This window comes from Streptomyces sp. NPDC028635, assembly GCF_040637635.1.
Classification (GTDB): Bacteria; Actinomycetota; Actinomycetes; order Streptomycetales; family Streptomycetaceae; genus Streptomyces.
Map to the genome: position 1 here is coordinate 1 of NZ_JBEZWX010000035.1, position 56,263 is coordinate 56,263.

The following is a 56,263-nucleotide window of genomic DNA, read 5'->3' on the forward strand; positions in this document are numbered from 1 at the left end:
GGCGGAGCCCCCACGCCCCCACCCCCGCCCCCCGCCCCCCGCCCCCCGCGGAGCGGCTACGCCTCGATCCGGTTGGCCGACCGCAACCGCTGAAAGCTGCGCGCGAGCAACCGTGAGACATGCATCTGGGAGACGCCGAGCTCCGCGCTGATCTGCGACTGGGTGAGGTTGCTGTAGTACCGCAGCAGCAGGATCCGCTGCTCCCGCTCCGGGAGCTGCACCAGCAGATGCCGTACGAGATCGCGGTGCTCGACGCCGTCCAGCGCCGGGTCCTCGTAGCCGAGCCGGTCGAGCAGCCCCGGCAGCCCGTCGCCCTCCTGCGCGGCCTCCAGCGAGGTGGCGTGGTACGACCGCCCGGCCTCGATGCAGGACAGCACCTCGTCCTCGCTGATCCGCAGCCGTTCGGCGATCTCGGCGGTGGAGGGGGTGCGCCCGAACGCGGTGGTCAGGTCCTCGGTCGCGCTGTTGACCTGCACCCACAGCTCGTGCAGCCGGCGCGGTACGTGGACGGTGCGGACGTTGTCACGGAAGTACCGCTTGATCTCGCCGACGACCGTGGGCATCGCGAAGGTCGGGAACTGCACACCCCGGTCGGGGTCGAAACGGTCGATGGCGTTGATCAGCCCGATGGTGCCGACCTGGACGACGTCCTCCATCGGTTCGTTGCGGGAGCGGAAACGGGCGGCGGCGTAGCGCACGAGCGGGAGGTTGGCCTCGATCAGCGCCCCCCGCACCCGGTTGTGCTCCGGCGTGCCCGGCGTGAGCTCCTTCAGCTGCGCGAAGAGCACCTGGGTGAGTGCCCGGGTGTCGGCGCCCCGGCTGCGCCGCGGGGCGGCCTCCTGGGGCGGTGCTTGAGGCGCAGTACTGGCCGGCACGGTCAACTCCACCTCTTCATCCGTCGCTCATCCGTCAACCGATCGGTCAACTCATCCGTCAAAAGCGGTCATAGCATCACAAGACATGTCCACTGTGTGCAAGCACCGTATATCTACGTGTTGGGGTAAGAGGCGGGACATAAAACGACAAAAACCCCACACCCGTGAGGGGTGCGGGGTTGTCGGCGTGCGGCCGGACGGCTCAGTACGCGTAGTCGGCGATCACCCACGTGGCGAACTCGTGCCACAGGGCCACGCCCGTCTGGTGCTCGGGGTGCTCGACGTAGCGGCGCAGCGCCTCGGCGTCCTCGAAGCCGGAGTTGATCGCGAAGTCGTAGGCGATCGGGCGGTCGCTGAGGTTCCAGCCGAGCTCCCAGAAGCGGATCTCGGGGATCTTGCCCTCGAGCGCCTGGAAGGCCTCGACGCCCTTCACGACCCGGGGGTCGTCGCGCTCGACGCCCTCGTTGAGCTTGAAGAGAACCAGGTGGCGGATCATGGGTACTCCCGGGTGTCAGCCCTTGCCTCCATGGGCGACCCACGTCATGAAGTCACCGATGGCCTTGGCGGCGTCCGATATGCCCTCGAACCCTATCTGGACGTAGTCCGCGGCCTTGGCCGGGTCCGTGATGATCACGTACAGCGCGAAGACCACGAGCGCATAGACGGCGATCTTCTTCGCGTTCACCGCCACTGCGGCCTCCCTGTCACGGACGTGCTTCGAGGGTCCCCTGTTGCCGGCGGTGAGTGTAACTTCAGGCCCGTGCAAGGGCCGAAGGGGGCGGGAGCGTGGCCGCCGTCGAGGACGTGCGGCGCCCGGCCGCGTACCGGGGCAAGCAGAACACCCCCTGTCCGTGATCCCACGGTCAGGGGGTGTTGTCAGCGGTAGCGGAGGGATTTGAACCCTCGGTGACTTGCGCCACACTCGCTTTCGAGGCGAGCTCCTTCGGCCGCTCGGACACGCTACCGAGGGAGACCTTACAGCACTCGGGCCCGTGCTCAGAAATCGGTATGCGGCCCCCGCTCTTCAGCGCGCGCGGAAGAACTCCGTGAGCTGCCGCGCGCAGTCGTCCGCCAGTACGCCCTCGATGACCTCGGGCCGGTGGTTGAGCCGCCGGTCCCGGATCACGTCCCACAGGGAGCCGGCCGCGCCCGCCTTGTCGTCCCGGGCGCCGTAGACCACCCGGTCCACCCGGGACTGGACGATCGCGCCCGCGCACATCGTGCACGGCTCCAGCGTCACCACGAGCGTGCAGCCGGTCAGCCGCCACTCGCCGAGCCGCTCCGCCGCCCGCCGGATCGCGAGGATCTCGGCGTGCCCGGTGGGGTCGCCGGTGACCTCGCGCTCGTTGTGCCCCGCGCCGAGCACGCTCGTGCCGTCGGGCGCGAGCACGAGCGCGCCGACGGGCACGTCACCGGCCCCGGCGGCCCGCTCCGCCTCGTCCAGGGCGAGCCGCATCGCGGCCCGCCAGCGGTCGCGCACCGGGTCCGGGGCCGGTGTGGTGTCGTGCGGGGCGGTCAGCGAACGGCCTCCAGCATCTCCGAGGCGCCGAGGGCGTCGGCGATCTCCGACAGCGCGTCGCCGTCCAGGGCCAGCAGCTCCTTGCCGCTGATGCCCAGGTCGGTCAGCAGCCCCGCGTCGCCCACCGGACCGTTGGGCACGGCGCCTGCGTCGGTGCCGCCCTCCTCGCCGTCGGCGACGGCGTCCTCGGGCTCACCGTCCTCGGTGCCGTCCAGGTCCAGGGAGTCCAGGTCGGTGTCGTCCTCACCCGGCTCCCGGCCCAGCAACTCGTCGGTGAGCAGCAGCTCGCCGTAGGAGCTGCGGGCGGCGACGGCGGCGTTCGAGACGAAGACCCGCGGGTCCTCCTCGCCGTCCACGCGGACGACGCCGAACCACGCCTCCTCCTGCTCGATCAGGACGAGCACCGTGTCCTCGTCGGGAGAGGCTTCCCGGGCCAGGTCGGCCAGATCCGACAGGGTCTCCACATCGTCGAGCTCTGTGTCGCTCGCTTCCCACCCGTCTTCGGTGCGCGCGAGCAGTGCGGTGAAGTACACCGTGACTCTCCCACTGGTCTTAGGCGTGCCGGTTGGGGGTCCCCCCGGCGGAGGTTACGGACGGGGAGAAGCTCGGGCTCCGAGCCCCACCCACTCGGAATCGTGGCAGAAACAAGGCGTTCAGGGGACGTCTTCGGCTCCCTGTGTCCGGCAGTTTTGCACGCGGGTCCGCGGCACGTCCGTCCGGACTCACCAGCGCACTCGTTGCCACCACCTGCGGATCGTACGCGGCTTTTCACATCTCCTCCGCACGTCCACCCCGGCAACGCGCGCACGGCCCGCGGATCTTCCCGCGTGCGGCCCGCATCCGCGGCACGTACGGCAGCACTCCCCGCCGCAACACGCCGTGCGCCCGGGCCAGTCACCGGTGCGGCGCGTGGCAGGCCCGCACGGGACACCGGTACGGCGCGTCGTGCGGCGCGGCACGCGTGCGTACGGGCTTCCGGCGGCAGGCCGGTGTGCGGCGCGGCACGCGTGCGTACGGGCCTCCGGCGGCAGGCCCGCCCCGCCCGCGCGGCTCACCAGCGGAACGTGCGCATGCGCATCGCGTGGCGCAGCCGGGCCGCCTTGGCCCGGCGGGGCTGCACCCGGTCGCGCAGCTCCCGTGCCTCGGCCAGGTCCCGCAGGAACTGGGCGCGGCGGCGCCGCCGCTCCGTGTCGCTCTCGGGCGAGTCCCGCTGCGGGGGCTCCGGTTCGTTTCTGGACGCGCGGTCGGGTACGTCGGGTTCAGACAGGTCAGCCATGAGATCACCACCCCCGGTCCGTCCCCACCACCTTCCCCCCGGCGGCCGGTCCGATGCCAGCAGGCGGAAGAAAACGATCCGCAAAGGCTCACGCAGCGTGCGGACGCCGGGGCCGGTGCGCCCGGTTACTGTTGGGGACATGCGTCTCCACGTCGTCGACCACCCCCTGGTCGCCCACAAGCTCACCACGCTGCGCGACCAGCGCACCGACTCCGCGACCTTCCGCCGGCTCGCCGACGAGCTGGTCACCCTGCTCGCCTACGAGGCGACCCGGGACGTGCGCACCGAGGCGGTCGACATCCAGACCCCCGTGGCCCGGACCACCGGTGTGAAGCTGGCCCGGCCGCGTCCGCTGGTGGTGCCGATCCTGCGGGCCGGCCTCGGCATGCTGGACGGCATGGTCCGGCTGCTGCCGACCGCCGAGGTGGGCTTCCTCGGCATGATCCGCAACGAGGAGACGCTGCAGGCCTCGACCTACGCCACGCGCATGCCGGAGGACCTCTCCGGCCGCCAGGTGTACGTCCTGGACCCGATGCTGGCCACGGGCGGCACCCTCGTCGCCGCGATCCGCGAGCTGATCAAGCGCGGCGCGGACGACGTCACGGCCGTCGTGCTGCTGGCCGCCCCCGAGGGCGTCGAGATCATGGAGCGCGAGCTGGCCGGCACGCCGGTCACGGTGGTCACGGCCGCGGTCGACGACCACCTCAACGAACACGGCTACATCATTCCGGGCCTCGGCGACGCGGGCGACCGGCTGTACGGGTCGGCGGAGTAACACCGGCGCGGAGTGTGCGCGGCGGCTGAGCGACGGCCGCCGCGGAGCGTACGCGGTGGTGGAATGACGGCCGCCGCCGCGGAGCCGAGAGGGCTGCTGTGCGACGCCGTCCGGCGGCGCGTTCAGCAGCCCTTCTTCGTTCCGGTCGCCGCCGGCGTCCTCAGCTTCGTCAGGGCCTGTCCCGCAGCCGGCTCGGCGTCCAGGGACTTGAAGGTGTTGCCGAGGATGAGGTCGACGGCCGGGCCCTTGCGGGCGGCGTCGGTGCGGCGCTCGGCACCGGCCAGCTGCGTGGCCAGCACCGGCAGCGAGCTGTTCAGGGACGACGCGGGGCCGAGCAGCACCGCGGTGCCGGGGACCTTCTTGTCGTACTGCTTGGTCGCGTTGCCGACCTCGCCGATGCGGAAGCCGCGCTTCTTCAGCTCGTCGGCGGTCTGCTTGGCCAGGCCGCTGCGGGGCGTCGCGTTGAACACGTTGACGGTGATCTGAGCCGGCGCGGGCAGCGCGGCGGTGGTGCCGGGCGACGCGCTCGCCTTGGCCACGCAGGCCGCCTTGCCGCCGGCCGCCGCGGTCTTCTTGCCGCCGCCGGTGAAGACGTCGATGAGCTGCAGCGTGCCCCAGCCGATCAGCCCGAGCACGACGGCGCAGGCGGCGGTGAGGAGCACGAGCCTGCCGCGGCGCCGGGGAGGGCGCATGCGCGGGTACTTGTCTCCCGTGATCCGGTACTTACCGCCCATGCCGGGGGGAGTCAGCATGCTCATGGGCGCAGCGTAGTGCGCCCGGGCGACGATTCCTACTAGATGATCATTCGATCCGCCCAGGAGAACCCGAAAGGGCCAAACCGTAACCGGACGGAGTCCTTCCGTCGGCTCGGTACCGCTCCCGGACGCTCGTCGGTCCGGTCCCGGGACGCTCGTCGGTCCGGTTCCGGGACGCTCGTCAGTCCAGTTCGAGGACGCGCGCGTGCAGCACCTGGCGCTGCTGGAGAGCGGCGCGGACCGCGCGGTGCAGGCCGTCCTCCAGGTACAGGTCGCCCTGCCACTTCACGACGTGCGCGAAGAGGTCGCCGTAGAACGTCGAGTCCTCGGCGAGCAGGGTCTCCAGGTCGAGCTGCTGCTTGGTGGTCACCAGCTGATCGAGGCGGACCGGGCGCGGCGCGACGTCCGCCCACTGCCGGGTGCTTTCCCGGCCGTGGTCGGGGTACGGCCGGCCGTTTCCGATGCGCTTGAAGATCACACGGAAAGCCTACCGGTCCCGGCGTTCCGGGCGCAGCCATGAAGGCGGAGTGCGACGCTGGAAAAGATGTTGCATAGCAGGGCGAAACGGAAACGAGGGGTCGGGCGATGAGCACCAGCGACGAGACCCACGCGGCAGGCGCGAACGCCCCTTCCGCGCACGCTCCTTCCGGTGACACCCCCTCCCCGCTGCCCGCCGAGGCCGCCGGGATCGCCGCCGGGTACGCCTTCAATGGCCCCGCGCTCGACCTCGGCGCCCTGCTGTGGGACGGGAACTGCCTGCCCGAGGCGCCGGTGCGCATCCCGCTGCCCGTGCTCAACCGGCACGGCCTGGTCGCCGGCGCCACCGGCACCGGCAAGACCAAGACGCTCCAGCTCATCGCGGAGCAGCTGTCCGCGCAGGGCGTGCCCGTCTTCCTCGCCGACGTCAAGGGCGACCTGTCCGGCATCGCCGCGCCCGGCCTCGCGGGCGACAAGGTGCGCTCCCGCGCCGCCGAGGTCCGCCAGGAGTGGACGCCGACCGGCTTCCCCGCGGAGTTCTACGCCCTCGGCGGCCAGGGCCACGGCATCCCCGTCCGGGCCACGGTCACCAGCTTCGGCCCGGTGCTGCTGTCGAAGGTGCTGCGGCTCAACCAGACCCAGGAGCAGTCCCTCGGCCTGATCTTCCACTACGCCGACACCAAGGGCCTGGAGCTGATCGACCTCAAGGACCTGCGCGCGGTCGTCGCCTTCCTGACCTCCGACGAGGGCAAGGCGGAGCTGAAGAACATCGGCGGGCTGTCCACCGCCACCGCCGGGGTGATCCTGCGGTCCCTGACCGCCTTCGAGGCGCAGGGCATGGCGGACTTCTTCGGCGAGCCGGAGTTCGACACGAGCGAGCTGCTGCGTACGGCGGACGACGGGCGGGGCGTCGTCTCCGTCCTGGAGCTGCCCGCCGTACAGGACAAGCCGCAGCTGTTCTCCACCTTCCTGATGTGGCTGCTCGCCGACCTCTTCCACGACCTGCCGGAGATCGGTGACGCCGACAAGCCGAAGCTGGTGTTCTTCTTCGACGAGGCGCATCTGCTGTTCCACGACGCCTCGAAGGCGTTCCTGGAGTCGATCACGCAGACCGTCCGGCTGATTCGCTCGAAAGGGGTCGGCGTCTTCTTCGTCACGCAGACCCCGAAGGACGTGCCGTCCGACGTCCTGGCCCAGCTCGGCAACCGCATCCAGCACGCGCTGCGGGCGTTCACACCGGAGGACGACAAGGCGCTGAAGGCGACCGTGCGGACCTTCCCCGACTCCGGCTACGACCTGGAGGAGCTGCTCACCGGGCTCGGCACCGGGGAGGCCGTGGTGACCGTGCTGAGCGAGAAGGGCGCGCCCACGCCGGTCGCGGCGACCCGGCTGCGTGCGCCGGAGTCCCTGATGGCGCCGTACGAGACGGCCGCCCTGGAGCGAGCGGTGACGTCCTCGCCGCTCTACGGGCGTTATGCACAGGCTGTGGACCGCGAGTCGGCGTACGAGAAGCTGACCGCTCCGCGGGAGACGGCGAGCGCGTCGCCCGAGGGGCGTGCGCAGGGGCGTACTGAAGGGCGCACGGAGGGGCGTGCGGAGCGGGACGCCGAGGGGCGTGCCGGGCGGCGGGCGGAGTCGCCTGCGCAGTCGCGGGCGGAGCCCTCGGTGATCGAGCAGGTCGTGGGCAGCGGGATGTTCAAGTCGCTGGCGCGGTCCGTCGGGACGCAGCTCGGCCGCGAGATCACGCGGTCCCTCTTCGGTACGGCCCGGCGGAGGCGGTAGTCCCGCCCGCCCCCGCCGGGGGTGTCAGCGGTCGCGCTGCTCGGGAGGCGCGGCCGGGGGCCGTTGCGGTTCCCGGGACCGCGGTGGCCGTTCGCCTTGTTCCGGCGCGGCGCTGCGCGCGGCCTCGGCGCGCAGCAGGGCGCGCAGGACCGCGTAGGGGTCCGTGGGCATGGCTGTGCTCCTTGTGGTGGTGGTGTCTGTCTGACGTACGGACCGGGGGCGAAGGCCGGTCCGGTCAGCAGCGCAGCACCACGGAACGCAGCACGGACAGGGCGGTGCACGGCGTCCCCGGCCGGGCTTCCCGGAGGGCGCGGGGCCGGCCGGCGGCCGGGACGTCCGGCAGCGGCGCGGGACGCGACGGTACGGCCGTGCGGTGCGCGCGGTGGGCGGGCAGGCGTACGGCGGTGTCGGTGACGTCGTGCTCGGCGCTCGCCGCGGCGGTGGTCACGGGCGGGGCCGTGGCGGCGTACGCCTCGCCGGGGACGAGCAGGGCGAGCAGCAGCACGAGCGCCCGCAGCCAGGTGCGGCTGCGGGAGAGGGCCCGTGGCATGCGGCTCATGTCAGGACGTCTCCCCGGGGGCGGGCCGGTGGTGTGCCTCCGGGCGGGAGAAACGCCCGCTCGGACTACGTCCCGTCACAGCGTGCGGGGGACGTCGCGCACGCGGCCGCGGATGCGCAGGGCGGTGACGATCTCGGTGATGCCCACCGCGACGAGCCAGACGCCGCCCACGACGGTGAGGACGGCGACCGACCGGAAGGGCGAGTCGATCAGCACGACGCCGCCGAGGAAGGTGACGACACCGAGGAAGATCTGCCAGCCGCGGGCGGGCACGGCGCGGTCGGAGGCGGCGGCGAGGGTCTGGGTGATGCCGCGGATCAGCCAGCCGATGCCGATCCACAGGGCGAGCAGCAGGATCGACCGCAGGGGGGCGCGGAAGCAGACCAGGCCCAGCAGGACGGACAGCGCGCCGCTGATGAAAGCCAGGACCCGCAGGGACGTCGTGCGGTGGGTGCCGAACGCGGCGACGAGCTGGAAGACGCCGCTGATCAGCAGGTAGACGCCGAAGAGGACGCCGGCGGCGAGCAGCGAGGGGCCCGGCCAGACGAGGACCAGGATGCCGAGGATCAGCGAGGCGACACCGGTGAGCAGCACGACCTGCCAGGTGGCGCGGGAGAGGGCGTGCAGGGGGCCCTCGAACGGGGGTTCCGGCTCGCGGGCCTGGGTGGGGGCCTGGGCGTGGGCGGGCGTGGAGGTGGAGGCGCCCGCGGCGTGTGCGGAGTGCGCGGAGTGCGCGGAGTGCCGGTGGGTCGCCGTGTCGTCGTCGTGGCTCCGGGGGGCGCCGGTGGGGGGCTCGGCCATGGTCCAAGCTGACGCCGTGGCGGTGACCGCCGCCAGCGGAGGTGGGTCAACCGGTTGACGCCTGCTTCTTCGCCTTCGCCGCGGCCTTCATCTCCTGCTTGTGGGCGCGGACCTTCGCCAGCGACTCCGGGCCGGTGATGTCGGCGACGGAGCGGAAGGACTTCGGTTCGCCGTAGCTGCCGGCGGCCTCCTGCCAGCCGGTGGGGCGCACGCCGAGCTGCTTGCCGAGGAGGGCGAGGAAGATCTGTGCCTTCTGCTTGCCGAAACCGGGGAGTTCCTCGAGGCGGCGCAGCAGCTCGCGACCGTCGTCGACGCCCTTCCAGACGAGTTCGGCGTTGCCGTCGTAGTGATCGACGAGGTACTGGCACAGCTGCTGGATGCGCTTGGCCATGGAGCCCGGGTAGCGGTGCACGGCCGGTTTCTCGGAGAGCACGGCGGCGAAGGCCTCCGGGTCGGTGGCGGCGATGTCGTGGGCGTCGAGGTCGTCGGCGCCGAGGCGGTCGGCGATGGTGCGGGGGCCCTTGAACGCCCACTCCATCGGGATCTGCTGGTCCAGCAGCATTCCGATCAGGGCGGCGAGGGGGGAGCGGCCGAGGAGCGCGTCGGCGGTGGCGTCCTGGGCGAGGTGCAGGGTGACGTCCATGTCTTTGATGATGTCGCGTGGGGGGTGGGTGTGCGCGGCGGGGCGTTGTCGCTCTGCGGGTTGCGTTGTGTGTTGTCGTCTGCGGGTGCGTGGGGGCTGGTCGCCGTTGCCTGCGGCGCCTGTGCGGGTTCGTTGTGGCTGGTCGCGCCGTTCCCCGCGCCCCTTTTTTGCCTGCGGCGGCCCGTGCGGGTGCGTGGTCGGTTGCGGTCTCGCCTGCGGTGCGTTGTGGGTCGGGGCCGGGGTGGGGGGTGTCCGTCCTCGGTCCGGCCGGCCGTCGCTTGATACGTCGCCCTGTGCCGGTGCCGGCCGCTGCGGGCGGACACCCCCCACCCCGGCCCCTTCCCGCCGTACGCGGGTGCAGCGACGCGTGGCGCGCGGTGCGGTCACCGTCCCGCGGTGCCTGTCAGCGGCGGCGTGGTTACTTCGCCTGCCAGTAGCCCAAGGCGTGTACCCGGTGTTTCGGGAAGGACAGTTCCTTGCGGACGTAGGCCGAGAGGGCGCGGGTCGTCGTCGTGTCGCAGGCGATCCAGATGTAGGTGTCGGGGTCCAGGAGGGGTGGGAGGTCGGTCCGCAGCCGGTCCAACAGCGCCCCGCGAGGGATCTCGTGGACGTCGGGGCGGGAGGCGAGGGGGAGGTTCGTCAGGGAGCCCTCGAAGAAGAGCGTCGTCGGTGTCGTGGGGAAGGCGGCCAGGAGGGAGTTGATCGCCGGCAGTGAGGCCGGGTCGCCGATGGCTATCAGGCGGGACGGCTCCGGGGCCGGGCGTTCGAAGCCCGTGCCGTGGACCGTGGCCTCCACCGTGGCGCCCGGCGCGGCCGACCGCGCCCAGTCGCTCGCGACGCCCTCGTGCAGGGCGAACTCCAGACGGAAGGTGCCGGCCTCCGGGTCGGGGTCGACCAGGGTGTACGCCCGCTGGTGCGGCTTGCCGGCGTGCTCGAACCACAGCCGGACCCACATCGTCGGATGCACCCCCGTCGCCGCGAGCATGCCGCCGTCGGTGAGGTGCACCCGTCGGTAGGTGGCGGTGACGTCCTCCGCCCCCGTCACTGTGAACGTGAAGTCCCGCGCTCGCAGCAGCTTCAGGACCGTGCCCTGCCACCCGTGACCCTGCCCCATGGCGCTCCTTCACCGTTCACGTACGATCCCCGCAGCTGTTTAGTTAGGTGAGCCTAACCTAAAGTAAGAAGGGGTCACAGGGTGACGACCGCCATACACAGGGACGCCTGGGGCATCCCGCACCTGCGCGCCCCCGGCGTCCGCGACCTCGCCCGCGCCCAGGGTCTGGTCACCGCCCGCGACCGCGCCTGGCAGCTGGAGGTGGAGCGGCACCGGGCGCAGGGCACGTCCGCCGCCTTCCTCGGCCCCGGCGCGCTGGACTGGGACCGGTTCGCCCGCCGCGCCCGGCTCGCCGACACCGCCCGCCGCTGCTTCGCCGCCCTGGAGGAACGCGATCCCGAGGCCGCGGAGTGGGTGCGTGCCTACGTCGACGGCGTGAACGACGGACTGCGGCCCGGTGAGGAGTTCCGGCGCGCCGGCCTCACGCCCGGGCGGTGGGAGCCCTGGACCCCGCTGGCCGTCTGGCTGTCCATCCATGTTCTGTTCGCCGGGTTCCCCGCCAAGTTGTGGTGGGAGGAGGCGGTGCGGCGGCTCGGACCCGAGGCCGTCGGGCTGTTCGCCGCGGACGGGCCCGCCACCGCCGGCAGCAACGGCTGGCTGGTGAGCGGGGAGCGCACCGTGAGCGGGCACGCGATCATCGCCGGTGATCCGCACCGGTTCATCGAGGATCCGGGCGTCTACCAGCAGATCCGGCTGGCGTGCGACGAGTTCGACGTCGTGGGCCTCGCCGTGCCGGGGGTGCCCGGCATCGCCCACTTCGGGCACACCGGCACCGTCGCCTGGGCCATCACCAACGCCATGGCCGACTACCAGGACCTGTACCGGGAGCGGCTGCGCCGTACCGGTGCCGGGATCGAGTCCCTGGGGCCCGACGGCCGCTGGCACCGGGCTCTCCGGCACACCGAACTCGTCCGCGTGGCCGGGGAGGGCACGGTCGAGGTCGAGGTCGTCGAGACCGCGCGCGGGCCCGTCGTCGCCGGCGGGCCGGAGGGGCTCGACGACGGCACACCGGGGGCGGTGAGCCTGCGCCACCCGCCCCGGGTCACCGGCGATCTCGGCTTCAGCGCCCTCCTGCCGCTGCTGCGTGCCCGCCGGGTCACCGACGTCGACCGGGCCCTGGACGCCTGGGCCGAGCCCGTCAACGTCGTCCACGCCGCCGACACCGAGGGCGGCGTGCTGCACCGGGTCGCCGGACGCGTGCCGCTGCGGAACCCGGCCAACCGCGCCGGCCTGGTACCGGCGTGGGAGCCCGGGCACGAGTGGACCGGCTGGCACCCCATGCCCCGGGCGGGGCTCGACGACGGTGTCGCCGTCATGGCCAACGCGCGTGATGTGGCGGACGAGTTGGGGACCGAGTTCGCGCCCGCCCACCGTGCCGACCGCATCCGCGAGCTGCTCGCCGGGCGGCGGAAGTGGTCCGCCGCGGACATGGGCGCCGTACACACGGATGTCTTCCTCGGTTCCGCGGGGGCGCTGCTCGACCAGGTGGCCGCGCTCGAGGAGGTCGGGGGTGAGGCCGGTGCCCTGCGGCAGCGGTTGCTCGGATGGGACCGGCGGATGGACGCCGGCAGCCGGGAGGCGGCGCTGTACGCCGCGGTGCGCGGCGCGGTCGTGCGGCGACTGGCCGCGCACGAGGCCTTCGCCGCCCTTACGTCCCCGCCCGCCTACCCGGCAGTCTTCCAGCCCTGGCTCGCCCTGACCCCGCGCATCGGCTTCGCGCTGGAACACCTGCTGCGCGCCGAGACGCTGTACGGCGTCGACCGCCCCGCCGTGGTGCGCGCCGCCCTGGAGGAGGTCGCCGCCGGGCCGCCGGCCGGCACCTGGGGCGACACCCACCGCCTCGCACCCTGGCGTGCCCTGCCGTCGGCGCCACAGGAGGAACCCGCCTTGTCCGGCGACCACGACTGCGTGCTGTGCACCTCCGCCGTGCCCGGGGTCACCGACCGGGCCGCGCGCGGGCCCGCCGCCCGTTACGTCTGGGACCTGGCCCGGCGCGAGGACAGCCTGTGGGTGGTGCCGTTCGGCGCCGACGGCACACCGGGCGCCGCGCACCACCGCGACCAACTGCCCCTGTGGCTCAGGGGAGATCTCGTTCCCGTCGTCACCGACTGGGACCAGCTCACGAAGGAGACCGATGTCTGACCTCCGCCACCGCGAGGCCGTGCACGAGCAGCGGATCGACGGCTTCGGCACCGTCCGCGTCCTGCCCGTCGACCCGCCCGCCGACGCCGCGCTGATCCACCGCTGGGTCAGCGAGGAGCGGGCCGTGTTCTGGGGGATGGCCGGGCTGTCCGTCGCCGAAGTGGCCGACGTCTACCGTCACATGGGCACGCTGGACACCCACCATGCCTTCCTCGTCGTCAAGGACGGCCACGGCACCGCGCTGCTGCAGACCTACGAACCCGAGGCCGACCGGGTCGGTGACTGCTACCCCGTCCAAGCCGGGGACATCGGCGTCCACCTGCTGCTCGCGCCCGCCGGTGCGGAGGGCGCCCGGCCCGGCTGGACCGCGCGGCTGGTCTCGGCGATCACGTCGTACGTGCTGCTCGGGCTGGACCGGCGGCGGGTCGTCGTCGACCCGGACGTGCGCAACGGGAAGGCGATCGCCCGGTTCGCGCGGCTGGGATTCGAGAAGGGACCGGCCGTCGTCCTGCCCGAGATCGACCTGCCGGACGTCCACCTCCCCGAGAAACACGCTCAACTGGCCTTCCTGCGGCGGGAGGTCGCCTTTCCCGCGCGGGCGTGAGCGTTTCGGGCGCCGGGTGCGTACCTCTTCACAAGGGGTGCCGGCAGGAGGGGAGCGGACGGCGTGGTCGGTGGCGGACGGTGGTTCGGGCGGGCCGCGCTGCTCGGGGTCCTGCTGACGCTGTGCCTGTTCGGTGGTGCCGGTGCCGCGTCCGCGCATGCCGCCCTGCGGGACACCGCACCCGGTGACGGGTCCGTCCTGAAGACGGCCCCCGAACAGCTCACGCTCACCTTCACCGAGTCCGTGGCCCTGCTCGACGGCTCCTTCCGCGTCTTCGACCCCCGCAACCACCGGCTGCGCACCGGCGAGGCCCGCCATGTCCCCGGACACGCCGACACCGTGCGCGTCGACCTGCCGGGCGGGCTGGGCCGGGGCACGTACACCGTGGCCTGGCGCGTGGTGTCCGCCGACAGCCACCCCGTCTCCGGCGCGTTCACGTTCTCCGTCGGCGCCCCCACCCCCGCCCCGGCCCCCCTCGACACCGGGGCCACCGAGGACCCGGCCACCGGCGGCCTGTACGACCTCGCCCGCTACGTCGCCGACCTGGCCGTCGCCCTGCTCGTCGGCGGGGGCGTGTTCCGGGCGGTGTCGCCGGGGGCCGCGCGCGCTCCGGCGGCGGTGGGGGCGTGGACGCTGGCCGGCGTCACCGTCGTCCTGCTGGCCCTGCGCGCCCCCTACGAGGCGGGCACCGGACTGTCCACGGCCCTCGATCCGGCCGGGGCCGCCCGCACGCTGACCACCCGGCCGGGACTCGCGCTGCTGGCCCGGCTGACGCTGCTGGCGGTGGCCGCGGTGCTGCTGCGCAGGCGGGCCTGGGGGCGTACGGCGCGTGCGGTGGGCGCCGCGGTCGCCGTCGGCCTCGCGCTGACCTGGGCCCTCGCCGAGCACGCCGGCGCCGGGATCCAGGTGCCCGTCGCGGTCGTCTCGGCCGTACTGCACCTGCTGGCGATGTCGGTGTGGCTGGGCGGGCTGGTGACACTGCTGTGCACCGCCGATGTGCCGGTACCGGCCGTGGACCGGTTCTCGCGGCTCGCCTTCGGCTGCGTCGCCGTGCTGGTCGGGACCGGTGTCTACCAGTCCTGGCGCGGTCTCGGTTCCCTCGACGCGCTCACCGGTACGGGGTACGGCCGGCTGCTGCTGGTCAAACTGGTCGTGGTGGCCCTGCTCCTGGCGGGGGCGGCGTGCGCGCGGCACTTCGCCGGGCGGCTGCGCTCGGGGGCCGTGGCCCCGGAGAGGGTGCCGGCCTTGGTGGGCGGGGCGCCGGGCGAGGCGGGCGGGGTGGCGATCGAGGCGGGCGGGGCGTCGGTGCCGGAGGACTCCGCTCCGTCCGTCACCGGCCGACGGCGACTGCGCCGGGCCGTGGTCGCCGAGGCGGTTCTGGGCGTGCTGGTCGTGCTGGTCTCGACGGTGCTCGCCGGTACGGTGCCGGGGCGTGCCGCCGCCGAGGCCGCCGAGCGGCAGTCGCTCGCGGCGCCCGGGCTGCCCGGCGCCTCCGTCACCGACGTGCCCTTCGACGTCGGCACCCCGGGCGGCCAGGGCAAGGTGCAGATCACGCTGGAGCCGGGCCGGGTCGGCGACAACTCCGTGCAGGCGGTCGTCTACGGCCCCGACGGCGGGCTGGCCGCCGTACCCGAACTGCGGGTGTCCTTCACCCTGCCCGCGCAGCGGATCGGCCCCCTCGACGCCCGCGTCACCGACCGGGGCGGCTACTGGGCGGCCGACCGCGTCACCCTCCCGCTGGCCGGCACCTGGACGATGAAGGTGACGGTGCGGGTGTCGGAGACCGACCAGGTCAGCGAGGTGCGGCCGGTCGAGATCGCGCGGTGACGGCCGTTCCGGCCGGAGCCTGGCGCGGCGTCCGGTCGGGCAGCGCGCCGGTGGCGATCTCGTGTGACGGCCGTGGCGGGTACGGCGTCAGGGCGGGCGCGGTGCGGCCGGTGGGGGGGAGGGTGACGGTCGTGCCCGGCGGGACCCGGGGAGACGTCACGGACGACTCGGACGGAAGTCAGCCGATCGGTTGACCCCCGACGCGCCGAAGCGGGGCGACAATGAAGGTGTTTGCCCAGCTCAACGGCGTACTCGGGAGGTGCGAGCGGGTCATGGACACGACGGCGGCGGCCGCGTCCGGACGGGACGGCGACGCCGACACCCGCACCCTCGCCGTGATCATGCACACGGCGTTCTTCGTGCTGCTCGGCGCCTCGCTGGCCCGCTTCCTGCTGCGCCACCCCGGCGAGCCCCGCACCCCCTGGGTGCTGGCCCTGTCCCTGTTCCTGGCGGTGCTCTACGTCCTCGGGCCCGCGCTCGGCGCCCGCCTCACCGCCCGCCGGCTGGCCTGGCTGACGGCGGTGGTCGCCGCCTGGGCGGTGCTGGTGACGCTCGCCCCGAGCTTCGCCTGGTGCGCGGTCCCCCTCTTCTACACCGGGCTGCGCACCCTGCCCCCGCGCGCCGCGGTCGTCCTCGTCACCGGGCTCACCGCGCTCGCCGTCGCCGCCCAGCTGCAACTCGCGGGCTGGGCCGACCCGAACGTGCTGCTGGCACCGCCGGCCGTGGCCGCCGTCGCCACGGCCGTGTTCGTCGTCATGGAGCGCCAGGCGCGCCGGCAGCGCGCACTGATCGACGACCTGATCCGCACCCGCCGCGAACTGGCCGCCACCGAGCGCCGCGAGGGCACCCTCGCCGAGCGCGAGCGGCTCGCCCGGGAGATCCACGACACCCTCGCCCAGGGACTGTCCAGCCAGCGCATGCTCCTGCAGGCCGCCGACCGGCTGTGGGACACCGACCCGGCCACCGCCCGCACCCACGTCCGTACGGCCGCCTCCGTCGCCGAACGCGACCTCGCCGAGGCCCGCCGTTTCGTGCACGACCTGGCCCCGGCGGACCTCGCGGAGGGCGGCGGACTGGTCACGGCCCTGCGGGCGGTCGCCGAACGCGCGGGTGACGGGGAGCTGGCGGTTCGCGTGCACACGGAGGGCACCCCGGCGCACCCGTTGCCCGCCCTGGTCGAGTCGGCGCTCCTGCGCATCGCCCAGGGCGCGCTCGCCAACGTCCGCGAACACGCCGGCGCCCGCACCGCGACCCTGACCCTGACCTGCCTGGACGACGAGATCGTCCTGGACGTGGCCGACGACGGCCGGGGCTTCGACGCCGCCACGACCGGCGACCGGCCGGCCGGCTCCGTCCGCGGTCACGGCCTGCCCGCGATCCGCGCCCGGCTGCGCCAGCTGGGCGGCACCCTCACCATCGAGTCGGCGCCGGGCGAGGGCACGGTGCTGTCGGCCGCGATCCCCCTGGAGCCGCCCGTATGAGCACCGCCGTCCGTGTCCTGGTCTGCGACGACCACGCCGTGGTCCGCGCCGGGCTGCTCGCCCTGCTGGGCAGCGCCCCCGACATCGAGGTGATCGGCGAGGCCGGCGGCGGCGAGGAGGCGATCGCCCTGGCCCGCAAGCTGGGCCCGGACGTCGTCCTGATGGACCTCCAGCTCGGCGAGGGCATCGACGGCGTGGAGACGACCCGCCGCCTGACCGCGGAGCCGGCCGCCCCCCATGTCCTGGTCCTCACCACCTACGACACGGACGCCGACATCACCCGCGCGATCGAGGCCGGCGCCACCGGCTACCTGCTCAAGGCCGAACGCCCCGAGGAACTGTTCGCCGCGATCCACTCCGCCGCACAGGGCCGCACCACCCTGTCCGCCCCCGTCGCCGGCCGCGTCATGGCCCACCTGCGCAACCCGGCCCCCGCGCTCACCCCGCGCGAGCGGGACATCCTCACCCACCTCTCGCGCGGCCTCGGCAACCGCGACATCGCCCGCGCCCTCCACATCAGCGAGGCCACGGTCAAGACGCACCTGCGCCGCATCTACGACAAGCTCGGCGTCGACACCCGCTCGGGCGCGGTGGCGGTGGCGAAGGAACGCAGGCTGGTGACCTGAGGGGCGCGTGAGCTGACGGACGCGTGAGCTGGCGGACGCGTGACTGAGGGGCGCGTGATCTCAGAGGCGTGCCGGCACCCGGCCCGGGAGCGGGGAGCCACGGCTGGACGTGCCGGCCTGACGGACAACGTCGAAGGGCCCCGACCGCGAACGGTGGGGCCCTTCGACATCGTGCCCGGTGAGGCACTGGCGGAGGATACGAGATTCGAACTCGTGAGGGGTTGCCCCCAACACGCTTTCCAAGCGTGCGCCCTAGGCCTCTAGGCGAATCCTCCGCAGCAAACATTACATGACCCGGGAGAGTGCTCGCGAACTCGTTCCCCCTGGCCCGGATCGGGTACGCTGTGCGCAGCCCCTCACGCGGCGCTATCTGACTGAACTCCCCCAGGGCCGGAAGGCAGCAAGGGTAGGTTGGCTCTGGCGGGTGCGTGGGGGGCGCTTGCGTTCGCCGGGCCGGCAGAGCAGCGGGACATCTCCTGGGACGCGTTCCGGTTCAGGTGCGCGACGCCTCACGGCTCAGGTGCGCGACGCCTCACGGCCCGGGTGCGGCTCGCCTCCGGTTCCCGGTGCGGGACGCCCGCCGGTTCCGTGGGCGGGGCCCGTTGTCACCGGGCGCCTATAACCTCGTAAGCGTGTCGTCTCTCGCGCTGTACCGCCGCTATCGCCCGGAGACCTTTGCGGAGGTCATCGGGCAGGAGCATGTGACCGACCCGCTGCAGCAGGCGCTGCGGAACAACCGGGTCAATCACGCGTACCTGTTCAGCGGTCCCCGCGGCTGCGGCAAGACCACCAGCGCCCGGATCCTGGCCCGCTGCCTCAACTGTGAGCAAGGTCCCACCCCGACCCCGTGCGGGGAGTGCCAGTCCTGCCAGGACCTCGCGCGCAACGGCCCCGGGTCCATCGACGTCATCGAGATCGACGCCGCTTCCCACGGCGGTGTGGACGACGCCCGTGACCTGCGCGAGAAGGCGTTCTTCGGCCCCGCCCGCAGCCGGTACAAGATCTACATCATCGACGAGGCCCACATGGTCACGTCGGCGGGCTTCAACGCGCTGCTGAAGGTCGTCGAGGAGCCTCCGGAGCATCTGAAGTTCATCTTCGCGACCACCGAGCCCGAGAAGGTCATCGGCACCATCCGGTCGCGGACCCACCACTACCCGTTCCGGCTGGTCCCCCCGGGCACGCTGCGCGAATACCTCGGCGAGGTGTGCGGCAAGGAGGACATCCCGGTCGAGGACGGCGTCCTGCCGCTCGTCGTGCGGGCCGGCGGCGGCTCCGTGCGTGACTCCATGTCCGTCATGGACCAGCTCCTCGCCGGCGCCGGGGCGGACGGTGTGACGTATGCCATGGCCACCTCCCTGCTCGGCTACACCGAGGGCTCGCTCCTCGACTCCGTCGTCGAGTCCTTCGCCTCCGGTGACGGCTCCGCGGCCTTCGAGGTCGTGGACCGGGTCATCGAGGGCGGCAACGACCCGCGCCGGTTCGTCGCCGACCTGCTGGAGCGGCTGCGCGACCTCGTCATCCTCGCCGCCGTGCCGGACGCCGCGGAGAAGGGGCTCATCGACGCCCCGGCCGACGTCATCGAGCGCATGCAGGCCCAGGCGCGCTCCTTCGGCGCCGCCGAGCTCAGCCGCGCCGCCGACCTGGTCAACGAGGGGCTCACCGAGATGCGCGGCGCCACCTCGCCGCGCCTCCAGCTCGAGCTGATCTGCGCCCGCGTCCTGCTCCCGGCCGCCTACGGCGACGAGCGCTCCGTCATGGCCCGCCTCGACCGCATCGAGCGCGGCGTGAACTTCTCCACGGGCGCCGGTATGCCGGCCATGGGATACGTCCCCGGGCCCGAGGCCCACGGGGGCGGGTACCCCGGCGGCCCGGCGGGCGCCGGCGCACCCGTGCCACCCGCCCAGTCCGTCCAGCCCGTCCCGCCCGGCGGCGGCCCGGCAGCGGCCCGCGCGGCGGTGCGCGCGTCCGGCGGCGCGGCCGCGGGTGCGCCCGCGGCAGGCGCCGCGCCCGTGGCGCCCGGGGCGGGTGGCGGGCCCGGTGGCCCCGGCGCGGGCGTCCCCGCTCCCGCCTCGCCCGGAGCTCCCGCTCCCGCCGGCACCCCCGCTCCCGTCGGCGCTCAGGCTCCCGCTCCGGACGGGGCTGCCGGTGCGCCCGGGCAGCCGGGTGCCCACCAGCCCGAGGCCGCTGGCGTCCCCTCCGCACACGGCTCCGCACCCGCGCCGGCCGACCCCGATCCCGCCGTCCAGCACTCGCCCGCCGCTCCCACAGCGCCGACCGCTCCCGAGGCGGCCGCACCTTCTGCCGCACCCGCTCCCGGTGCCTGGCCCACCGCGGCGCCGGCCGGTGGCGGCCGACGGCCCGGCGGCTGGCCCACCGCCACCCCGGCGGGCGGCGGCGCCCGCCCCGCGGCGGCCCCCGGCCCCGGCGGTGCGGGTCCCGGCGGCCAAGGTCCGGCCGGCGGCCCGGGCCCTGCGGGCGGCGGCCCCGGTCGCACCACGCCCGCCTCGCCCCCCGCACCCGCCGCTCCCTCGGCCTCGGCCGCGCCTCCCGCCGCCTCCCCGGCGCCCGCCGCCGGTGGACTGGACCCGCGGGTGCTGTGGCCGAACATCCTGGAGGCCGTGAAGAACCGCCGCCGCTTCACCTGGATCCTGCTCAGCCAGAACGCCCAGGTGACCGGCTTCGACGGCACCACGCTCCAGCTCGGCTTCGTCAACGCCGGCGCCCGGGACAACTTCGCCGGCAGCGGTAGCGAGGACGTGCTGAAGCAGGCGCTGGCCGAGCAGTTCAACGTCCACTGGAAGATCGAGGCGGTCGTCGACCCCTCGGGCGGCTCGGCCCCGCCGCAGTCCGGCGGCCCGTCCGGCTTCGGCGGCGGTTCCTCCGGTTACGGCGGTGGCGGCTACGGCGGTGGCGGCGGCGCCACGGCCGTACAGCGCCCGGCGCCCGCGCAGTCCGCCGCCCCGGCGTCCGGACCGGGCCCGTCCCCGCACGCGTCGGCGTCGGTACCGGCCCCCGCGCCGGTCCGGCAGTCCCCGGCGCCGGAGCCGCCGCCCGTGTCCATCGAGGACGACATCCCCGAGGACGACGACCCGGACCTGAACGAGTCGGCGCTGTCCGGCTACGAACTGATCGTCAAGGAGCTGGGAGCGACGGTCGTGGAGGAGTTCACCAACGAGTGACCCTCCGAGCGGCGGCCCCGAGCGTCCGGATCGGGGCAGCTCAGGGCCGCTCGCTCGGAGAAAACCACGAAGTGCCGGGCCGTGGTCCCTCGGAAACCCGCACAAGGTCACCGCGCCGCCTGCCGTTAAGCTGACCCCGTGAAGGTCCTCGTCATCGGCAGCGGCGCCCGCGAACACGCCCTGTGCCGCTCCCTGTCCCTCGACCCCGCCGTGACCGCGCTGTACTGCGCTCCCGGCAACGCCGGCATCGCCGAGGTCGCCGAGCTGCACCCGGTGGACGCCCTGGACGGCGCCGCCGTCAGCGCGCTGGCCGGTGAGCTGGGCGCCGACCTGGTGGTCGTCGGCCCGGAGGCCCCGCTCGTCGCGGGCGTCGCCGACGCCGTGCGCGCGGCCGGCATCCCGGTCTTCGGCCCGTCCAAGGAGGCCGCGCAGCTCGAGGGCTCCAAGGCCTTCGCCAAGGACGTGATGGCGGGGGCCGGCGTGCCCACCGCGCGGTCCTACGTCTGCACGACCCCGGACGAGGTCGCCGAGGCGCTCGACGCCTTCGGCGCCCCCTACGTCGTCAAGGACGACGGGCTCGCCGCCGGCAAGGGCGTGGTCGTCACCGACGACCTCCAGACCGCCGTGCAGCACGCGGCGGCCTGCGAGCGGGTGGTCATCGAGGAGTACCTCGACGGCCCCGAGGTCTCCCTCTTCGCCATCACCGACGGCGAGACCGTGGTCCCGCTCCAGCCCGCCCAGGACTTCAAGCGCGCGCTGGACGGCGACGAGGGCCCGAACACCGGCGGCATGGGCGCCTACTCCCCGCTGCCCTGGGCCGACCCCAAGCTCGTGGACGAGGTGCTGCAGACGGTCCTGCAGCCCACCGTCGACGAGATGCGCCGCCGTGGCACCCCGTTCTCCGGGCTGCTCTACGCCGGGCTGGCCATCACCGGCCGCGGGGTGCGGGTCATCGAGTTCAACGCCCGGTTCGGAGACCCCGAGACGCAGGTGGTCCTGGCCCGGCTGCGGACCCCGCTGGCCGGGATCCTCATGGCCGCCGCCACCGGCAACCTCGCCGACCTGGAGCCGCTGCGCTGGAGCGACGACGCCGCGGTGACCGTGGTCGTCGCCTCCCACAACTACCCCGGCATCCCGCGCACCGGTGACCCGATCACCGGCCTCGACGAGGTGGCCGCGCAGGACGCACCGCACGCCTACGTCCTGCACGCCGGGACCAGGCGGGACGGGGAGGACGTGGTCAGCGCCGGTGGCCGGGTGCTGTCGGTCACGGCGACCGGCAAGGACCTGACCGAGGCCCGCGAGCGGGCGTACGCCGCCGTCGGCCGGATCGGCCTCGACGGCTCCCAGCACCGCACGGACATCGCGGCGAAGGCGGCGGCGGGGGCGTAGGCCCCTCTCACCAGGCATGTTCAGGCCCCGGGTTTCCTCATGGAACCCGGGGCCTGATCTTTGCTGTCCGTCACCCAGCTCTGACCAAAGCCATTCCATCGAGTGACCGATGGGCTTATCTGCTGACGTGGAGCGGACCCCCAACTAGGGTGCGGCGCAATGGTTCCGGCACTTGGCCCACCGGCATTGCGATGTCAGTGGCGGGTGCCACAGTGGGGGAGTGAGCAAGTCCAGGAAGCCGCGACGAGAGGCAGGGGGTGAGGTCCGGTCGTGACCGGTATGGGTGTGGAGGCGGGAGCGCAGGCCGCGCGGGCCCGGGCCCTGGCCGTGCTGCGGATCCGCAGCCGGGCGACCGCGGTGGCCCTGCTGCCCGCGGCCGCGGCGGTGATCCTCCTGGCCGGCGGTGCCACCGGGCACCTCGTCGGGCCCGGCTGGGACGTCGCCCGCTGGGTGGTCTCGGTGCCGGCGCTGCTCGTCCTGCTCGCCGCCGCCGGTGTCGCCCTGGTGGTCGCGCGCGCCCACCCCGCCGTCAGCCCGACCGTCCCGATCGCCGAGGAGGCCGCGCCGGACCTGTACCGGCTGGTGCGCGACCTCGCCGACCGCCTCGACGTCCCGGCCCCGTCGGCCATAGCGCTCACCCCGGACTGCGACAGCTGGCTGGAGGAGCGCACCCACCCGCCCCACGGCCCGCCCGCACCCGTCGCGGGCCCGGCGGACCGCGACGACCTCGCCGGAGCGGAGAAACCCCACCGGCGCGCTCCCGCCACCGTCCTGGTCGTGGGGTCGCCGTTCCTGTGGTGGATGCGGGTCGGCGAGCTGCGCGCCCTGCTCGCCCCGGTCGTCGCCGGTACGGGGCCCGCGGCGCACCCGGACATAGCCGCCGCCCGGCGCTTCGTACGGGGACTGGACGCGGCCGTCGCCGTCGCCGCCTCGCCGGGCCGCTGCCGGTTCCTGAAGGCGGCGTGCGCGGTCGTCGGCTGGGTGTCCCGGCTGCTGCTGCGCAGCTGCCGCGGGCACGCGGCGGAGATGGAGCGCGGGGTCGCCGCGGCGGCCTCCGAGCGGGCCCAGACCGTGGACTACGGCCTCCGCATCGTCGCCCAGGAACAGGTCGGCCTCGCCTACGCGGGCTGGGACCGTCTGCTCACCCGGGTCGCGCTGCCCGCCTGGCGGATGGGCCGCTGGCCGGCCCGGCTGGACGCCGGTGTGGTGGCCGCGCTGACCGAGCTGTCCCGGCGCGACCGGCTCGCGGAGGGTTTCACCTCCCGGCTCGGCGAGCGTCCCGCCTGCGATCTGCTGGAGGAGCCGGGCCTGGTGGACGAGGCCGCCTCGCTGCTGGCCGCCCGTCTCTTCCACGGCGGCCCCGCCGCGTCCGGCCCCGACTGGTCGCCGGTCGACTGGCAGGCGTATCCGGAGGAGGTCGTCGACCGCAAGTGGCGCACCGACGCGGCCCGGCTGCACCGGGTCCTGGACACCCTGGGTGTGCGCCGCCCCAGTGACGCCGCCACCCCCGACCCGGCGGGCCCCACGCTCGCCCGCGTCCTGGAGCACCTGTCCGCCCCGCTGACCGCCCACGGCGCCGCACCGCTGTCCCCCGACCCGTCGACGCCACCGGCCCCGGCCGACGACGCCCGACCCCCGTACACCCACCGTGCCGAGCCGGGCGACCCGGCCGAGCCGGGCGACCCGGCCGAGCCGGGCGACCCGGCCGAGCCGGGCGACCCGGCCGAGCCGGGCGACCCGGACGACTCGGCCGCGCCGATCGACCTGGCCGACCCGACCCATCCCGCCCATCCGGCCGACCAGGCCCATCCCGCCCATCCGGACGACCCGGCCCATCCGGACGACCCAACCCATGCCTTCGATCCGGCAGAGCAGGACGCCCGGATCGCTCCCGACGGTGACGACCTGGCGCACCCCCGCAGCGCGGCGCTCGCCGCGAGCCTGAGTGCGGAGCTGGCCGACGAGGAGACCGCCGTCCCCGGCACCCCCGCGGGCTCCGCCGAGCACGCCCCGGCCGCCCTGTGGGCCGACGCGGCGCTCCCCCTGTTCCCGCTCCAGCCCCCGCGCACCCCGCGCGAGATCCTCACCGACCACGTCACGGCGACGGTGTGCTGCGCGGCCATCGACACCGCCGGCGCCGCCCCGGGTCTGGACTGGCTGGACGGCCCCACGCTTCTGATCAACGGAGAACGCGCCACCGACCTCACGCCGAGAGTGCTGAGCCTGATAGAGGACGGCGACGCCTCCCCCCTGCGCGAGTGGCTCACCGCGACCGGCATACGCCCCGAGAAGCCCCTGCGGCTCGTCTGACCGCCCGGGCCGGGGCACCCAGCCGCCACCCCCGGCCGGAGCGCTTGATTCCACTTTCGGCCAATTCGCAACGAATAGTGACAGCATGCGTGCGTAATGTGATGTGCTGGGACCGGTCACGCACATGGCAAGCGCGTGCGACATAAGACAGGTGAACGAACACGACGTCAGGCGCGTACGGGGGCGTGAGGGAGGGGAGCGACCATGGGGTCGGAGCAGATCCGCCGCTGGGAGTCGGGAGCGCTGGCGCACGCCGTGACGGACCCCTTCGGCCAGGGCCCCGTCCCCTGGCTGCGCGGCAGCGAGACGTACTTCGACGACACCGGCCACGTCGTTCCCTGGTACGTCGACCCGGTCCCGCCGCAGAGCACGCGCAAGGGCGCCGCCCGTGTCCCGGCCCCCCGCGCCGAACGGCACGACCTGCGCTCCGCCGACGACGTGCACCGCCAGATCAAGGGCTTCGTCTCCACCGGCGCCGTCGCCCCCGGCGAGGCGATCGACTTCCACGTCACGGTCGACCCGCCCCAGGAGTTCTTCGTCGACATCTACCGCATCGGCCACTACGGCGGTGACGGCGCCGCCAAGATCACCACCAGCCCCCGGCTGTCCGGCATCGTGCAGCCGCCCCCGCTGGCCGCGGACCGCACGGTCTCCTGCCACCACTGGTGGCTGTCCTGGCGGATGCAGATCCCGTCCTTCTGGAGCGTCGGCGCGTATGTCGCGGTCCTCACCACCGGCGACGGCCGCTACCGCTCCCACATCCCGTTCACCGTGCGCGACGACCGGCCCGCCGACCTGCTGCTGCTCCTCCCGGACGTCACGTGGCAGGCGTACAACCTCTATCCGGAGGACGGGCACACCGGCGCCAGCCTGTACCACGCGTGGGACGAGGAGGGCCGGCTGCTCGGCGAGGCGGACGCGGCCACGACCGTCTCCTTCGACCGCCCCTACGCCGGCGCCGGCCTGCCCCTGCACGTCGGGCACGCCTACGACTTCATCCGCTGGGCCGAGCGCTACGGCTACGACCTCGCCTACGCCGACGCCCGCGACCTGCACGCCGGCCGCATCGACCCGGCGCGCTACCGGGGCCTGGTCTTCCCCGGGCACGACGAGTACTGGTCCGCCCCGATGCGCCGGGCCGTCGAGCAGGCCCGCGACCACGGCACGTCCCTGGTGTTCCTGTCCGCCAACACCATGTACTGGCAGGTCGAGCTCGGCCCCTCCCCGTCCGGTGTCCCCGACCGCCTGCTGACCTGCCGCAAGCGCAAGGGCCCGGGCAAACCCGTGCTGTGGCGGGAGATCGACCGCCCGGAGCAGCAGCTGGTCGGCATCCAGTACGCCGGCCGGGTACCGGAACCGCACCCGCTGATCGTCCGCAACGCCGGCCACTGGCTGTGGGAGGCGTCGGGAGCGCACGAGGGCGACGCGCTGGACGGCCTGGTCGCCGGTGAGGCCGACCGCTACTTCCCGCGCACCGCGCTGCCCGAGCACGAGGAGCGCGTCCTGCTGGCCCACTCCCCGTACACCGACGGCGACGGCGCCCTGCGCCACCAGGAGACGTCCCTGTACCGGGCCCCCTCCGGCGCCTGGGTGTTCGCCGCCGGCACCTTCGCCTGGTCCCCGGCCCTGGACCGCCCCGGCCATGTGGACCCGCGCATCCAGCGCGCCACGGCGAACCTCCTCGACCGCATCTGCAAACGGGACTGAGCGGCCGGACGGTGCGCCGCGGGCACCTCCCGCCCACCCGGCGTCCCGGGCACCTCCCTCATACGGGACAATCGAGCCATTGGACAGACCCACGGGGAGGAACCGTGTCCGGATTCGTAGAAAAGCCCGAGCCCCTTCAGGTGCCGGGCCTGGTGCATCTGCACACCGGAAAGGTGCGCGAGCTGTACCAGAACGAGGCGGGCGACCTCGTGATGGTCGCCAGTGACCGCATGTCCGCCTACGACTGGGTGCTGCCCACGGAGATCCCCGACAAGGGCCGCATCCTCACCCAGCTCTCCCTGTGGTGGTTCGACCAGCTCGTCGACCTGGTCCCCAACCATGTGCTCAGCACCGAGCTGCCCGAGGGCGCCCCCGCCGACTGGCGCGGCCGCACCCTGGTGTGCAAGTCGCTGAAGATGGTCCCGGTGGAGTGCGTGGCCCGCGGCTACCTCACCGGCTCGGGCCTCCTCGAGTACAACGCGTCCCGCACGGTGTGCGGCCTCGCCCTGCCCGAGGGCCTGGTCGACGGCTCGGAGCTGCCCGCCCCGATCTTCACCCCGGCCACCAAGGCCGAGGTCGGCGAGCACGACGAGAACGTCTCCTACGAGGAGGTCGCCCGCCAGGTCGGCGCCGACACCGCCGCCCAGCTGCGCCAGGCCACCCTGGCCGTGTACGCCCGGGCCCGCGACATCGCCCGCGAGCGCGGGATCATCCTCGCCGACACCAAGTTCGAGTTCGGCTTCGAGGGCGAGCAACTGGTCATCGCCGACGAGGTGCTCACCCCGGACTCCTCCCGCTTCTGGCCGGCCGACCAGTGGCAGCCGGGCCGCACCCAGCCGTCGTACGACAAGCAGTTCGTGCGCGACTGGCTCACCTCGGCCGAGTCCGGCTGGGACCGTACCAGCGAGCAGCCGCCGCCGGAGCTGCCCGAGCAGGTGGTCGAGGCCACCCGCGCCAAGTACGTCGAGGCGTACGAGCGCCTGACCGGCGTGCCCTGGAGCTGAGGCGCCCCGCCCCCGGTGCGAGCCGGGGGCGCCCCTCCGTGGCACGGACGGCGCACGCCGGGGGAACGCAAGAAACCCCCGGCGGGAACCGGGGGCTTCTTCCATGGAGCGGACGACGAGGCTCGAACTCGCGACCTCAACCTTGGCAAGGTTGCGCTCTACCAACTGAGCTACGTCCGCAGTGCGCCGTGGCGCGAGAGCAACTATACCCAACCTCGCTCGCGTGCGAGACGCACTGCCGCATGCCGGTTCTCCGCCCCCAGTTTCGTCACGGCGGAGGAGAGGTAGTTCCGCACGGTTCCGGGCGACAGCGCGGCCCGCTCGGCGATCTCCGTGACGGGCGCCCCGTCGGCGGCGAGTTCGAGCACCTCGGCCTCCCGGGCGGTCAGCGGCGAGTCCCCGGAGGAGATCGCGTCGGCCGCCAACTCCGGGTCCACATAGCGGTTTCCGGCGTGCACGGTACGGATGATCTCGGCGAGCCGCTGCGCGCTGACCGTCTTCGGCACGAAGCCGCGCACTCCGGCCGCGAGGGCCCGCTTCAGGTGTCCGGGCCGGCCGTGACTGGTGACGATCAGTACCCGGCACCCCGGCAGTTCGGCCCGCAGGGATGTGGCGACCTTCACACCGTCGGCCCCCGGCATCTGCAGGTCCAGCACCGCCACATCGGGCTCGTGGGCCCGCGCCATCGCCAGCGCCTCCGGCCCGCTCGCCGCCTCCGCGACCACCACCAGGTCGTCCTCCAGCGCGAGCAGCGCGGCCAGCGCACCCCGGATGAGGTGTTCGTCGTCCGCGAGCAGCACCCGCACGCTCACGCCACGACCCCCTCGGCCGCGGCCGGCGCCGAGGACGCCGACGCCCGCACGGACGTCAGCGGCACCTCGGCCACCACCCGGAACGTCCCGCCCTCGGCCGGTCCCGCCGCCAGCGTCCCGCCGACCTCCGCGAGCCGCTCCCGCAGCCCGGCGAGCCCCGACCCGCCCGCCCCGCCCTGCACGGCGCCCGCGCCGTCGTTCTCCACCGTCAGCACCACACGCCCCTCCGACACCTCCACGGTCACCGAGCACCACCCGGCGTCCCCGTGCCGCAGCACGTTCGTCGTCGCCTCGCGCACCACCCAGGCGAGCGCCGACTGCACCCCGGCCGGCAGCCCGCGCACCTCGCCCGACACCTCGCACGCGATCCCGGCGGCAGCCAACACACCCTGCGCCCCGGCCAGTTCCACGCCCAGATCGGCCTCCCGGTAGCCGCGCACGACCTCCCGCACCTCGCGCTGCGACTCCTGCGCGATCCGCTGGACCTCGATCATCTGCTCCACGGCCTCCGGCCGGCCCCGCCGCGCCAGCTGCACCGCCAGCTCGCTCTTCAGCGCGATCACCGCGAGGTTGCGCCCCATCACGTCGTGCAGGTCCCGCCCGAACCGCAGCCGTTCCTCGGCGACGGCGAGCCGCGCCTCGATGTCCCGGGACCGCTCGGCCTCCCACAGCACGGACAGGGTCCAGGCGCCGCAGCGGCAGGCGGCCAGGGAGAACAGGAGGCTGAAGGCGACCAGGCAGCCGTCCAGCAGCACATCGACGCCGGTACCTCCCGTCAGGACGCACGCGATCAGGCAGACCGCCCCGAGCGCGGCGCCGTGCAGCAGGAACCTCCGCGGAGGCATCCAGAGGGCGTACACGACGCCGAACGCCATCAGGACGGCGCCGAGCAGCAGCCGGCCGATGAACGACGAGACGGAGCCGGTGCCGCGAAGCACCTCGATGAGCACCACGCCCACCGCGAGCAGCAGGGCCGGGCCGACCAGCCGCTGCCCCGGCATGGCACGCCGCCCCAGGTAGTGGTCGAGTGCGGGGCGGGTGAGGACGTTGCCCCACACGCATTGCGCCGCGCCGACCAGCCCCAGGAGGCCGCCCAGGAGCAACGACACGGCGTCGTGGCGCAGGTCTCCGGCCAATGGCAGCAGCATCCAGGTCCCGGTGAACGCCCAGATGCTGACGTACCAGCTCACCAGGGACTGCAGCTCGACCCGTTCCGCCTTGCTCCGCTCCCGCCAGTGGCGTCGCTGCCACCCCCGTATCCGGGCCAGCACCGCTTCCCCCTGTCCGTCGTCCGGTGTGCCGTGTGCCGCGGCTCTCGGTCCTCGCCCGGCTCCCTGTCCCCTGCCCGGCGGGCTCAGCGCCGCGGTTCCCACCTGAACCACCGGCGTACAGCAAACACCGCGACGACGATCCAGGCCAGTGCGGTCGCCACCGCCCCCAGCGCCTCGTGCGCCGAGAGGGCGCCGGTCCAGCCGCCGCGGATCAGCGTCATCGCCGGGCTCAGCGGCAGGAGTTCGCACACCGAGGCCACCCGGTCGGGGAACAGGTCCAGCGGGACCATCATCCCGGATCCGACCATGGACACCAGGATCAGCGGCAGCGACGTGACCTGGGCGCTCTCCACCGACCGCGAGAAGCTCGCGGTGAGTGCGGCGAGCGCCGCGCACAGCACCAGTCCCGCCAGCAGCCCCAGGACGGCCAGATGCGGTGCCTTGGGGGCGTGCACATGCAGTACGGCCGTGCAGCCCGCCACCAGCACCACCGACTGCACCAGTCCGGTCAGCACGGCCGGCAGCGAGGCCCCGGCGAGGATCTCCGCGTCCCGCAGCTCGCCGGTGCGCAGTCGCTTGAGCACCAGCTCCTCGCGCCGGGAGGCGAGGACACCGACGAGGCCGGCGTAGACGGCGAACAGCAGTGAGAAGCCGATCGCGGCGGGCAGCACGGCGAGTCCGACGTCCAGCCCGGCGCTCGCGAGGTCCATGTCCTTGACCGTCGACCGGACGGTGGCCGGCATCACCAGCGGAACGAACAGGGCGGTGACGATGACGCCCTTGCTCCGCCCGAGCAGCGTCAGCTCGGCCCGTGCCAGTGCCGTCATCCGGGCCGTGGGGGAGGTGGTCGTCGTGCTGCTCATGCCGCGTACTCCTCGGTCCTCGTTCCGGCCGCGTCGCGTGCGATCCCCAGGAACGCCTCTTCCAGCGAGGCCGACCGCACATCCAGCCGGCGCAGCTCCACCCGCTCCCGCTCGGCCCACACGAGCAGTTCGGTGGCCGTGCGCTGCAGCTCGCGGGTGCGCAGCCGGACGACCCGGCCGTCCACCTCGTGCCCGCACACCCCGAGACCGGGCAGTGCCGGAAGATCGCCGAGGACGTATCCCTCGGGCAGTTCGAAGGTGATCCGCGACGGTTGTGCCGCGGTCACCTCGGCCGGGGTACCGGCGGCCGCGATGCGCCCTTCGTGCAGGATCGCCAGCCGGTCGGCGAGATCCTCGGCCTCCTCCAGGTAGTGCGTGGTCAGCAGGACCGTCGTGCCGGTGTCGCGCAGGGCCCGTACGAGGTCCCAGGTGTCCCGGCGGCCCTCGGCGTCCAAACCGGTCGTCGGCTCGTCCAGGAACAGGACCTCGGGATGGCCGAGCAGGGCGAGCGCCAGATCGAGCCGTCGCCGTTCGCCGCCGGAGAGCTGCTTCACCCGCACCGCGGCCCGGCCGGTCAGCCCCACCAGGGTCAGCGCCTCGTCCACGGGCCGGGCCCCGCTCACGCATCCCGCCCACATCCGAGCCGTCTCGGCGACGGTCAGGTCGGACGGGAAGCCGCCCTCCTGCAGCATCACGCCGGTGCGCGGCCGTACGGCGGCGCGTTCGGTGTACGGGTCGTGGCCGAGGACGCGCACCTGACCGCCGGTAGGCGGCGCGAGTCCCTCCAGCAGCTCGACGGTGGACGTCTTGCCGGCGCCGTTGGTGCCGAGCAGCGCGAAGATCTCCCCGCGTTTCACATGAAACGTGATGCCGCACACCGCCTGGAAGCCGCCCCCGTACACACGCCGGAGGTCGGTGACCTCGATCACGTGTTCTTTCGTGTCCATGACTTCAGCGTCCCGGCGCACCGGAGCATCCGGCAGTGCGCGCTGTCATCACTGCTCATGACAAATGTCAGAAAGGGCGGAAAACACGAAGAAGACCCCGGTCCGAAGAGGACCGGGGTCTCATTCCCGAGCGGACGACGAGGCTCGAACTCGCGACCTCAACCTTGGCAAGGTTGCGCTCTACCAACTGAGCTACGTCCGCATTGCGGCCGACCGGCTCCCACCGATCGGTGCGTGCACCAGCCTACCTGATCCACAAGTGTGGTCATGACGGCCATGCAGAGCGGGTGACAGGAATCGCACACTGCGCCTTCCCCCTGGAAGGGGGATGTTCTACTACTGAACTACACCCGCACAACCGGTATGAGCTGGGCCTTTCGGCTTTCGCCCCGCGGCGTGCTCAGACTTTAGCCGACCGGGAGGGGTGCAGCGCAAGTCGGCTTCCCGCAGGGCCGGCTGACCGGGCGTCGGGCACGGTGGGACGCAGGGCGCCGGACGCCTCCTGGCGGCCCGCCGTCCCCGGTGCGGCCCCGGCGAGCCGGGGACCCTGCCCCGCCGGAGGCGGCGCGGGACGGCTGGGGAACCAGCCGGACCGGGCGCGAGGCCGGGCGGCCGAGCACCGGCCGCCGGTCGGCGCCGGGCCGCTGCGGCCCCACGTCGCCCATCGGCCCCGCACCCGCCGCCCCGCGCTCACGTCCCGCGCCGGGGGCCGCTTCAGCGGGCCGCCGCGAACGCCTCGTAGACCTTCTTCGGGATCCGGCCGCGCGCCGGGACGTCCATCTTGTTGGCCTGGGCCCAGGCCCGCACGGCCGCCGGGTCGGGGGCGACCTCGGTCTGCTGGTACGCCTTGCCGGACCGCGAGCGCTTGCGGCCGGCCTCCACGTAGGGCGCGAGCGCCTTGCGCAGTTTCTTGGCGTTGGTTTCGTTCAGGTCGATCTCGTACGACTTGCCGTCGAGTCCGAAGGCGACCGTTTCCGCCGCTTCCGAGCCGTCCATGTCGTCAAAGAGCGTGACCACGACCTTCTGCGCCACGAATATCGGTCCCTTCTGCGGCACCTTGATACAGCTCATCTGCGATGACGTGCCGAGTATCGGTTATCGGTATTTCATTTGTACAGGGCGTGCCATTGGAAAGTGAAGCCCGACTAAATCGCCCCGCGTGTCCCGGCGCAATAGGTGCCGCGAGTCGATCCGGGATCTTTCCCAGAATTTTTCGCGACGGTACCCGGCCGCTACCGCATCGTGATGGCGATCACGTAGATTCCTACAACTCTACCCGCGTAGAAATTTTGTGCGGGTAGTCTGAAGGAACCTGCTCAGCACCACACACCGGGAGTGCCAGTGGCACGCGTCGTAGTCGACGTCATGCTCAAGCCGGAGATCCTCGACCCCCAGGGCCAGGCGGTCCAGCGTGCGCTGCCGCGCCTGGGATTCGAAGGGATCTCGGACGTCCGTCAGGGAAAGCGATTCGAACTGGAAGTTGAGGGCCCGGTCGACGAGGCCGCCCTCGCCCGCATTCACGATCTTGCGGAGTCCTTCCTCGCCAACACCGTGATCGAGGACTTCACCGTCAAGGTCGAGGAAGTCGCGGAGGCGGCCAAGTGACCGCTCGTATCGGCGTCGTCACTTTCCCGGGATCTCTCGACGACCGGGACACGCAGCGCGCGATCCGCCTCGCGGGCGCCGAACCCGTCGCCCTGTGGCACAAGGACAAGGACCTCCACCAGGTCGACGCCGTGGTGCTGTGCGGTGGTTTCTCCTACGGCGACTATCTGCGCGCCGGCGCCATCGCCCGCTTCTCGCCGGTCATGGAGACCGTCATCGAGCAGGCGAAGGCCGGCATGCCGGTCCTCGGCATCTGCAACGGCTTCCAGATCCTCACCGAGGCCCACCTCCTCCCGGGCGCGATGCTCGGCAACGACCACCTCCACTTCATCTGCCGCGACCAGAAGCTGCGGGTGGAGAACGCGGAGACCTCCTGGACCAGCGACTACACCGCCGGTCAGGAGATCCACATCCCGCTGAAGAACATGGACGGCCGGTACGTCGCCGACGACTACACCCTGGACAAGCTCGAGGCCGAGGGCCGCGTCGCCTTCAGGTACGTCGACTTCAATCCCAACGGCTCCCTGCGGGACATCGCCGGCATCACCAACGAGGCCGGCAACGTCGTCGGCCTGATGCCGCACCCGGAGCACGCCGTCGAGCCGCTGATCGGCACCGGTCGCACCGACGGTCTCCCGTTCTTCACCTCGATCCTCAAGAAGCTGGTCAACGCATGAGCCGGACGCCTCTGGACACGGTCGAGCACGCGGCCGCGACCCCCGACGTCGAGCTGCCCTGGGCCGAACTCGGCCTGAAGAAGGACGAGTACGAGCGCGTGGTCGAGATCCTCGGCCGCCGGCCCACCGGCGCCGAGCTCGCCATGTACTCGGTCATGTGGTCCGAGCACTGCTCGTACAAGTCCTCCAAGGTCCACCTCCGCCAGTTCGGCGAGAAGGCCCCCGAGAGCGACGCCCTGCTGGTCGGCATCGGCGAGAACGCCGGTGTGGTCGACGTCGGCCAGGGCTACGCAGTCACCTTCAAGGTCGAGTCGCACAACCACCCGTCGTACGTGGAGCCCTACCAGGGCGCCGCGACCGGCGTCGGCGGCATTGTCCGCGACATCATCGCGATGGGCGCCCGCCCGGTCGCGGTCGTGGACCCGCTGCGCTTCGGCGCGGCCGACCACCCCGACACCAAGCGCGTCCTGCCCGGCGTGGTCGCCGGCATCGGCGGCTACGGCAACTGCCTCGGCCTGCCCAACATCGGCGGCGAGGTCGTCTTCGACGCCTGCTACCAGGGCAACCCGCTGGTCAACGCCGGTGCCATCGGCGTGATGCGGCACGAGGACATCCACCTCGCGAAGGCGTCCGGCGCGGGCAACAAGGTCATCATGTACGGCGCCCGCACGGGTGGTGACGGCATCGGCGGCGCGTCCATCCTCGCCTCCGAGACCTTCGACGACGCGAAGCCCTCGAAGCGTCCGGCCGTCCAGGTGGGCGACCCCTTCCAGGAGAAGCTGCTCATCGAGTGCACCCTGGAGGCCTTCAAGGAGAAGCTGGTCGTCGGCATCCAGGACCTGGGTGCGGCAGGCATCTCCTGCGCCACCAGCGAGCTGGCGTCCAACGGCTCCGGCGGCATGCGCGTCACCCTCGACGACGTACCCCTGCGTGACTCGACGCTCTCGCCCGAGGAAATCCTCATGAGCGAGTCGCAGGAACGCATGTGCGCGGTCGTCGAGCCGGAGAAGGTCGACCGCTTCCTCGAGATCTGCGACAAGTGGGACGTCATCGCCACGGTCATCGGTGAGGTGACCGACGGCGACCGTCTGGAGATCTTCTGGCACGGCGAGAAGATCGTCGACGTCGACCCGCGCACGGTCGCGCACGACGGCCCGGTCTACGAGCGTCCCTACGCCCGCCCGTCCTGGCAGGACGCCCTGCAGGCCGACGACGCCAACAAGCTGCCGCGCCCGGCGACTTCCCAGGAGCTCAAGGACCAGGTCCTGAAGCTGGTCGCCTCGCCGAACCAGGCCTCCAAGAAGTGGATCACGTCCCAGTACGACCACTTCGTGCAGGGCAACACCGTCCTCGCCCAGCCCGAGGACTCCGGCATGATCCGCATCGACGAGGAGACCGGCCTCGGCGTGGCCATCGCCACGGACGGCAACGGCCGGTACGCCAAGCTCGACCCGTACACGGGCGCGCAGCTGGCCCTCGCCGAGGCCTACCGCAACGTGGCGACGACGGGCGCCAAGCCCCTCGCCGTCTCCGACTGCCTGAACTTCGGCTCGCCCGAGGACCCGGCGGTCATGTGGCAGTTCGCGGAAGCCGTGCGCGGTCTGGCGGACGGCTGTCAGCAGCTCGGCACGCCGGTGACCGGCGGCAACGTCTCGCTGTACAACCAGACCGGCGAGGCCGCCATCCACCCGACCCCGGTCGTGGCGGTCCTCGGCGTGATCGACGACGTGGCCCGCCGCACGCCGGTCGCCTTCCAGGAAGAGGGCCAGCTCCTCTACCTGCTCGGCGACACGCGTGAGGAGTTCGGCGGTTCGGCCTGGTCGCAGGTGATCCACGACCACCTGGGCGGCCTGCCCCCGAAGGTGGACCTGGAGCGCGAGCGCCTGCTCGCCGAGATCCTGATCTCCGCCTCCCGCGACGGCATGATCGACTCCGCGCACGACCTGTCCGACGGCGGCCTGATCCAGGCCGTGGTCGAGTCGGCGCTGCTCGGGGGCAAGGGCGCCCGCCTGATCGTCCCGGACGGTCTGGACGCGTTCACCTTCCTGTTCTCCGAGTCGGCGGGCCGCGCGATCGTCGCGGTGCCGCGCTCGGAGGAGGTCCGCTTCAACGACATGTGCGGTGCCCGGGGCCTCCCGGCCGCCCGTGTCGGCGTCGTGGACGGCGACACCATCGAGCTCCAGGGCGAGTTCGAACTGTCGCTGGAGGACCTGCGCACGGCCCACGAGGAGACGATCCCGGCGCTGCTCAAGTAACGCCGGCCGTACGACGACGAAGGCCCCGCCCGTTTCCGAACGGGCGGGGCCTTCGCGTGGGTCCTGGCCCCATGTCAGAGACGCGCATGAATGACGTCAAACGGCCTGATCGGATGCCCGGTCACCGCATAGGCTCGCCGTCATGCCCACGGCGAAGAAGCGCACCCGGACCTACGACCCGGCGAAGATCCGTACCGCCGTCCACGCCCAGTTCGGGCACGTACGACAGGCGGTGCGCACCCTCACCCCCGAGCAACTCCAGGCGCCCACCCGGCTCGGCGAGTGGACCGTGCGGGACCTGGTGGCCCACCTCGGGATGACGCTGCGCGCGGCCACCCGGCTGCTCGGCCGGCCCGCGCCCGCCGGCCCGCAGGCAGCGCTGCTGGACTGGCCGTTCGCCATCGCCGCCGAGGCCCCGGACATCGCCGGGTACGCCCGGCGGCTCGCCGAGGAGCACCCGGACCTCGACGCCTATCTCGCCGCCACCGAGGAGCGGTTCACCGCGGACCTCGCCGCCCACCCCGGCACCCGGCTGCTGGACACCAGCGCCGGCCCGCTGACCCTCGACGACTACCTCGTCACCCGTACCGTCGAGCTGATCGTGCACACCGACGACCTGAACGCCGCCGTACCGGGTCTCGACGTGCCCTTCGACAAGCAGGCGTTCGCCGCGTGCACCCGGCTGCTCGCCGACGCCCTCGCCGCGAAGGCGCCCGGCGGCGCCACCGAGGTGCGGATCCCGCCGTACGCGGTCGTGCAGTGCGTCGAGGGTCCCCGGCACACCCGTGGCACCCCGCCCAACGTGGTCGAGACCGACCCGCTCACCTGGATCCGGCTCGCGACCGGGCGGCTGGAGTGGAAGGACGCCGTCGAGGCGGCCAAGGTCAGCGCGAGCGGGGAGCGGGCCGACCTGAGCGGGCTGCTGCCGTTGCTGGCGTGACGGAACCGGTCGCACCGGCGCCTCGTCACACCGGTATGAACAGGCACAAACCGCGCATGGTTCTCCTGGCCGCCGCCGCGCTCGTCGCGCTGACGGCCGCCTGCGGCGGCGAACACGCGGCGCGGACCGGCAGCGGCACGGCCGGTCCGGAACCGCCGGTCACCGGCACCGACTGGCGCATCGTCCGCATCGCCACGCACACCGGCACCGATCACCCCGACGGCACCGCGCACCTCGGCATCGACGCGACGACCGGCAAGGCCGGCGGCCGGCTCGGCTGCAACCACTTCAGCGCCACGGCCACCGTGCGCGACGGGCGTATCACCCTGGGGTCCCCGACCACGACCCGAATGATGTGCGACGCCTCACTCATGCGCACCGAGCGGACCCTGCTCGACGTCTTCAACAGCGCCCTGACGTACCGCGTCGAGCACCACACCCTCACGCTGACCTGCGCAAACGGAACGATCATCCAAGCCGTCGCACGAAAGTGATCCGTAGGGTCCGCTCATCCCCAATTCGGACCAGTGGTCGATCTCGCCTACACTCGGAGGCGTGCCACGTGGTGACGGTCGACTCAATCACGATCTGCTTCCCGGCGAAAAAGGCCCCCAGGACGCTTGCGGCGTCTTCGGCGTCTGGGCTCCCGGTGAAGAGGTCGCAAAGCTCACGTACTTCGGGCTCTACGCCCTCCAGCACCGGGGTCAGGAATCCGCGGGAATCGCGGTCAGCAACGGCTCCCAGATCCTCGTCTTCAAGGACATGGGCCTGGTCTCCCAGGTCTTCGACGAGACCTCGCTCGGTTCGCTCCAGGGTCACATCGCGGTCGGACACGCCCGCTACTCGACCACCGGCGCCTCCGTGTGGGAGAACGCCCAGCCGACGTTCCGTGCGACCGCGCACGGCTCGATCGCCCTCGGCCACAACGGCAACCTGGTCAACACCGCGCAGCTCGCGGAGATGGTCGCCGACCTGCCGAGCGACAACAACAGCCGCTCCACCCGGGTCGCGGCCACCAACGACACCGACCTGCTGACGGCCCTGCTGGCCGCCCAGGTCGACGAGGACGGCAAGCCGCTGACCATCGAGGAGGCGGCGCACGTCGTCCTCCCGAAGGTGCGGGGCGCCTTCAGCCTCGTCTTCATGGACGAGCACACCCTCTACGCCGGCCGTGACCCGCAGGGCATCCGCCCGCTGGTCCTGGGCCGCCTGGAGCGCGGCTGGGTGGTCGCCTCCGAGTCCGCCGCCCTGGACATCTGCGGCGCCAGCTATGTGCGCGAGATCGAGCCCGGCGAGTTCGTCGCCATCGACGAGAACGGCCTGCGCACCTCGCGATTCGCGGAAGCAAAGCCCAAGGGCTGTGTCTTCGAGTACGTGTACCTGGCCCGCCCGGACACCGACATCGCCGGCCGGAACGTGTACCTGTCCCGGGTCGAGATGGGCCGCCGCCTCGCCAAGGAGGCCCCGGTCGAGGCCGACCTGGTGATAGCGACGCCGGAATCCGGCACCCCGGCAGCCATCGGCTACGCGGAGGCCTCCGGCATCCCGTTCGGCGCCGGCCTGGTCAAGAACGCCTACGTCGGCCGGACCTTCATCCAGCCCTCGCAGACCATCCGCCAGCTGGGCATCCGGCTGAAGCTGAACCCGCTCAAGGAAGTCATCAAGGGCAAGCGACTGGTCGTCGTCGACGACTCGATCGTCCGCGGCAACACCCAGCGGGCCCTGGTGCGCATGCTGCGCGAGGCCGGCGCCGCGGAGGTCCACATCCGGATCTCCTCGCCGCCCGTGAAGTGGCCCTGCTTCTTCGGCATCGACTTCGCCACGCGCGCGGAGCTGATCGCCAACGGTATGACCATCGACGAGATCGGCACCTCGCTCGGCGCCGACTCGCTGGCGTACATCTCCATCGACGGCATGATCGAGGCGACCACCATCGCCAAGCCGAACCTGTGCCGCGCCTGCTTCGACGGCGAGTACCCGATGGAGCTGCCCGACCCGGAGCTGCTCGGCAAGCAGCTGCTGGAGACCGAGCTGGCCGCCGGGCCCGCCGCCACGGCCGCCGCCGACGCCATCCGCCGCCCGTAGGGCGCCGCATCACCTGCCGTACGACACGAAAGTTCTCCTCACCATGTCTGAAGCAACTGGTGCCTCCTACGCGGCTGCCGGCGTCGACATCGAAGCGGGCGACCGCGCCGTCGAGCTGATGAAGGAGTGGGTGAAGAAGACGCAGCGCCCCGAGGTCCTCGGCGGCCTCGGCGGCTTCGCCGGCCTCTTCGACGCCTCCGCCCTCAAGCGCTACGAGCGGCCGCTGCTCGCCTCGGCCACCGACGGCGTGGGCACGAAGGTCGACATCGCCCGCCAGCTGGGTGTCTACGACACCATCGGCCACGACCTGGTCGCCATGGTCATGGACGACATCGTGGTGTGCGGCGCCGAGCCGCTGTTCATGACCGACTACATCTGCGTCGGCAAGGTCCACCCCGAGCGGGTCGCCGCGATCGTCAAGGGCATCGCGGAGGGCTGCGTGCTGGCCGGCTGCGCCCTGGTGGGCGGCGAGACGGCCGAACACCCGGGTCTGCTGGGCCCGGACGACTTCGACGTCGCGGGCGCCGGTACGGGCGTCGTGGAGGCCGACCGGCTGCTCGGCCCGGATCGCATCCGCACGGGTGACGCGGTCATCGCCATGGCGTCCTCCGGGCTTCACTCGAACGGGTACTCGCTGGTGCGGCACGTCCTGCTGAACCAGGCCGGTCTGTCCCTGGACGCCCGCATCGAGGAGCTCGGCCGCACCCTCGGCGAGGAGCTGCTGGAGCCCACCAAGATCTACTCGCTGGACTGCCTGGCGCTCATCCGGACCGCCGAGGTCCACGCCTACAGCCACATCACCGGCGGCGGCCTCGCCGCGAACCTCGCCCGGGTGATCCCGGACACGCTGCACGCCGTGGTCGACCGCTCCACCTGGACGCCCGACCCGATCTTCGACCTCGTCGGCCGCACCGGCAAGGTGGAGCGGCTGGAGCTGGAGAAGACGCTGAACATGGGCGTCGGCATGATGGCGATCGTCCCGCAGGAGTCGGTGGACGTGGCCCTGGCCACGCTGGCCGACCGCGACGTGGAGGCATGGGTCGCCGGCGAGATCACCGACCGGGGCGAGCACACCACCGGCGCGGAGCTGGTCGGCGACTACGCCTGACACCCGGACCCTGGGGGCCCCGCCGCTCGCGGAGCGCGGGGCCCGTCAGGTGCGGCAGTCAGGGGCGGCAGCCCGCGTTACGGCAGCACGAAACCCGGTCCGGAGCTGTGCCCCGAACCGGGTGAAACGGCGCATGCCGCGCAGCCTTACGCGCCGCGACGGTGCCGCGAGGACTGGTCGTCCTCGTCCTCCTCGTCGTCGTCCTCGTCATAGAGGTCGGCGTAGCGGGAGTACAGGTCATCGTCGTCGTGCTCATCGTCCTCGAAACGGTCGCCGTTCGGCGGCGACGGATTCGATGTCGATGCGCCCAGCTCCTCGGCCAGGCGTGTGAGGTCAGTCCCACCGCTGTTGTACTTCAGCTGGCGGGCGACCTTCGTCTGCTTGGCCTTGGCCCGGCCGCGCCCCATGGCTCGACCCCCTCAACGACGGGGCTCGACGGCCCCAGAGTCTGACACGCGTTCATGTTCCGGCACGGACTCTCCGCAGAGAGGCCGGTCCGTAGGGCTTCCACGGTACCTGAGCCCGCGCCCATACGGTACGTCGCCCGCAGCACGCGCGTGTGCACAGGACCACCGAGGCGCCCCGTCCTCGCTGGTCAATGGCGATTTTAACCACTTATCCGAGGACGACCCGCCGGTGGAAGTGAGAGTTCTCTCGAAGTGCCCACCGGCAGGTACCGCACGAACCCGCGCGCCCGTCGTACGCCGAGCGGTACGGAACGTCAGCGTCCGCGCTTGGCGGCGGCGGCCTCGGCCATCCGCTGCTCGGCGATCCGGTCGGCCGCCGCGGCCGGCGGAATGCCGTCCTCCTTCGCACGTGCGAATATGGCCAGCGTGGTGTCGAAGATCTTCGCGGCCTTCGCCTTGCACCGGTCGAAGTCGAAGCCGTGCAGCTCGTCGGCGACCTGGATGACCCCGCCCGCGTTCACCACGTAGTCCGGCGCGTAGAGGATCCCGCGGTCGGCGAGGTCCTTCTCCACCCCGGGGTGGGCGAGCTGGTTGTTCGCGGCGCCGCAGACGACGCGCGCGGTCAGCACCGGCACGCTGTCGTCGTTGAGCGCCCCGCCGAGCGCGCAGGGGGCGTAGATGTCCAGGCCCTCGGTCCGGATCAGCGCCTCGGTGTCGGCGACGGCGCTGACACCCTCCGGGTGCCGGTCGAGGATGCGGCGCACGGCGTCCTCGCGCACATCGGTGATGACGACCTCGGCGCCCTCCGCCCGCAGGTGCTCCACCAGGTGGTGGCCGACCTTGCCGACACCGGCGATGCCGACCTTGCGGCCGCGCAGCGAGGGGTCGCCCCACAGGGTCTGCGCGGAGGCGCGCATGCCCTGGTAGACACCGAAGGCGGTGAGCACGGAGGAGTCGCCGGCGCCGCCGTTCTCCGGGGAGCGGCCGGTGGTCCAGCGGCACTCGCGGGCCACGACGTCCATGTCGGCGACGTAGGTGCCGACGTCGCAGGCGGTGACGTACCGGCCGCCGAGCGAGGCGACCATGCGGCCGTAGGCGAGCAGCAGCTCCTCGGTCTTGTCCCGCTCCGGGTCGCCGATGATCACGGCCTTGCCGCCGCCGTGGTCGAGCCCGGCCATGGCGTTCTTGTACGACATGCCACGCGCGAGGTTGAGGGCGTCGGCGACGGCCTCCTCCTCGGTGGCGTACGGGTAGAAGCGCGTACCGCCGAGCGCGGGGCCCAGCGCGGTGGAGTGGAGGGCGATGACGGCCTTCAGGCCGCTCGCGCGGTCCTGGCAGAGCACGACCTGCTCATGGCCGCCCTGGTCCGAGTGGAACAGGGTGTGCAGTACACCAACAGGTGCGCCGGTTACGTCGGTCACGGTGGTGACTCCTGAGTAAATAGCGGCGAGTGACGCGGGGCTCCATGGGGGTGGCGGGGCCCCGTGGCATGAGGGTAGAGCCTGCCACCGGCCATGCACCGCGCAGTGCCCCAGATCACCTTCTCAGGGAGTACGCCCACGTACGCGCGTGCGCGGCCGTGCGACGATTTGCATGGATTTCCCGCAGAGTGCGGGTGCGGGCCCGGCAGGTTTCCGCAGCGGCCCGCGGGGGAGGGAGCAGGCGTGCCCACGGTGTCCTCGGTGATCGTCCCGTATGCGGCGTATCTGCGGGTGTACGAGCCGCTGGCCGCCTTCCCGGAGCCGGAGCGCGGTCACTGGACGCGCTACGCCCGCCGCCCCGAGCGCCCCTCCTACCAGGACGAACTGCGCCGCTCGCTGGCCGGCCTGCTGCCCACCCCGCCGATCGCGGTGCCGGTGCACGAGAGCGACGACGCCTTCGTGCTGGAAGTGGACGGCGTGGTGTGCGTGTGCCCGTGGCGGACCCGGCTGCGCGGCTGGCAGGCGCTGGCCGACCTCGGTGAGGAACTGCCGAAGCCGGTGCTGGAAGCCGTCCTGCCCGAGGTGGTGCGCCACCAGGCCGCCCAGGACTACGAGCGCTGGCGGGAGCGCAACCCCGACGCGCGGCCGTGGATCCGCACGGCGACCTGGCAGGTGCCGCTGAACTGGTTCGTGCTGGTCTCCGACGAGGAGCGGGAGTACGACAAGGGTTCCGCCGACCTGGCCCCGGTGCTGCGCTACCGCACGCCGATGGTGCAGGCCCGGCGCCGGGTGGCCCGGGCGCTGCGCACGCTGAAGGACACCATGGACGAGGGGCCGCTGGTCGAGGGTGTCGTGGACGTGGGGCGCTGGCTGGAGGAGTTCCACCCGCGCTCTCTGGTGGAGCTCGACTACGGCGGCCTGGTGCACGCGCTGTCCGCGGGGGCGCTGGAGGACGATCACTCGGCGGCGGACGTGGCCGAGGGGATCGCGGCACTGCGGCGCGGGGACGGGGTGGCGGCCGGCGCGGCCTACGGGCGGCTGGTGGAGCGCTGGCGGTCGGTGCGCGACCTGCGCTCGGCGAACTGACAGATCGCCAGACGCCTGACAGCCGTGTGACGGAGGATCCGACAGAGGTTCGAGTGGAGTGATGTGCGTCACGGCCGTGACGCCGGTCACCGCGTACGGTCTACGCACCGGACGGACTCCGCACTACGCGAGTTGACGGGACGTAGGCCCCGATCCGGGCGTTTGCGTCAAACGTGACAGACCGCACGTACACGCCCCTTGCGCGCGTTACCCGCCCTCGTGCCAAAATAGGACAAGGAGTCCGGGGAGGGCTCCGTCCGCCCAACTATGCTCCACTGTGGGCGGAATCTCAGCATTGCACGCTTTGGGGGGTCTGGTATCTCCTGACGCCACTGTGACTGATCGTCACAGTGGCGTGACTGTCCGCTATGGCATGGTCCATCGGCTTCCGTCGCTGATGAACACCTGGGAGGGCAATTCCATCGGTTTGGCCGACGCGGCTGGACAGATGGTGTAGTTGTAGTGCCGAGGACAAGCCGTTCGTCCTATAACCGACTCGACTCGCGTCCGCCATTTCGGGCAACGCGGGTCAAGGTGCAGAATTTAGAGGAAAGAACCGAGAAGGTTCGGTTCTCCCGAGGAGGCCGCTCATGACCGCTCGCACCCCTGATGCCGAGCCGCTGCTGACCCCGGCTGAGGTCGCCACCATGTTCCGCGTCGACCCGAAGACGGTCACGCGCTGGGCGAAGGCCGGCAAGCTCACGTCGATCCGCACGCTCGGCGGGCACCGCCGCTACCGCGAGGCCGAGGTCCGCGCTCTGCTCGCGGGCATCCCGCAGCAGCGCAGCGAGGCCTGAACAACTGAATAGCGGGCGAAGCGGCAGGTCCCCCAACCTGTCGGGCCGCCCGGACACCACAGCTCCAAGCGACGCGGGGACTGCCCCAACAGGCCCCTCGCCCACACGGAACGCACGGGTGCGTCGTCGATCGCGCTGGACTCCGCCGGGTCCAGCGCGATCTTTTTTGTGCGCGCGGAGCCCGCTGTGCCCGTCCTGGCGGGCGTCTGTGAGTGCCCTTGTCGGAGTCTGGTGGGACTCCGGTGGGACTCTGCGGGGATGCCCTGACGCAGGTGCAATTGCACATATTAAATTGACGGGTTGTAGGGACGGGGTAAGAACGGGGGCTCCGGAAACTCATGCGGTGACTCCCGTCACATGCCTCTGTCCTTGTTGCCCGGCGCCGGCGTGCGCTAATGGAGGCGCGGGTTCCAGCGTCCCACGCGCGTACGGGTGTTGGGCGGGTGTGCCGTCACGCCTCGCCGGGGGATTCGTCCTCCGCGGGCTCGCGGGCCGGTGGCGGGGCCGGCGGAGCGGTGGCCAGCGCCAGCAGCAGCAGGCGGTGGCAGATCGGGCAGTGGCGGGTCAGATGCCGGTACGACGAAGCGGCCGACAGATGCGCCCGGAGCAGCGCCCGCGTCTCGTGCTTCGCCGATGCCGCCATCGCCACCTCCGTCAGCCCGCGGGGAACGGGTCCGTGTTTCTGGGGTACTGGCGGAATGTGACGCCGTCAAGGCCGCGGGACCCTGCCGGGGGGTACGGGAGCAAGAGGAGCCAGAAGCTCCGCGACCGCGGCCGGCGGCCGCAGGGGGCGGTTCTCGGCCGTTTGTGCCGGACCGGGGCCGCAGGCTTCTCGCGGCGCGCCTGGCCGGGGAGAGTGCGCGTCGGTGGAGCCGTGCTCCTTGTTGAGCGGTCGTGTGCCGAGGTGAGGCTGAGCGCGCCGATGGGGGCCGTGCGTCGAGACACGCAGAAGGCCCGCCCCTTGCGGGACGGGCCTTCTGCTGATGCGGTCCTGACGGGATTTGAACCCGCGGCCTCCACCTTGACAGGGTGGCGAGCACTCCAAACTGCTCCACAGGACCAGGTGTTGCGGCGCTTGTCTTTCCTGCGCTGCGAGAAGGACTGTACAGGAGGGTGAGCCCCCTGGTCGAACTCACCCTCCGTACGGGCCCGGCTACGGAACGGCCGCGTCGATCGCCTTCACGATCCGCTTGTCCGAGACCGGATACGCCGTGCCCAGCGCATGGGCGAAGTAGCTGACCCGCAGCTCCTCGATCATCCAGCGGATGTCCAGGACCGCCTGCGGCACCGGCCGTCCCTGCGGCATCTGCTCCAGCAGCCAGGCGTACTCGTCCTGCATCTCGTGGACCTTCTCCATGCGCGTGGTGTCCCGCTGCACGTTCGTCGGCATCTGCTGCAGCCGCCGGTCCGCCGCGATCAGATACCGCATCAGGTCCGGCAGCCGCCGCAGCCCCGTCGCCGTCACGAAGCCCGGCTTCACCAGGGCGTCCAGCTGCTTGCGCACGTCCTGCAGGTTCGCCAGCAGCGCGGGGCTGCGCAGGCCCTTCAGCCGGCGCTCACAGGCCTGCCAGGCGGCCAGCACCTGCTGGACCTGGCCCACCGTGCGCACCGTGGTGTCCACGATCTCGGCGCGCACCTTGTCGTACAGCTTCCGGTAGGACTCCTCGTCCCACACCGGACCGCCGAAGTCCGCGATCAGCTTGTCCGCCGCCGCCATCGCGCAGTCGTCGAACAGCGCCTGGATCGAGCCGTGCGGGTTCGCCGACAGCGCGAGCTTCTGGGCGTTCGTCAGCTTCTCGGACGCGAACTTCGCCGGGTTGACCGGGATGTTGCGCAGGATCAGCCGGCGTGTGCCCTTCCACATCGCCTCCGCCTGCTCCGCCTCCGTGTCGAAGAGGCGCACGGAGACCGTGTCGCCGTCGTCCACCAGCGCCGGGTACGCCTTCACGGGCTGGCCGGCGCGGCGGGTCTCGAAGACGGGGGTGAGCGAGCCGATCGTCCAGTCCGTCAGCCCCTTGCGCTCCAGCGCCTCCCCGCCCTGCCGGGAGACGGTCGCCGCCGCGGCCTGCGAGAGGGCCTTGCGGGCCTTCGGCTTCAGCTGGAGCTTGAGCGCCTCGAGGTCCTTGTCCTCGGCCAGCTTGCGGCGCCGCTCGTCGACGATCCGGAACGTGATCTTCAGATGGTCGGGGACCCTCGACCAGTCGAAGTCCTCCGCCTCGAGGGGAACGCCGACCGCACGCTTCAGCTCACGGGCCATCGTCGTGGTCAGCGGCTCCTGAAGGGGCGTCGCCTTCTGCAGGAACGCCTTCGCGTGGTTCGGCGCGGGCACGTAGTGACGGCGGATCGGCTTGGGCAGGGACCGGATCAGCTCGGTGACCAGCTCCTCCCTGAGGCCCGGGATCTGCCAGTCGAAGCCCTCGTCGGTGACCTGGTTGAGCACCTGGAGCGGGATGTGCACGGTCACACCGTCCGCGTCCGCGCCCGGCTCGAACTGGTACGTCACCCGGAACTTCAGCTCACCCTGCCGCCAGGAGTCCGGATAGTCGGCCTTGGTGACCGCCTCCGCCGACTCCCGGATGAGCATCTCCCGCTCGAAGTCCAGGAACTCCGGCTGCTCCTGCCGCTTGCGCTTCCACCAGGAGTCGAAGTGCGCGCCGGAGACGACATGTTCGGGCACCCGCTGCTCGTAGAAGTCGAACAGCGTCTCGTCGTCCACGACGATGTCGCGGCGGCGGGCCCGGTGCTCCAGCTCCTCGACCTCGCTGAGGAGCCTGCGGTTGTCGGAGAAGAACTTGTGGTGGGTGCGCCAGTCGCCCTCCACCAGCGCGTTGCGGATGAACAGCTCGCGGCTGACCTCCGGGTCGATCCGGCCGTAGTTCACCTTGCGCTGGGCGACGATCGGCACGCCGTACAGCGTGACCTTCTCGTACGCCATCACGGCGGCCTGGTCCTTCTCCCAGTGCGGTTCGCTGTACGTCCGCTTGATCAGGTGGCCGGCGAGCGGCTCCACCCACTCCGGTTCGATCTTCGCGTTGACCCGGGCCCACAGCCGGGACGTCTCGACCAGCTCCGCGGACATCAGGAAGCGCGGCTGCTTCTTGAACAGCGCCGACCCCGGGAAGATCGCGAACTTGGCGCTCCGGGCGCCCAGGTACTCGTTCTTGTTGCCGTCCTTGACGTCCTTCATCCCGATGTGGGACAGCAGGCCGGCGAGGAGGGAGACATGGACGCGGTCGGCGGGCGCGTCGTCCTCGTTGACGTGGATGCCCATCTGCTTGGCGACCGTGCGCAGCTGGGTGTAGATGTCCTGCCATTCGCGGATGCGCAGGAAGTTCAGGTACTCCTGCTTGCACATACGGCGGAAGGAGCTGGAGCCGCGTTCCTTCTGCTGCTCGCGGATGTACCGCCACAGGTTCAGGTAGGCGAGGAAGTCGCTGGTCTCGTCCTTGAAGCGGGCGTGCTGCTGGTCGGCCTGGGCCTGTTTGTCGGCGGGGCGCTCACGGGGGTCCTGGATGGACAGCGCCGCCGCTATGACCATGACCTCGCGGACGCAGCCGTTCTTGTCGGCCTCCAGCACCATCCGGGCCAGGCGCGGGTCGACGGGCAGCTGGGCGAGCTTGCGCCCGGTGTCGGTCAGGCGCTTGCGCGGGTCCTTCTGGTCCGGGTCCAGGGCGTGCAGTTCCTGGAGGAGCTGGACACCGTCGCGGATGTTGCGGTGGTCCGGCGGATCGATGAAGGGGAACTTCTCGATGTCGCCGAGGCCGGCGGCGGTCATCTGCAGGATGACGGAGGCCAGGTTGGTGCGCAGGATCTCCGCGTCGGTGAACTCCGGGCGGGCCTCGAAGTCCTCCTCGCTGTACAGGCGGATGCAGATACCGTCCGAGGTACGGCCGCACCGGCCCTTGCGCTGGTTGGCGCTGGCCTGCGAGACCGGCTCGATCGGCAGCCGCTGGACCTTGGTGCGGTGGCTGTAGCGGCTGATCCGGGCGAAGCCGGGGTCGATGACGTACTTGATGCCGGGGACGGTCAGGGACGTCTCGGCCACGTTGGTCGCCAGAACGATCCTGCGCCCGGTGTGCGGCTGGAAGACCCGGTGCTGCTCGGCGTGCGAGAGCCGGGCGTACAGCGGCAGGATCTCCGTGAACCGGTACTGCTTCTTCGTGAGCGCGTCCGCGGTGTCCCGGATCTCCCGCTCACCGGAGAGGAAGACGAGGATGTCGCCCTTGCCCTCCGCCATCAGCTCCTCGACGGCGTCGGTGATCGCGGTGATCTGGTCGCGGTCGGAGTCGTCGCCGTCCTCCTCGAGCAGCGGGCGGTAACGCACCTCCACCGGATACGTCCGGCCGCTGACCTCGATGATCGGGGCGTCGCCGAAGTGCCGGGAGAACCGCTCGGGGTCGATGGTGGCCGAGGTGATGACGACCTTGAGGTCGGGGCGCTTCGGCAGCAGCTGGGCGAGGTAGCCGAGCAGGAAGTCGATGTTCAGGGACCGCTCGTGGGCCTCGTCGATGATGATCGTGTCGTACGCGCGCAGCTCGCGGTCGGTCTGGATCTCGGCGAGCAGGATGCCGTCCGTCATCAGCTTGATGAAGGTGGCGTCCGGGTTCACCTGGTCGGTGAAGCGGACCTTCCAGCCGACGGCCTCACCGAGGGGGGTCTTCAGCTCGTCCGCGACCCGCTCGGCGACGGTGCGGGCGGCGATCCGCCGAGGCTGGGTGTGCCCGATCATGCCGCGCACGCCCCGGCCCAGCTCCAGACAGATCTTCGGGATCTGCGTGGTCTTACCGGAACCCGTCTCACCGGCGACGATGACGACCTGGTGGTCGCGGATGGCGGCCGCGATGTCGTCCTTCTTCTGGCTGACGGGCAGCTGCTCGGGGTAGGTGATCGCGGGCACGCGTGCGCGGCGGGCGCTCATCCGCTCCTCGGCCTTGCCGACCTCGGCCTCGATCTCGGCGAGGACGGCGGCGCGGGCCTCCGGCTTGCGGATCTTGCGCGCGCCTTCGAGCCGGCGGCCGAGCCGGTGCGCGTCGCGCAGGGACAGCTCGGTCAGACGGGGCGCGAGGGCGCCGAGGGCGGGGGCAGGGTGCGTAGACATACGCGATCCAGGATCTCACCTCGCCCAAAAGACTGGCGAACGATTTGCTCCGGGCGCCGGGCGGGCGACGCCGGCGGGTGTGGACAGGGTCACGTGGCCAGAAGTTGATCAACCAGTGACCGGACCTTTATGTTGATCGCGACCGCTCCACGGGGGACGCGGGGATCCGTCATCGGCGCAGGCCACAGGCCGCGCGTGGCTCCCTGGGCACTCTCGACCCCCGATGGGGCACCACCCACCCACCAGGGACCGCTCTCGCCTGCCCGCACCCCTGGGCAGGTCTGCTGAGCGGCCGAAATCGGGGAGTACTCATGACCACGTTCACCCAGTGGAAGCGCGCTGCCGCCCTCGCCGTGCTGCCGGCCGTCGGCGCGCTCGCGTTCACGGGCCTCGGCGCCGGCCAGGCCCAGGCCGCCACCGCCCACTTCTACAAGTGCGACAAGACGGCGACGTCCATCCCGCGCAAGAAGGTGACGTCGCACTGCTACGTCATCACCAGCGTCGGCACGAAGAAGGCCAGCGAGCACCGCGCCAAGGCGGTCTGCGACCAGGACCGCGGCACCGGTCCCTTCATCCACGACGTGCTGGTCACCGTGCACGGCCCGTGGGTCGCCCTCGGCAAGACGTCGTCGGTCACCTGCCCGCTGCGCTCCACGCTGGTCGCGGGCTACACCGAGACCCGCTGATCCCAACGAGAACACCCCCTCCGGAATCCCGGAGGGGGTGTTAGGCCCTGAAAGGGCGGTTGTGGCTGGGGCCGGGGTCGAACCGGCGACCTATCGCTTTTCAGGCGATCGCTCGTACCAACTGAGCTACCCAGCCACGAGGTTTCACGTGAAACCTCAGCGGTCCTGACGGGATTTGAACCCGCGGCCTCCACCTTGACAGGGTGGCGAGCACTCCAAACTGCTCCACAGGACCAAGTGGTGTCTGCGCTTGTCCTCGGCTGACGCCTAAGACAGTGTCGCACACGATACTGCGTGCCCCCAACGGGATTCGAACCCGTGCTACCGCCTTGAAAGGGCGGCGTCCTAGGCCGCTAGACGATGAGGGCTATCGGCCCGCCTGGGCGCTTCTCAGCGCGTCGGGGACGTGAGAAGCATATGGGATGGCGGGGGGTATCGCCAAAACGGTTTCAGCGGCGGGTGGGCGACGGCGACGACGGGGCGGGGGACGCCGGGGAGGACGGGGCGGAGGGTGACGGGGAGGACGGGGAGGGTGAGCCGCCCGGCTGGTTCTCCTTCGGCAGGTGACGGCTGACCTCGGCCGTCGTCAGTCCGAGCCCGCCCAGTTCGATCTCGTCCCAGGCCTGCAGGCGGTGGGTGTCACGGTCCAGGTAGAGGATCGACGCCTCGATCGGGTCCGGATGCTTTCCCTCCACCGCGCGCAGACCGCTGCCGCCCGTGGAGCCCTCGACGCGCAGCCGCGTGCCGTAGGGAAGCAGCTCGGTCGCCTCGTGGTGGATGTGACCGGCCAGGACCAGCGGCACCTCCCCGTCCGTCTGGCGGGCCGCGACCGGTTCATGGGCGATCGCGATGTCCACCGGCGTCCCCTTGGCCTTCTGGTCGCGCAGCGCGGAGGCCAGGCGCGCGCCCGCCAGTTCCTCCGCCGCGTCGCCGCCGGGCTCGACCGATCGGTCGGGGGTGTACTGCGGATCGCCGGTTCCGGCGAAGCGCAGGCCCGCGACGGACACGGCCCGGCCGTCGTCCAGGACGTGGACGTTCCTCATGCGTTCCAGGTAGCGCTGTGTCGTCGTCGAGTCGTGGTTGCCCCGGACCCACACGTAGGGCGCGCCGAGGTCCTGGACCGGGTCCAGGAAGCCGTTCTCCGCCGCCGTGCCGTGGTCCATGGTGTCGCCGGAGTCGACGATCACGTCGACCCGGTACTGCTGGACCAGTGAGCCGATGATCTTCCAGCTCGCCGGGTTGAGATGGATGTCGGAGACGTGCAGGACGCGGATGGTCGTCGGGTCGGGCTGGTAGGCGGGGAGCGTGGAGGTGACGTCGTACAGCTTGGTCACGTTGGTGACCAGGCGGGCCAATTCCTTCTGGTAGACGTCGAATTCCGTCACGATGTTGCGCGCGTTGCCCACCAGCGAGGGCGCGGAGGAGAGCAGGCCCGAGAACTTCGGCTCCAGGACGGACTTGGGGTTCCAGGTCGCGTACGCCGTCACTCCGCACGCGGTCAGGAGGGCGAGCGCGAGGCCGCCGGCGGTCAGGGCGCGCCGCGGGCGGCGGTAGACCGCGAGTCCGAGGGCCGTCGCGCCGATGACGACGGCCACGCAGGAGCGCAGCGCCAGGTCGAGCGTGCCGTGCTCGACGTCCCGGGCGACCTCGTCCTGGAGCCCGGAGATGCGCTCGGGATGATCGACCAGGGCCTGGGCGCGGTCCGGGTCGAGCTGGTCGACGTTCACGTCCAGACGGACCGGGGCGATGTGACTGTCCAGGTGCAGCGCGCCCAGCGGCGAGACGTTGATCTTCGTGCCGCCGCTCAGGGAAGGGCGCAGCGTCATGGTCGTGTCCATCGGGCCGACGGGCGCCCGGACGTCGCCGACGACCAGCAGGCCCAGCCAGGCGCCGAGCAGGACGACCGCGGTCATGCCGCAGGCGCGCAGCCAGGGGGAGGGCCGGTCATCCAGGGTGAGCGGGGCCGGGCGGGGTCGTTCCGAGCGGTGTCGGGCTGCGGCGAGGACGCGGACCATTGGTGCCGTATGCCCAGGCGCGCGTACGGATATGCGGCGCCGTACGGCGGTCGCGGGAGGGCGTCGTACCGGACAATGGCGGAGTGCTGGAGATGACGCGCGAGGAGTTCGAGGAACTGGTCGCCGAGGCGCTCGACCGGATCCCGCCGGAGCTGACGCGGCTGATGGACAACGTGGCGGTGTTCGTCGAGGACGAACCGCCGGCGGACGATCCCGAGCTGCTCGGGCTGTACGAGGGCACCCCGCTGACCGACCGCGGGGAGTGGTACGCCGGAGTGCTGCCGGACCGGATCACCGTCTACCGGGGTCCGACGCTGCGGTTCTGCGAGAACCGGGCGGAGGTCGTGAAGGAGGTCGAGATCACCGTCGTGCACGAGATCGCCCACCACTTCGGCATCGACGACGCGCGGCTGCACAGCCTGGGGTACGGGTAGGTCCCGCGCCGGCTCGCTGCCGGGTGCCCCGCGCGCGGGCAGCCCGTCGGCAGGCCCCGCGGCGACTCGTTCACGGGTTCCCCCCCCGGCACCCGCGCGCCCCGGACGGCAGGGGCGCGGGCGTGTCCTCTTGCGGGCGGCGGGAGTTGGGCACGTCGACTCTCCCTCATCCCGGAGGTGGCTGCCCGTGCGCCCCTTGTACGTACCCGTCCGCCTGGCCGCCACGCTCATCGCCGTGGCCGCGGCCGCCGGCTGCATGAGCGTGGGGGACGAGGACGGAAGCCAGGCCAGGCCGTCGCACTCGGCGGGGGCGCGGGGCGGTGAGGGGCCCGACGGGGGCGCCGCGGTGTCCGGGGGCGGCGCGGGCGGCGCCGGGGCCGGCCGGGACGCCCACGGGCACGGGCACGGTGACGCCAAGGACGGCCACGGGGCGGCCGACGCCGGCGCCTCCGCGTCGGCCGCGCCCACGGGCACTTCGGCGCCGGCGGTGAGCGGCCGGCCCTCGGCCGCGCCCCGGCCGCAGCGCCCGCCCGAGTCGTCGCCCACCCAGGCGCAGCCGACCGCCACGCACACCGTGCCCGACCCGGAGCCCACCCAGGAGCCGTCCCAGCCGCCCGCCACCTCCGAGGCGCCGTCCCCGCAGCCCTCCTCGTCCGCGCACGAGGAGACCGGGCCGCAGCTGATGCAGCGCGAGCCGGCGCCGCAGGCCGGGGCGCCGGTGTGAGCCGCGGTCACCGGTGCGGGCCGGCCTGCCGGCGACCCGGTGCGGGCCGGGCTACCGGTCGCCGGTGCGAGCCGGGCTCCGGTCGCCGGCGCGGGCCCGGTTTCCGGGTCCCCGGTGTGACCAGCGGCTCATCCGCGCGGTTTGCCTTGGGGGGCTCGAGGTGCGTATGGTGGTAGATCGTTTGATCCCATTTGCCCGGCGCCAACGCAGAAGCGCGCCGTGTGGCGCGTACTCTCCCTTGCCGTGGCGGACCGCATCGAGGCGGTCGTGTGCGATTCACGGAGTTGACGGGCGCGTGCCGACGAGACTCCGGAAGGTTTCGCATTCGCATGTCCATCGCCAGTACTGATCACGCCGTCGTGTCCGAGGACAACGTCTCCCAGGACACCCCTCAGGACACCACCCCCGAGATCACCTTCGCCGACCTCGGTCTGCCCGAGGGCGTCGTGCGCAAGCTCGCGCAGAACGGCGTGACCACCCCCTTCCCGATCCAGGCCGCGACCATCCCGGACGCCCTGGAGGGCAAGGACATCCTCGGCCGGGGCCGCACCGGCTCCGGCAAGACCCTCTCCTTCGGTCTGCCGACCCTGGCCCGCCTCGCCGGCGGCCGCACCGAGAAGCACAAGCCGCGCGCCGTCATCCTCACCCCGACCCGTGAGCTCGCGATGCAGGTCGCGGACGCCCTCCAGCCGTACGGTGACGTCCTCGGCCTCAAGATGAAGGTCGTCTGCGGCGGTACGTCGATGGGCAACCAGATCTACGCCCTGGAGCGCGGCGTCGACGTCCTCGTCGCCACCCCGGGCCGCCTGCGCGACATCATCAACCGCGGCGCCTGCTCCCTGGAGAACGTCGAGGTCGCCGTCCTCGACGAGGCCGACCAGATGTCCGACCTGGGCTTCCTGCCCGAGGTCACCGAGCTGCTCGACCAGATCCCGGCCGGCGGCCAGCGGATGCTGTTCTCGGCCACGATGGAGAACGAGATCTCCACGCTGGTCAAGCGCTACCTGAGCGACCCGGTCACGCACGAGGTCGACAGCGCCCAGGGCAACGTCACGACCATGTCGCACCACATCCTGATCGTGAAGCCCAAGGACAAGGCGCCGGTCACCGCCGCGATCGCCTCCCGCAAGGGCCGCACCATCATCTTCGTGCGCACCCAGCTCGGCGCCGACCGCATCGCCGAGCAGCTGCGGGACGCCGGCGTGAAGGCCGACGCGCTGCACGGCGGCATGACCCAGGGCGCCCGCACCCGGACCCTGGCCGACTTCAAGGACGGCTACGTCAACTGCCTGGTCGCCACCGACGTCGCCGCCCGCGGCATCCACGTCGACGGCATCGACCTGGTGCTGAACGTCGACCCGGCCGGCGACCACAAGGACTACCTGCACCGTGCGGGCCGTACCGCGCGTGCGGGCCGCACCGGCACGGTCGTCTCGCTGTCCCTGCCGCACCAGCGCCGCCAGATCTTCCGCCTGATGGAGGACGCCGGCGTGGACGCCGCGCGCCACATCATCCAGAGCGCCGGCACCTTCGAGCCGGAGGTCGCCGAGATCACCGGCGCCCGTTCCATGACCGAGGTCCAGGCCGAGTCCGCGGGCAACGCCGCGACCCAGGCCGAGCGTGAGGTCGCCCAGCTCACCAAGGAGCTCGAGCGCGCCCAGCGGCGTGCGACCGAGCTGCGCGAGGAGGCCGACCGCCTGGTCGCCCGGGTGGCGCGCGAGCGGGGCGAGGACCCGGCCGCCGCCGTCGAGGCCGCCGCGGCGCAGGTCGTGGCCGAGGTGTCGGTGCCGGAGCAGCCGGCTGCCGAGGACGTGGACCGTGCCGAGCGCGCCGAGCGTCCGGCGGCCGCGCCGTACGAGCGCCGCGAGCGCCGGGACGGCGACCGTGGTGACCGCGGTGGCTTCCGCCGGGACGACCGCCGTCCGCAGGACCGCGATGACCGCCGTTCCTTCGACCGCCGGGACCGCGAGCGCGGTTTCGACCGCCGGGACGGCGAGCGCGGTGACCGTGGCGGCTTCCGCCGTGACGACGAGCGTGGCGGGTTCCGCCGTGACGAGCGTCGTCCGTTCGACCGCGACCGCGGTGGCCGTACCTTCGAGCGCCGTGACGGCGAGCGGAGCGAGCGCGGTGACCGTGGTGACCGTGGCGGCTTCCGCCGTGACGACGACCGCGGTGGCTTCCGTCGCGACGACGAGCGTGGCGGGTTCCGCCGTGACGAGCGTCGTCCGTTCGACCGCGACCGTGGCGGCCGTACCTTCGAGCGCCGTGACGACCGTGGCGGCTTCCGCCGCGACGAGCGTGGCGGCCACCGTGGCAACGACCGCCCGTTCAACCGCGACCGCCGCGACGACCGCCCGGGCTTCCGCACCGGCGGCCACGAGCGCCCGAACGGCCGTCGTGACGACCACCGTGGCGGCTCCTCCAGCTTCGGCCGCCGCGACGACAAGCCGCGCTGGAAGCGCAACGGCTGACGGTGCCGCAGCACCGCTGACGCCGTCGCAGCCCTGAGGTGAAGGCCCGTACGACTTCGGTCGTGCGGGCCTTTCCGCACCCCGCCGACCGTCGCGAACCGGTCCACAGCCGACACTTCCGGCCCCGGCCGGCCGTCCGACGCGGCCGCGTCGGCGATACCCGATCGGCGACGCGGGCTCGTCCCGCTATGCTCGGGGAGGCAACATCGCCAGGGCCCTTAGCTCAATTGGCAGAGCAGTGGACTTTTAATCCATTGGTTGTGGGTTCGAGTCCCACAGGGCCTACGCACGCGGCGGAGGGTTTCCCCCTCCACCCGCCCCTCAGCGCCCGGACCGGTTCCCGCCGGTCCGGGCGCTGTCGTGTCCGGGCGTTGTCGGGTCAGGGCAGCAGATGACGGTTCGGTTCCCGGGCCGCGGATTCGAACTCCGGGAGCAGCACCACGTCCACGCCCGCCGCCGTCAGCGTGCCGGTGCCGTCGGCGGACGGGACGAAGGTGTCCGGCTCGCGCCAGGCCGTCACCACGCGGCGTACGCCCGCGCCGAGGATCAGCTGGGCGCAGGGACGGGGGCGGGAGGCGCGCCGGGTGCAGGGCTCCAGGCTGGAGTACACCGTGGCGGTGGGCAGGCGGGCATCGTCCGACGGGATCTTCGCGAGGGCCGCTTCCTCGGCGTGCACCGTGGGGTCACCGGCCTCGCGGGAGTGGCCGCGGGCCAGTTCGGTGCCGTCGGCCGCGACGACCACCGCGCCGACGCTGAACGCCGTGGCGGACGGCGGGCAGCGCTCCGCCAGCTCGCACGCCAGGCGCAGCCAGTGGCGGTCGGCGGGGGCGGCGCCGGTACCCGTGCCGGGGGCGGTGGGCGCGTAGCGCATGAGGACGACGTCCTCGATCTGCCGCGTCTGCAGCAGGCGCAGACGGCCCTTCTGGTAGGCGCCCGGCCCGAAGAGGCGGGGGGCGCCGGGGTCGCCGACGAGGAGCGGGGACAGGACCAGCTGGAGTTCGTCCGCCAGCTGCTGCTGGAGCAGCTGGGTGTGGATCGTGCCGCCGCCCTCGACCATCAGGCGCCGCACGCCCCGGGCGTCGTGCAGATGGCCGAGGAGGGAGGGCCAGTCCAGGTCGTCGCCGAGGGCGACGATGTCCGCGCGGATGCCGGCCCGGCTCGCCCGTTCGGCGCCTGCCCGCGTCGTGTAGAGGATCTTCTCGCCGCCGGTGTGCCAGAAGTGGGCCGCCGGGTCCAGGTCGCCGGAGGCGGAGACGGTGACCTTCAGGGGGTACTCCGCGAGGCCGGCCGCCACGCGGGCCGCCCGCCGCTCGGGCGAGTTGACCAGCAGCCGCGGGTTGTCGGCGCGCAGGGTGCCGGCGCCGATGAGGATCGCGTCGACGGACGCGCGGACCTCGTCGACGCGGTCGAAGTCGGCCGGACCGGACAGCAGCAGCCGGTCGGGGCCGGTGTCGTCCAGGAAGCCGTCGAGGGAGACGGCCGCGGACAGCAGGACGTACGGGTGGGGCATCGCGCTCCCCGGCGGGTGAGGTGGCGGACACGGCTTGGTTCAACTTTTAAACAAACCTACACTGGCGGCATGACGACCCGCTGGCTCTCCCCCGACGAGCAGCGCGCCTGGCGCGCCTGGCTCGCGGCCACGCACCTCCTGGAGGACGCGCTGGACCGGCAGCTCCAGCAGGACGCGGGCATGCCGCATCTGTACTACTC

The 56,263-nt window shown here is 72.4% G+C and carries 50 protein-coding genes, 10 tRNA genes and 1 other RNA gene (1 of these 61 cut by a window edge); 28 read left to right on the top strand and 33 right to left on the bottom strand.

What is annotated here, in order from left to right; translation table 11 throughout:
- Positions 1–56 precede the first annotated feature (56 nt).
- From AB0E88_RS28280 to AB0E88_RS28310, 7 genes are all read right to left on the bottom strand, one after another.
- On the bottom strand, positions 57–875 hold the full coding sequence (locus tag AB0E88_RS28280; protein WP_361636181.1) for an RNA polymerase sigma factor SigF: 819 nt from the start codon (positions 873–875) through the stop codon (positions 57–59).
- A gap of 202 nt (positions 876–1,077) precedes the next feature.
- Positions 1,078–1,371, bottom strand: a complete 294-nt coding sequence (locus AB0E88_RS28285) for a Dabb family protein (protein WP_361636184.1) — start codon at positions 1,369–1,371, stop codon at positions 1,078–1,080.
- 15 nt (positions 1,372–1,386) lie between these two features.
- Entirely contained in the window at positions 1,387–1,566 is a 180-nt protein-coding gene (locus tag AB0E88_RS28290; RefSeq protein ID WP_361636187.1) for a hypothetical protein, read from the bottom strand.
- 189 nt (positions 1,567–1,755) lie between these two features.
- Positions 1,756–1,840, bottom strand: a tRNA-Ser gene (locus AB0E88_RS28295).
- A gap of 59 nt (positions 1,841–1,899) precedes the next feature.
- Positions 1,900–2,331: a tRNA adenosine(34) deaminase TadA gene (gene tadA / locus AB0E88_RS28300; RefSeq protein ID WP_361636325.1), complete on the bottom strand. Its 432-nt coding sequence runs from the start codon at positions 2,329–2,331 to the stop codon at positions 1,900–1,902.
- Positions 2,332–2,390: 59 nt separating this feature from the next.
- Positions 2,391–2,927, bottom strand: a complete 537-nt coding sequence (locus AB0E88_RS28305; RefSeq protein ID WP_361636189.1) for a hypothetical protein — start codon at positions 2,925–2,927, stop codon at positions 2,391–2,393.
- A 518-nt stretch (positions 2,928–3,445) separates the two neighbouring features.
- The gene (locus AB0E88_RS28310) at positions 3,446–3,670 is read right to left on the bottom strand and encodes a hypothetical protein (RefSeq protein WP_361636192.1); all 225 of its coding nucleotides are present in this window, start codon (positions 3,668–3,670) and stop codon (positions 3,446–3,448) included.
- A gap of 139 nt (positions 3,671–3,809) precedes the next feature.
- Between AB0E88_RS28310 and upp the strand changes: the two genes are divergently transcribed.
- Positions 3,810–4,445 carry a uracil phosphoribosyltransferase gene (upp, locus tag AB0E88_RS28315; protein ID WP_361636194.1) on the top strand — a complete coding sequence of 212 codons (636 nt, stop codon included), beginning with the start codon at positions 3,810–3,812 and terminating at the stop codon, positions 4,443–4,445.
- Positions 4,446–4,567: 122 nt separating this feature from the next.
- Here the strand turns inward: upp and AB0E88_RS28320 are convergent, their stop codons facing one another.
- The gene (locus AB0E88_RS28320; RefSeq protein WP_361636196.1) at positions 4,568–5,203 is read right to left on the bottom strand and encodes a LytR C-terminal domain-containing protein; all 636 of its coding nucleotides are present in this window, start codon (positions 5,201–5,203) and stop codon (positions 4,568–4,570) included.
- Positions 5,204–5,381: 178 nt separating this feature from the next.
- Entirely contained in the window at positions 5,382–5,678 is a 297-nt protein-coding gene (locus tag AB0E88_RS28325; RefSeq protein ID WP_004943146.1) for a type II toxin-antitoxin system VapB family antitoxin, read from the bottom strand.
- A 107-nt stretch (positions 5,679–5,785) separates the two neighbouring features.
- Between AB0E88_RS28325 and AB0E88_RS28330 the strand changes: the two genes are divergently transcribed.
- Positions 5,786–7,459 (top strand): helicase HerA-like domain-containing protein, encoded by a 1,674-nt coding sequence (locus AB0E88_RS28330; protein WP_361636200.1) that lies wholly within the window; start codon positions 5,786–5,788, stop codon positions 7,457–7,459.
- Positions 7,460–7,483: 24 nt separating this feature from the next.
- Here AB0E88_RS28330 and AB0E88_RS28335 read toward each other — a convergent pair whose 3' ends face one another.
- From AB0E88_RS28335 to AB0E88_RS28355, 5 genes are all read right to left on the bottom strand, one after another.
- The gene (locus AB0E88_RS28335; protein WP_361636203.1) at positions 7,484–7,630 is read right to left on the bottom strand and encodes a hypothetical protein; all 147 of its coding nucleotides are present in this window, start codon (positions 7,628–7,630) and stop codon (positions 7,484–7,486) included.
- A gap of 64 nt (positions 7,631–7,694) precedes the next feature.
- Positions 7,695–8,018: a hypothetical protein gene (locus AB0E88_RS28340; protein ID WP_361636205.1), complete on the bottom strand. Its 324-nt coding sequence runs from the start codon at positions 8,016–8,018 to the stop codon at positions 7,695–7,697.
- 75 nt (positions 8,019–8,093) lie between these two features.
- Complete coding sequence (locus tag AB0E88_RS28345; protein WP_361636208.1) at positions 8,094–8,819, bottom strand: HdeD family acid-resistance protein; 726 nt, start codon at positions 8,817–8,819, stop codon at positions 8,094–8,096.
- Between the two features lie 46 nt (positions 8,820–8,865).
- Positions 8,866–9,462, bottom strand: a complete 597-nt coding sequence (locus tag AB0E88_RS28350; protein ID WP_361636210.1) for an HhH-GPD-type base excision DNA repair protein — start codon at positions 9,460–9,462, stop codon at positions 8,866–8,868.
- 418 nt (positions 9,463–9,880) lie between these two features.
- Entirely contained in the window at positions 9,881–10,576 is a 696-nt protein-coding gene (locus AB0E88_RS28355; RefSeq protein WP_361636212.1) for a siderophore-interacting protein, read from the bottom strand.
- An 81-nt stretch (positions 10,577–10,657) separates the two neighbouring features.
- Between AB0E88_RS28355 and AB0E88_RS28360 the strand changes: the two genes are divergently transcribed.
- The 5 genes from AB0E88_RS28360 to AB0E88_RS28380 all read left to right on the top strand — a co-directional run bounded on the left by AB0E88_RS28360 (position 10,658) and on the right by AB0E88_RS28380 (position 17,256).
- On the top strand, positions 10,658–12,718 hold the full coding sequence (locus tag AB0E88_RS28360; protein ID WP_361636215.1) for a penicillin acylase family protein: 2,061 nt from the start codon (positions 10,658–10,660) through the stop codon (positions 12,716–12,718).
- Positions 12,711–13,322, top strand: a complete 612-nt coding sequence (locus AB0E88_RS28365; protein WP_361636218.1) for a GNAT family N-acetyltransferase — start codon at positions 12,711–12,713, stop codon at positions 13,320–13,322. The genes AB0E88_RS28360 and AB0E88_RS28365 overlap by 8 nt, the downstream gene beginning before the upstream one ends.
- A 63-nt stretch (positions 13,323–13,385) precedes the next feature.
- The gene (locus AB0E88_RS28370; protein WP_361636221.1) at positions 13,386–15,149 is read left to right on the top strand and encodes a copper resistance protein CopC; all 1,764 of its coding nucleotides are present in this window, start codon (positions 13,386–13,388) and stop codon (positions 15,147–15,149) included.
- A gap of 272 nt (positions 15,150–15,421) precedes the next feature.
- Entirely contained in the window at positions 15,422–16,630 is a 1,209-nt protein-coding gene (locus AB0E88_RS28375; RefSeq protein ID WP_361636224.1) for a sensor histidine kinase, read from the top strand.
- Positions 16,627–17,256, top strand: coding sequence for a response regulator transcription factor (locus AB0E88_RS28380; protein WP_361636227.1), 630 nt, complete (start codon positions 16,627–16,629; stop codon positions 17,254–17,256). Before AB0E88_RS28375 ends, AB0E88_RS28380 begins: the two co-directional genes overlap by 4 nt.
- 187 nt (positions 17,257–17,443) lie before the next feature.
- Here AB0E88_RS28380 and AB0E88_RS28385 read toward each other — a convergent pair.
- Positions 17,444–17,531: transfer RNA gene (locus tag AB0E88_RS28385), tRNA-Ser, on the bottom strand.
- Between the two features lie 72 nt (positions 17,532–17,603).
- Between AB0E88_RS28385 and ffs the strand changes: the two genes are divergently transcribed.
- From ffs to AB0E88_RS28415, 6 genes are all read left to right on the top strand, one after another.
- An RNA gene (gene ffs / locus AB0E88_RS28390) (signal recognition particle sRNA small type) lies at positions 17,604–17,702 on the top strand.
- Positions 17,703–17,888: 186 nt separating this feature from the next.
- The gene (locus AB0E88_RS28395) at positions 17,889–20,438 is read left to right on the top strand and encodes a DNA polymerase III subunit gamma and tau (RefSeq protein WP_361636230.1); all 2,550 of its coding nucleotides are present in this window, start codon (positions 17,889–17,891) and stop codon (positions 20,436–20,438) included.
- Positions 20,439–20,576: 138 nt separating this feature from the next.
- Positions 20,577–21,830, top strand: a complete 1,254-nt coding sequence (gene purD, locus AB0E88_RS28400) for a phosphoribosylamine--glycine ligase (RefSeq protein ID WP_361636233.1) — start codon at positions 20,577–20,579, stop codon at positions 21,828–21,830.
- Between the two features lie 270 nt (positions 21,831–22,100).
- Positions 22,101–24,140, top strand: coding sequence for a hypothetical protein (locus AB0E88_RS28405; RefSeq protein ID WP_361636236.1), 2,040 nt, complete (start codon positions 22,101–22,103; stop codon positions 24,138–24,140).
- A gap of 204 nt (positions 24,141–24,344) precedes the next feature.
- Positions 24,345–25,847, top strand: a complete 1,503-nt coding sequence (locus AB0E88_RS28410) for a N,N-dimethylformamidase beta subunit family domain-containing protein (RefSeq protein WP_361636238.1) — start codon at positions 24,345–24,347, stop codon at positions 25,845–25,847.
- Between the two features lie 104 nt (positions 25,848–25,951).
- Positions 25,952–26,851, top strand: coding sequence for a phosphoribosylaminoimidazolesuccinocarboxamide synthase (locus AB0E88_RS28415; RefSeq protein WP_361636241.1), 900 nt, complete (start codon positions 25,952–25,954; stop codon positions 26,849–26,851).
- A gap of 104 nt (positions 26,852–26,955) precedes the next feature.
- Here AB0E88_RS28415 and AB0E88_RS28420 read toward each other — a convergent pair.
- The 8 genes from AB0E88_RS28420 to AB0E88_RS28455 all read right to left on the bottom strand — a co-directional run bounded on the left by AB0E88_RS28420 (position 26,956) and on the right by AB0E88_RS28455 (position 31,776).
- A tRNA-Gly gene (locus AB0E88_RS28420) sits at positions 26,956–27,031 on the bottom strand.
- A 23-nt stretch (positions 27,032–27,054) separates the two neighbouring features.
- On the bottom strand, positions 27,055–27,657 hold the full coding sequence (locus AB0E88_RS28425; protein WP_361636328.1) for a response regulator transcription factor: 603 nt from the start codon (positions 27,655–27,657) through the stop codon (positions 27,055–27,057).
- Between the two features lie 2 nt (positions 27,658–27,659).
- Entirely contained in the window at positions 27,660–28,934 is a 1,275-nt protein-coding gene (locus AB0E88_RS28430) for a histidine kinase (protein ID WP_361636244.1), read from the bottom strand.
- An 83-nt stretch (positions 28,935–29,017) separates the two neighbouring features.
- Positions 29,018–29,797, bottom strand: a complete 780-nt coding sequence (locus AB0E88_RS28435; protein WP_361636246.1) for an ABC transporter permease — start codon at positions 29,795–29,797, stop codon at positions 29,018–29,020.
- The gene (locus AB0E88_RS28440) at positions 29,794–30,744 is read right to left on the bottom strand and encodes an ABC transporter ATP-binding protein (protein WP_361636249.1); all 951 of its coding nucleotides are present in this window, start codon (positions 30,742–30,744) and stop codon (positions 29,794–29,796) included. Before AB0E88_RS28440 ends, AB0E88_RS28435 begins: the two co-directional genes overlap by 4 nt.
- A 129-nt stretch (positions 30,745–30,873) precedes the next feature.
- Positions 30,874–30,946 (bottom strand) — tRNA-Gly (locus AB0E88_RS28445).
- Between the two features lie 80 nt (positions 30,947–31,026).
- Positions 31,027–31,098: transfer RNA gene (locus tag AB0E88_RS28450), tRNA-Gly, on the bottom strand.
- 360 nt (positions 31,099–31,458) lie between these two features.
- Positions 31,459–31,776 carry an Lsr2 family protein gene (locus AB0E88_RS28455; RefSeq protein ID WP_361636330.1) on the bottom strand — a complete coding sequence of 106 codons (318 nt, stop codon included), beginning with the start codon at positions 31,774–31,776 and terminating at the stop codon, positions 31,459–31,461.
- 309 nt (positions 31,777–32,085) lie between these two features.
- Between AB0E88_RS28455 and purS the strand changes: the two genes are divergently transcribed.
- The 7 genes from purS (at position 32,086) to purM (ending at position 39,414) form a co-directional block, all read left to right on the top strand.
- Positions 32,086–32,349 (top strand): phosphoribosylformylglycinamidine synthase subunit PurS, encoded by a 264-nt coding sequence (gene purS / locus AB0E88_RS28460; RefSeq protein WP_103783996.1) that lies wholly within the window; start codon positions 32,086–32,088, stop codon positions 32,347–32,349.
- Complete coding sequence (gene purQ, locus AB0E88_RS28465) at positions 32,346–33,026, top strand: phosphoribosylformylglycinamidine synthase subunit PurQ (RefSeq protein WP_361636252.1); 681 nt, start codon at positions 32,346–32,348, stop codon at positions 33,024–33,026. The genes purS and purQ overlap by 4 nt, the downstream gene beginning before the upstream one ends.
- Complete coding sequence (purL, locus tag AB0E88_RS28470; protein WP_361636255.1) at positions 33,023–35,281, top strand: phosphoribosylformylglycinamidine synthase subunit PurL; 2,259 nt, start codon at positions 33,023–33,025, stop codon at positions 35,279–35,281. The genes purQ and purL overlap by 4 nt, the downstream gene beginning before the upstream one ends.
- 142 nt (positions 35,282–35,423) lie before the next feature.
- Positions 35,424–36,221, top strand: a complete 798-nt coding sequence (locus AB0E88_RS28475) for a sterol carrier family protein (RefSeq protein ID WP_361636257.1) — start codon at positions 35,424–35,426, stop codon at positions 36,219–36,221.
- Positions 36,222–36,277: 56 nt separating this feature from the next.
- The gene (locus tag AB0E88_RS28480) at positions 36,278–36,715 is read left to right on the top strand and encodes an META domain-containing protein (RefSeq protein ID WP_361636260.1); all 438 of its coding nucleotides are present in this window, start codon (positions 36,278–36,280) and stop codon (positions 36,713–36,715) included.
- A 61-nt stretch (positions 36,716–36,776) separates the two neighbouring features.
- Positions 36,777–38,306 carry an amidophosphoribosyltransferase gene (purF, locus tag AB0E88_RS28485; RefSeq protein ID WP_361636263.1) on the top strand — a complete coding sequence of 510 codons (1,530 nt, stop codon included), beginning with the start codon at positions 36,777–36,779 and terminating at the stop codon, positions 38,304–38,306.
- 43 nt (positions 38,307–38,349) lie between these two features.
- Entirely contained in the window at positions 38,350–39,414 is a 1,065-nt protein-coding gene (purM, locus tag AB0E88_RS28490) for a phosphoribosylformylglycinamidine cyclo-ligase (protein ID WP_361636266.1), read from the top strand.
- A gap of 146 nt (positions 39,415–39,560) precedes the next feature.
- Here the strand turns inward: purM and AB0E88_RS28495 are convergent, their stop codons facing one another.
- Both AB0E88_RS28495 and AB0E88_RS28500 read right to left on the bottom strand, forming a co-directional pair.
- Entirely contained in the window at positions 39,561–39,821 is a 261-nt protein-coding gene (locus AB0E88_RS28495) for a DUF3073 domain-containing protein (protein WP_361636269.1), read from the bottom strand.
- Positions 39,822–40,135: 314 nt separating this feature from the next.
- Positions 40,136–41,242 carry a Glu/Leu/Phe/Val dehydrogenase dimerization domain-containing protein gene (locus AB0E88_RS28500; protein ID WP_361636271.1) on the bottom strand — a complete coding sequence of 369 codons (1,107 nt, stop codon included), beginning with the start codon at positions 41,240–41,242 and terminating at the stop codon, positions 40,136–40,138.
- A 243-nt stretch (positions 41,243–41,485) separates the two neighbouring features.
- On the opposite strand from AB0E88_RS28500, the gene AB0E88_RS28505 reads away from it, so the two are divergent.
- Both AB0E88_RS28505 and bldC read left to right on the top strand, forming a co-directional pair.
- Entirely contained in the window at positions 41,486–42,328 is an 843-nt protein-coding gene (locus tag AB0E88_RS28505) for a hypothetical protein (protein ID WP_361636274.1), read from the top strand.
- A gap of 590 nt (positions 42,329–42,918) precedes the next feature.
- Entirely contained in the window at positions 42,919–43,125 is a 207-nt protein-coding gene (gene bldC, locus AB0E88_RS28510; RefSeq protein WP_003949541.1) for a developmental transcriptional regulator BldC, read from the top strand.
- Positions 43,126–43,576: 451 nt separating this feature from the next.
- Here bldC and AB0E88_RS28515 read toward each other — a convergent pair whose 3' ends face one another.
- The 3 genes from AB0E88_RS28515 to hrpA all read right to left on the bottom strand — a co-directional run bounded on the left by AB0E88_RS28515 (position 43,577) and on the right by hrpA (position 48,223).
- Positions 43,577–43,768, bottom strand: a complete 192-nt coding sequence (locus tag AB0E88_RS28515; RefSeq protein ID WP_361636277.1) for a DUF6274 family protein — start codon at positions 43,766–43,768, stop codon at positions 43,577–43,579.
- 343 nt (positions 43,769–44,111) lie between these two features.
- Positions 44,112–44,186, bottom strand: a tRNA-Asp gene (locus tag AB0E88_RS28520).
- Between the two features lie 92 nt (positions 44,187–44,278).
- On the bottom strand, positions 44,279–48,223 hold the full coding sequence (hrpA, locus tag AB0E88_RS28525; protein WP_361636280.1) for an ATP-dependent RNA helicase HrpA: 3,945 nt from the start codon (positions 48,221–48,223) through the stop codon (positions 44,279–44,281).
- A gap of 311 nt (positions 48,224–48,534) precedes the next feature.
- On the opposite strand from hrpA, the gene AB0E88_RS28530 reads away from it, so the two are divergent.
- Positions 48,535–48,909, top strand: coding sequence for a hypothetical protein (locus tag AB0E88_RS28530; RefSeq protein WP_361636283.1), 375 nt, complete (start codon positions 48,535–48,537; stop codon positions 48,907–48,909).
- 62 nt (positions 48,910–48,971) lie between these two features.
- Here AB0E88_RS28530 and AB0E88_RS28535 read toward each other — a convergent pair.
- The 4 genes from AB0E88_RS28535 to AB0E88_RS28550 all read right to left on the bottom strand — a co-directional run bounded on the left by AB0E88_RS28535 (position 48,972) and on the right by AB0E88_RS28550 (position 50,924).
- A tRNA-Phe gene (locus AB0E88_RS28535) sits at positions 48,972–49,045 on the bottom strand.
- Between the two features lie 24 nt (positions 49,046–49,069).
- A tRNA-Asp gene (locus AB0E88_RS28540) sits at positions 49,070–49,144 on the bottom strand.
- A gap of 60 nt (positions 49,145–49,204) precedes the next feature.
- Positions 49,205–49,277 (bottom strand) — tRNA-Glu (locus AB0E88_RS28545).
- An 81-nt stretch (positions 49,278–49,358) separates the two neighbouring features.
- Entirely contained in the window at positions 49,359–50,924 is a 1,566-nt protein-coding gene (locus tag AB0E88_RS28550) for a metallophosphoesterase (protein ID WP_361636286.1), read from the bottom strand.
- Positions 50,925–51,007: 83 nt separating this feature from the next.
- Between AB0E88_RS28550 and AB0E88_RS28555 the strand changes: the two genes are divergently transcribed.
- The 4 genes from AB0E88_RS28555 to AB0E88_RS28570 all read left to right on the top strand — a co-directional run bounded on the left by AB0E88_RS28555 (position 51,008) and on the right by AB0E88_RS28570 (position 54,838).
- Entirely contained in the window at positions 51,008–51,358 is a 351-nt protein-coding gene (locus AB0E88_RS28555; RefSeq protein WP_361636289.1) for a metallopeptidase family protein, read from the top strand.
- A gap of 187 nt (positions 51,359–51,545) precedes the next feature.
- Positions 51,546–52,082: a hypothetical protein gene (locus AB0E88_RS28560; protein WP_361636292.1), complete on the top strand. Its 537-nt coding sequence runs from the start codon at positions 51,546–51,548 to the stop codon at positions 52,080–52,082.
- Between the two features lie 329 nt (positions 52,083–52,411).
- Complete coding sequence (locus AB0E88_RS28565) at positions 52,412–54,553, top strand: DEAD/DEAH box helicase (protein ID WP_361636295.1); 2,142 nt, start codon at positions 52,412–52,414, stop codon at positions 54,551–54,553.
- Positions 54,554–54,765: 212 nt separating this feature from the next.
- Positions 54,766–54,838: transfer RNA gene (locus tag AB0E88_RS28570), tRNA-Lys, on the top strand.
- Between the two features lie 94 nt (positions 54,839–54,932).
- Here the strand turns inward: AB0E88_RS28570 and AB0E88_RS28575 are convergent.
- The gene (locus AB0E88_RS28575; RefSeq protein WP_361636297.1) at positions 54,933–56,063 is read right to left on the bottom strand and encodes a dihydrofolate reductase family protein; all 1,131 of its coding nucleotides are present in this window, start codon (positions 56,061–56,063) and stop codon (positions 54,933–54,935) included.
- A gap of 69 nt (positions 56,064–56,132) precedes the next feature.
- Between AB0E88_RS28575 and AB0E88_RS28580 the strand changes: the two genes are divergently transcribed.
- On the top strand, positions 56,133–56,263 hold the start of the coding sequence (locus AB0E88_RS28580; RefSeq protein WP_361636300.1) for a MarR family transcriptional regulator. It continues 373 nt past the right edge of the window; only the first 131 of its 504 coding nucleotides appear in the window; the start codon lies at positions 56,133–56,135; its stop codon lies beyond the right edge, outside the window.

Bases quoted from the DNA above. Each gene is read 5' to 3' on its own strand.
- AB0E88_RS28285 (WP_361636184.1), bottom strand. From the start codon at position 1,371: ATGATCCGCCACCTGGTTCTCTTCAAGCTCAACGAGGGCGTCGAGCGC.
- tadA (WP_361636325.1), bottom strand. From the start codon at position 2,331: ATGCGGCTCGCCCTGGACGAGGCGGAGCGGGCCGCCGGGGCCGGTGAC.
- AB0E88_RS28310 (WP_361636192.1), bottom strand. From the start codon at position 3,670: ATGGCTGACCTGTCTGAACCCGACGTACCCGACCGCGCGTCCAGAAAC.
- upp (WP_361636194.1), top strand. From the start codon at position 3,810: ATGCGTCTCCACGTCGTCGACCACCCCCTGGTCGCCCACAAGCTCACC.
- AB0E88_RS28320 (WP_361636196.1), bottom strand. From the start codon at position 5,203: ATGAGCATGCTGACTCCCCCCGGCATGGGCGGTAAGTACCGGATCACG.
- AB0E88_RS28330 (WP_361636200.1), top strand. From the start codon at position 5,786: ATGAGCACCAGCGACGAGACCCACGCGGCAGGCGCGAACGCCCCTTCC.
- AB0E88_RS28335 (WP_361636203.1), bottom strand. From the start codon at position 7,630: ATGCCCACGGACCCCTACGCGGTCCTGCGCGCCCTGCTGCGCGCCGAG.
- AB0E88_RS28340 (WP_361636205.1), bottom strand. From the start codon at position 8,018: ATGAGCCGCATGCCACGGGCCCTCTCCCGCAGCCGCACCTGGCTGCGG.
- AB0E88_RS28345 (WP_361636208.1), bottom strand. From the start codon at position 8,819: ATGGCCGAGCCCCCCACCGGCGCCCCCCGGAGCCACGACGACGACACG.
- AB0E88_RS28350 (WP_361636210.1), bottom strand. From the start codon at position 9,462: ATGGACGTCACCCTGCACCTCGCCCAGGACGCCACCGCCGACGCGCTC.
- AB0E88_RS28355 (WP_361636212.1), bottom strand. From the start codon at position 10,576: ATGGGGCAGGGTCACGGGTGGCAGGGCACGGTCCTGAAGCTGCTGCGA.
- AB0E88_RS28365 (WP_361636218.1), top strand. From the start codon at position 12,711: ATGTCTGACCTCCGCCACCGCGAGGCCGTGCACGAGCAGCGGATCGAC.
- AB0E88_RS28375 (WP_361636224.1), top strand. From the start codon at position 15,422: ATGGACACGACGGCGGCGGCCGCGTCCGGACGGGACGGCGACGCCGAC.
- AB0E88_RS28380 (WP_361636227.1), top strand. From the start codon at position 16,627: ATGAGCACCGCCGTCCGTGTCCTGGTCTGCGACGACCACGCCGTGGTC.
- AB0E88_RS28410 (WP_361636238.1), top strand. From the start codon at position 24,345: ATGGGGTCGGAGCAGATCCGCCGCTGGGAGTCGGGAGCGCTGGCGCAC.
- AB0E88_RS28435 (WP_361636246.1), bottom strand. From the start codon at position 29,797: ATGAGCAGCACGACGACCACCTCCCCCACGGCCCGGATGACGGCACTG.
- AB0E88_RS28440 (WP_361636249.1), bottom strand. From the start codon at position 30,744: ATGGACACGAAAGAACACGTGATCGAGGTCACCGACCTCCGGCGTGTG.
- purL (WP_361636255.1), top strand. From the start codon at position 33,023: ATGAGCCGGACGCCTCTGGACACGGTCGAGCACGCGGCCGCGACCCCC.
- AB0E88_RS28475 (WP_361636257.1), top strand. From the start codon at position 35,424: ATGCCCACGGCGAAGAAGCGCACCCGGACCTACGACCCGGCGAAGATC.
- AB0E88_RS28480 (WP_361636260.1), top strand. From the start codon at position 36,278: ATGGTTCTCCTGGCCGCCGCCGCGCTCGTCGCGCTGACGGCCGCCTGC.
- purM (WP_361636266.1), top strand. From the start codon at position 38,350: ATGTCTGAAGCAACTGGTGCCTCCTACGCGGCTGCCGGCGTCGACATC.
- AB0E88_RS28495 (WP_361636269.1), bottom strand. From the start codon at position 39,821: ATGGGGCGCGGCCGGGCCAAGGCCAAGCAGACGAAGGTCGCCCGCCAG.
- bldC (WP_003949541.1), top strand. From the start codon at position 42,919: ATGACCGCTCGCACCCCTGATGCCGAGCCGCTGCTGACCCCGGCTGAG.
- AB0E88_RS28515 (WP_361636277.1), bottom strand. From the start codon at position 43,768: ATGGCGGCATCGGCGAAGCACGAGACGCGGGCGCTGCTCCGGGCGCAT.
- hrpA (WP_361636280.1), bottom strand. From the start codon at position 48,223: ATGTCTACGCACCCTGCCCCCGCCCTCGGCGCCCTCGCGCCCCGTCTG.
- AB0E88_RS28530 (WP_361636283.1), top strand. From the start codon at position 48,535: ATGACCACGTTCACCCAGTGGAAGCGCGCTGCCGCCCTCGCCGTGCTG.
- AB0E88_RS28550 (WP_361636286.1), bottom strand. From the start codon at position 50,924: ATGGTCCGCGTCCTCGCCGCAGCCCGACACCGCTCGGAACGACCCCGC.
- AB0E88_RS28565 (WP_361636295.1), top strand. From the start codon at position 52,412: ATGTCCATCGCCAGTACTGATCACGCCGTCGTGTCCGAGGACAACGTC.
- AB0E88_RS28575 (WP_361636297.1), bottom strand. From the start codon at position 56,063: ATGCCCCACCCGTACGTCCTGCTGTCCGCGGCCGTCTCCCTCGACGGC.